This is a genomic window from Acinetobacter boissieri (genome assembly GCF_900096955.1).
Classification (GTDB): domain Bacteria; phylum Pseudomonadota; class Gammaproteobacteria; order Pseudomonadales; family Moraxellaceae; genus Acinetobacter; species Acinetobacter boissieri.
The window spans coordinates 115344-173014 of sequence record NZ_FMYL01000001.1; the positions used below are offsets into that span (position 1 = coordinate 115344).

At 38.8% G+C, this 57671-nt stretch carries 46 protein-coding genes, 1 pseudogene and 2 riboswitches (2 of these 49 cut by a window edge); of the genes and pseudogenes, 22 read left to right on the top strand and 25 right to left on the bottom strand.

Annotation, left to right across the window (positions count from 1 at the left end; translation table 11 throughout):
• The 4 genes from pnp to BLS38_RS00585 form a co-directional block, all read right to left on the bottom strand.
• Positions 1 to 1301, bottom strand: the 5' portion of a protein-coding gene (gene pnp, locus BLS38_RS00565; protein ID WP_171258511.1) for a polyribonucleotide nucleotidyltransferase. Its footprint begins 787 nt before the window's first position; only the first 1301 of its 2088 coding nucleotides appear in the window; it begins with the start codon at positions 1299 to 1301; its stop codon lies beyond the left edge, outside the window.
• Between the two features lie 246 nt (positions 1302 to 1547).
• Positions 1548 to 1817 (bottom strand): 30S ribosomal protein S15, encoded by a 270-nt coding sequence (gene rpsO / locus BLS38_RS00570; protein WP_092746390.1) that lies wholly within the window; start codon positions 1815 to 1817, stop codon positions 1548 to 1550.
• 211 nt (positions 1818 to 2028) lie between these two features.
• Positions 2029 to 2379 carry a DOPA 4,5-dioxygenase family protein gene (locus BLS38_RS00580; protein ID WP_092746392.1) on the bottom strand — a complete coding sequence of 117 codons (351 nt, stop codon included), beginning with the start codon at positions 2377 to 2379 and terminating at the stop codon, positions 2029 to 2031.
• Between the two features lie 101 nt (positions 2380 to 2480).
• On the bottom strand, positions 2481 to 3026 hold the full coding sequence (locus BLS38_RS00585) for a GNAT family N-acetyltransferase (RefSeq protein ID WP_092746683.1): 546 nt from the start codon (positions 3024 to 3026) through the stop codon (positions 2481 to 2483).
• Positions 3027 to 3581: 555 nt separating this feature from the next.
• Positions 3582 to 3705: riboswitch (TPP riboswitch) on the top strand.
• A 104-nt stretch (positions 3706 to 3809) separates the two neighbouring features.
• On the opposite strand from BLS38_RS00585, the pseudogene thiC reads away from it, so the two are divergent.
• The 3 genes and pseudogenes from thiC to BLS38_RS00600 form a co-directional block, all read left to right on the top strand.
• Positions 3810 to 5588 (top strand): annotated as a pseudogene (gene thiC / locus BLS38_RS00590) (phosphomethylpyrimidine synthase ThiC); the annotation flags it as partial.
• A 373-nt stretch (positions 5589 to 5961) separates the two neighbouring features.
• Entirely contained in the window at positions 5962 to 6216 is a 255-nt protein-coding gene (locus BLS38_RS00595; protein WP_092746394.1) for a hypothetical protein, read from the top strand.
• 85 nt (positions 6217 to 6301) lie between these two features.
• Positions 6302 to 6586, top strand: a complete 285-nt coding sequence (locus BLS38_RS00600) for a hypothetical protein (RefSeq protein WP_092746395.1) — start codon at positions 6302 to 6304, stop codon at positions 6584 to 6586.
• A gap of 372 nt (positions 6587 to 6958) precedes the next feature.
• On the opposite strand, the gene recD is transcribed toward BLS38_RS00600, so the two are convergent.
• From recD to nadA, 8 genes are all read right to left on the bottom strand, one after another.
• Positions 6959 to 8731 (bottom strand): exodeoxyribonuclease V subunit alpha, encoded by a 1773-nt coding sequence (gene recD, locus BLS38_RS00605; RefSeq protein ID WP_425283434.1) that lies wholly within the window; start codon positions 8729 to 8731, stop codon positions 6959 to 6961.
• Positions 8732 to 8827: 96 nt separating this feature from the next.
• Positions 8828 to 12505 (bottom strand): UvrD-helicase domain-containing protein, encoded by a 3678-nt coding sequence (locus BLS38_RS00610; RefSeq protein ID WP_092746396.1) that lies wholly within the window; start codon positions 12503 to 12505, stop codon positions 8828 to 8830.
• Positions 12498 to 16163, bottom strand: a complete 3666-nt coding sequence (locus BLS38_RS00615) for an exodeoxyribonuclease V subunit gamma (RefSeq protein WP_092746397.1) — start codon at positions 16161 to 16163, stop codon at positions 12498 to 12500. Before BLS38_RS00615 ends, BLS38_RS00610 begins: the two co-directional genes overlap by 8 nt.
• A gap of 116 nt (positions 16164 to 16279) precedes the next feature.
• A complete protein-coding gene (locus BLS38_RS00620; RefSeq protein WP_143230095.1) occupies positions 16280 to 17197 on the bottom strand; it encodes a hypothetical protein in 918 nt (305 codons plus the stop codon).
• A gap of 174 nt (positions 17198 to 17371) precedes the next feature.
• The gene (locus BLS38_RS00625; protein ID WP_342027981.1) at positions 17372 to 17788 is read right to left on the bottom strand and encodes a VOC family protein; all 417 of its coding nucleotides are present in this window, start codon (positions 17786 to 17788) and stop codon (positions 17372 to 17374) included.
• A 142-nt stretch (positions 17789 to 17930) separates the two neighbouring features.
• Entirely contained in the window at positions 17931 to 18341 is a 411-nt protein-coding gene (locus BLS38_RS00630; RefSeq protein ID WP_092746400.1) for an NUDIX hydrolase, read from the bottom strand.
• A 157-nt stretch (positions 18342 to 18498) separates the two neighbouring features.
• On the bottom strand, positions 18499 to 20022 hold the full coding sequence (gene nadB, locus BLS38_RS00635) for an L-aspartate oxidase (RefSeq protein ID WP_092746401.1): 1524 nt from the start codon (positions 20020 to 20022) through the stop codon (positions 18499 to 18501).
• A complete protein-coding gene (nadA, locus tag BLS38_RS00640) occupies positions 20006 to 21208 on the bottom strand; it encodes a quinolinate synthase NadA (protein ID WP_092746402.1) in 1203 nt (400 codons plus the stop codon). Before nadA ends, nadB begins: the two co-directional genes overlap by 17 nt.
• Positions 21209 to 21439: 231 nt before the next feature.
• Here nadA and BLS38_RS00645 point away from each other — a divergent pair, with 231 nt between their 5' ends.
• The 4 genes from BLS38_RS00645 (at position 21440) to BLS38_RS00660 (ending at position 26504) form a co-directional block, all read left to right on the top strand.
• Complete coding sequence (locus BLS38_RS00645; protein WP_092746403.1) at positions 21440 to 22360, top strand: NUDIX hydrolase; 921 nt, start codon at positions 21440 to 21442, stop codon at positions 22358 to 22360.
• A 63-nt stretch (positions 22361 to 22423) separates the two neighbouring features.
• A complete protein-coding gene (gene nadC, locus BLS38_RS00650) occupies positions 22424 to 23272 on the top strand; it encodes a carboxylating nicotinate-nucleotide diphosphorylase (RefSeq protein ID WP_092746404.1) in 849 nt (282 codons plus the stop codon).
• Between the two features lie 224 nt (positions 23273 to 23496).
• Positions 23497 to 25578, top strand: coding sequence for a TonB-dependent siderophore receptor (locus BLS38_RS00655; RefSeq protein WP_092746405.1), 2082 nt, complete (start codon positions 23497 to 23499; stop codon positions 25576 to 25578).
• Positions 25579 to 25721: 143 nt separating this feature from the next.
• Entirely contained in the window at positions 25722 to 26504 is a 783-nt protein-coding gene (locus tag BLS38_RS00660; protein WP_092746406.1) for a tetratricopeptide repeat protein, read from the top strand.
• A 61-nt stretch (positions 26505 to 26565) separates the two neighbouring features.
• Here BLS38_RS00660 and BLS38_RS00665 read toward each other — a convergent pair whose 3' ends face one another.
• From BLS38_RS00665 to BLS38_RS00690, 6 genes are all read right to left on the bottom strand, one after another.
• A complete protein-coding gene (locus tag BLS38_RS00665) occupies positions 26566 to 27540 on the bottom strand; it encodes a HesA/MoeB/ThiF family protein (RefSeq protein ID WP_092746407.1) in 975 nt (324 codons plus the stop codon).
• A gap of 12 nt (positions 27541 to 27552) precedes the next feature.
• A complete protein-coding gene (locus BLS38_RS00670; protein WP_092746408.1) occupies positions 27553 to 28314 on the bottom strand; it encodes a thiazole synthase in 762 nt (253 codons plus the stop codon).
• Positions 28315 to 28318: 4 nt separating this feature from the next.
• Complete coding sequence (gene thiS, locus BLS38_RS00675; protein WP_092746409.1) at positions 28319 to 28516, bottom strand: sulfur carrier protein ThiS; 198 nt, start codon at positions 28514 to 28516, stop codon at positions 28319 to 28321.
• Entirely contained in the window at positions 28516 to 29445 is a 930-nt protein-coding gene (locus BLS38_RS00680) for an FAD-dependent oxidoreductase (RefSeq protein ID WP_092746410.1), read from the bottom strand. The genes thiS and BLS38_RS00680 overlap by 1 nt, the downstream gene beginning before the upstream one ends.
• A 72-nt stretch (positions 29446 to 29517) precedes the next feature.
• Positions 29518 to 29621: riboswitch (TPP riboswitch) on the bottom strand.
• Between the two features lie 122 nt (positions 29622 to 29743).
• Complete coding sequence (locus BLS38_RS00685; RefSeq protein WP_092746411.1) at positions 29744 to 30487, bottom strand: copper resistance protein B; 744 nt, start codon at positions 30485 to 30487, stop codon at positions 29744 to 29746.
• Positions 30474 to 32225: a copper resistance system multicopper oxidase gene (locus BLS38_RS00690; RefSeq protein WP_092746412.1), complete on the bottom strand. Its 1752-nt coding sequence runs from the start codon at positions 32223 to 32225 to the stop codon at positions 30474 to 30476. The genes BLS38_RS00685 and BLS38_RS00690 overlap by 14 nt, the downstream gene beginning before the upstream one ends.
• A 371-nt stretch (positions 32226 to 32596) precedes the next feature.
• Here BLS38_RS00690 and BLS38_RS00695 point away from each other — a divergent pair, with 371 nt between their 5' ends.
• Together BLS38_RS00695 and BLS38_RS00700 are read left to right on the top strand one after the other, a co-directional pair.
• Positions 32597 to 33274: a heavy metal response regulator transcription factor gene (locus BLS38_RS00695; protein WP_092746413.1), complete on the top strand. Its 678-nt coding sequence runs from the start codon at positions 32597 to 32599 to the stop codon at positions 33272 to 33274.
• Positions 33267 to 34649, top strand: a complete 1383-nt coding sequence (locus BLS38_RS00700; protein WP_425283435.1) for a heavy metal sensor histidine kinase — start codon at positions 33267 to 33269, stop codon at positions 34647 to 34649. Before BLS38_RS00695 ends, BLS38_RS00700 begins: the two co-directional genes overlap by 8 nt.
• Before the next feature lie 10 nt (positions 34650 to 34659).
• Here BLS38_RS00700 and BLS38_RS00705 read toward each other — a convergent pair whose 3' ends face one another.
• Both BLS38_RS00705 and BLS38_RS00710 read right to left on the bottom strand, forming a co-directional pair.
• Positions 34660 to 35541: a copper resistance D family protein gene (locus BLS38_RS00705; protein ID WP_092746415.1), complete on the bottom strand. Its 882-nt coding sequence runs from the start codon at positions 35539 to 35541 to the stop codon at positions 34660 to 34662.
• A 212-nt stretch (positions 35542 to 35753) separates the two neighbouring features.
• Positions 35754 to 36131 (bottom strand): copper resistance CopC family protein, encoded by a 378-nt coding sequence (locus BLS38_RS00710; protein WP_092746416.1) that lies wholly within the window; start codon positions 36129 to 36131, stop codon positions 35754 to 35756.
• Positions 36132 to 36485: 354 nt separating this feature from the next.
• On the opposite strand from BLS38_RS00710, the gene BLS38_RS00715 reads away from it, so the two are divergent.
• Entirely contained in the window at positions 36486 to 37013 is a 528-nt protein-coding gene (locus BLS38_RS00715) for a hypothetical protein (RefSeq protein WP_092746417.1), read from the top strand.
• 10 nt (positions 37014 to 37023) lie between these two features.
• Here BLS38_RS00715 and BLS38_RS00720 read toward each other — a convergent pair whose 3' ends face one another.
• Positions 37024 to 38418 (bottom strand): hypothetical protein, encoded by a 1395-nt coding sequence (locus tag BLS38_RS00720; protein ID WP_092746418.1) that lies wholly within the window; start codon positions 38416 to 38418, stop codon positions 37024 to 37026.
• A 135-nt stretch (positions 38419 to 38553) separates the two neighbouring features.
• On the opposite strand from BLS38_RS00720, the gene BLS38_RS00725 reads away from it, so the two are divergent.
• The 3 genes from BLS38_RS00725 (at position 38554) to BLS38_RS00735 (ending at position 42039) form a co-directional block, all read left to right on the top strand.
• Positions 38554 to 39270 (top strand): DUF8198 family protein, encoded by a 717-nt coding sequence (locus tag BLS38_RS00725; RefSeq protein ID WP_092746419.1) that lies wholly within the window; start codon positions 38554 to 38556, stop codon positions 39268 to 39270.
• 141 nt (positions 39271 to 39411) lie between these two features.
• Positions 39412 to 40326, top strand: a complete 915-nt coding sequence (gene ubiE, locus BLS38_RS00730) for a bifunctional demethylmenaquinone methyltransferase/2-methoxy-6-polyprenyl-1,4-benzoquinol methylase UbiE (RefSeq protein ID WP_092746420.1) — start codon at positions 39412 to 39414, stop codon at positions 40324 to 40326.
• Positions 40327 to 40419: 93 nt separating this feature from the next.
• Complete coding sequence (locus BLS38_RS00735) at positions 40420 to 42039, top strand: ABC1 kinase family protein (RefSeq protein ID WP_092746421.1); 1620 nt, start codon at positions 40420 to 40422, stop codon at positions 42037 to 42039.
• A 60-nt stretch (positions 42040 to 42099) separates the two neighbouring features.
• Here BLS38_RS00735 and BLS38_RS00740 read toward each other — a convergent pair whose 3' ends face one another.
• Positions 42100 to 43008 carry a class I SAM-dependent methyltransferase gene (locus tag BLS38_RS00740; RefSeq protein ID WP_092746422.1) on the bottom strand — a complete coding sequence of 303 codons (909 nt, stop codon included), beginning with the start codon at positions 43006 to 43008 and terminating at the stop codon, positions 42100 to 42102.
• A gap of 267 nt (positions 43009 to 43275) precedes the next feature.
• Between BLS38_RS00740 and hisIE the strand changes: the two genes are divergently transcribed.
• From hisIE to BLS38_RS00755, 3 genes are all read left to right on the top strand, one after another.
• Positions 43276 to 44064, top strand: a complete 789-nt coding sequence (gene hisIE / locus BLS38_RS00745; protein ID WP_092746423.1) for a bifunctional phosphoribosyl-AMP cyclohydrolase/phosphoribosyl-ATP diphosphatase HisIE — start codon at positions 43276 to 43278, stop codon at positions 44062 to 44064.
• Positions 44064 to 45530 (top strand): UvrD-helicase domain-containing protein, encoded by a 1467-nt coding sequence (locus BLS38_RS00750; RefSeq protein WP_092746424.1) that lies wholly within the window; start codon positions 44064 to 44066, stop codon positions 45528 to 45530. Before hisIE ends, BLS38_RS00750 begins: the two co-directional genes overlap by 1 nt.
• 234 nt (positions 45531 to 45764) lie before the next feature.
• On the top strand, positions 45765 to 47966 hold the full coding sequence (locus BLS38_RS00755) for a TonB-dependent siderophore receptor (protein ID WP_092746425.1): 2202 nt from the start codon (positions 45765 to 45767) through the stop codon (positions 47964 to 47966).
• Positions 47967 to 48114: 148 nt separating this feature from the next.
• On the opposite strand, the gene fbaA is transcribed toward BLS38_RS00755, so the two are convergent.
• On the bottom strand, positions 48115 to 49194 hold the full coding sequence (gene fbaA / locus BLS38_RS00760; RefSeq protein ID WP_092746426.1) for a class II fructose-bisphosphate aldolase: 1080 nt from the start codon (positions 49192 to 49194) through the stop codon (positions 48115 to 48117).
• Between the two features lie 760 nt (positions 49195 to 49954).
• Here fbaA and BLS38_RS00765 point away from each other — a divergent pair.
• Genes BLS38_RS00765 through BLS38_RS00790 form a run of 6 tightly spaced genes read left to right on the top strand, consistent with a single transcriptional unit; the run spans position 49955 to position 56201 of the window.
• Positions 49955 to 52780 carry a monovalent cation/H+ antiporter subunit A gene (locus tag BLS38_RS00765; protein WP_092746427.1) on the top strand — a complete coding sequence of 942 codons (2826 nt, stop codon included), beginning with the start codon at positions 49955 to 49957 and terminating at the stop codon, positions 52778 to 52780.
• Positions 52781 to 52785: 5 nt separating this feature from the next.
• Positions 52786 to 53157 carry a Na+/H+ antiporter subunit C gene (locus BLS38_RS00770; RefSeq protein ID WP_092746428.1) on the top strand — a complete coding sequence of 124 codons (372 nt, stop codon included), beginning with the start codon at positions 52786 to 52788 and terminating at the stop codon, positions 53155 to 53157.
• Entirely contained in the window at positions 53154 to 54977 is a 1824-nt protein-coding gene (locus BLS38_RS00775) for a monovalent cation/H+ antiporter subunit D (RefSeq protein WP_092746429.1), read from the top strand. The genes BLS38_RS00770 and BLS38_RS00775 overlap by 4 nt, the downstream gene beginning before the upstream one ends.
• Complete coding sequence (locus BLS38_RS00780) at positions 54978 to 55499, top strand: Na+/H+ antiporter subunit E (RefSeq protein ID WP_092746430.1); 522 nt, start codon at positions 54978 to 54980, stop codon at positions 55497 to 55499.
• Positions 55496 to 55771: a monovalent cation/H+ antiporter complex subunit F gene (locus BLS38_RS00785; RefSeq protein ID WP_092746431.1), complete on the top strand. Its 276-nt coding sequence runs from the start codon at positions 55496 to 55498 to the stop codon at positions 55769 to 55771. The genes BLS38_RS00780 and BLS38_RS00785 overlap by 4 nt, the downstream gene beginning before the upstream one ends.
• Before the next feature lie 10 nt (positions 55772 to 55781).
• Entirely contained in the window at positions 55782 to 56201 is a 420-nt protein-coding gene (locus BLS38_RS00790) for a Na+/H+ antiporter subunit G (RefSeq protein ID WP_092746432.1), read from the top strand.
• A gap of 42 nt (positions 56202 to 56243) precedes the next feature.
• Here the strand turns inward: BLS38_RS00790 and BLS38_RS00795 are convergent, their stop codons facing one another.
• Complete coding sequence (locus tag BLS38_RS00795) at positions 56244 to 56642, bottom strand: ribosome-binding factor A (protein ID WP_092746433.1); 399 nt, start codon at positions 56640 to 56642, stop codon at positions 56244 to 56246.
• A 3-nt stretch (positions 56643 to 56645) separates the two neighbouring features.
• Positions 56646 to 57671, bottom strand: partial view of a translation initiation factor IF-2 gene (infB, locus tag BLS38_RS00800; RefSeq protein WP_092746434.1) — the 3' portion only. The gene runs 1680 nt beyond the window's last position; 1026 of the gene's 2706 nt are visible here — the last part of the coding sequence; its start codon lies beyond the right edge, outside the window; the stop codon is at positions 56646 to 56648.

Genomic DNA, 57671 nt, shown 5'->3' on the forward strand with positions numbered 1-57671 from the left:
GACTCTGTAATGTCAGATACAATACGAATCACATATGGGAAACGATCTACAGGTGGTAATACAGCATACACACCACGGCGAGCCAAACGGCCATGACCAATTTCACGGCGTTTTGGACCAGTTTCACGACCAGTTTCACCTACTGAGTATGCAGGGAAATTGTAATGCAGCATGAAGCTGTCAGTTTTTGTACCTGATAATGTATCTACCATTAAGGCATCACGGGTGTTACCCAAAGTTGTTGTTACAAGTGCTTGCGTTTCGCCACGTGTAAACAACGCTGAACCGTGTGCACGATCTAACACGCCCACTTGTACATCTAAACCACGAACAGTTTTGCTATCACGGCCATCAATACGTGGTTTACCAGATACAATATTGTCACGTACTGTGCGGTATTTAAGGTCTTCAAATAAGTCATTTAACTCATCTGCAATACCGCTTTCATCATTTTCAGGAACAAATTGTGCAAGTGCTTCGGTGCGTAAAGCATCTAATGCGCTATAACGATCTTGTTTTACAGCAATAGTGTAGGCTTCTGAAATTTTTGCTTCAAATGCGTCTTTGAGCTTCGCACGTAATTCTTCGTTTTGTGTCGGTGCTACCCATTCAGTTTTTTTCGTACCCACTGCAGCTGCAAACTCATTAATGGCTTGTACTACAATTTGCATTTCATCATGGCCGAATAATACAGCACCGAGCATTTGGTCTTCTGACAACTCTTTCGCTTCAGATTCAACCATCAGCACTGCAGATTCTGTACCAGCAACAACAAGGTCAAGATCAGACTGAGCAAGTTGCTCGTGTGATGGGTTTAAGATGTATTCGCCATTAACTAAGCCAACACGAGCACCACCAATTGGGCCACGGAATGGTGTATCTGCAATTGCAAGTGCCGCAGAAGTACCAATCATTGCAGCAATGTCTGCATCCATCGTTTTGTCTGAAGAAACAACTGTTGCAGTCACTTGAACTTCATTGTAGAAGCCTTCAGGAAACAATGGGCGAATTGGACGGTCAATTAAGCGTGAAATCAGTGTTTCTGATTCAGATGCACGGCCTTCACGTTTACCATAACCACCCGGAATACGACCTGCTGCATATTGTTTTTCTTGATAATTTACAGTCAGTGGAAAAAAGTCTGTGCCTGCTTTTGCAGTAGGTTGAGCAACCACTGCAACCAATACAGTGACACCACCCATTGTTACTAGAACAGTATTGGCTTGACGTGCAACACGGCCTGTTTCTAGTACAACTTGATATTGACCATATTGAAATTCTTTACGAATTACATTAAACATTGACATATATTGTTATTTCCTAAGTAATTTATTCTAGTGGAGACCCCTAAGGTTTGGCATTTATAATAAGGTATTTTCATGATTTATAAATGACAAAACTTAGAAGCCGACTTCACCAGATTTTAAACACAAAGAAGGAGCGAACATTCGCCCCTTCTCAGATTGCTTAGCAAACTAAGCTATGCTTTATTTTCAGTGCCGATGTTATAAATAACATACGTTGTACCGAAAAGTAGCTCAATCGAATTAACGACGTAAACCTAAAGCACCAATTAACGCAACATAACGACCGTGGTCTTTACCATTAAGATAGTCAAGAAGTTTACGGCGTTGGTTAACCATACGGATCAAACCACGACGACCATGGTGATCTTTTTTGTGTGCTTTAAAGTGACCTTGCAAGTCATTGATTTGAGCAGTAAGTAAAGCCACTTGTACTTCTGGTGAACCAGTGTCATTTTCTGCACGTGCAAATTTAGCAATGATTTCAGCGCGGTCTGTAGTTGTTAAAGACATTCGATTTCTCCGAGATGCTTAAAGTTAAAAAATGATATAAAACAATTTATAAAAAACTGCCTGCCATGCATCACTACAGCAAGTACATATTTTAAGTGAAAAGTGTCCAAATTGCAAAATGCTTTTACCAATTGCGTCGAATTAGGCCATTTATATTTAGTATGGCGTAATTTGACTTTTTCTTTCATCATTCCACCTTAAAGCACCCATTTTACGTGAGGTACTCTAATCTTAATGGGATTCTTTTACCCATCCATATAGAATGATCTGTATGAGCTAATACTTCATTCGCCAATTCAGGATGAATCAAAATACTATAATTTTCTTCATATTGTTTAAAAAATAATATAATTTCGCTCATCACATCTTTTGAAAACTCAAGCATAAACATTGGCTTTGGTAAAGGTCCAGCTGGACGCAACAACAAAGGGAATATTTTGGCTAAATGTGAGATTTGATTCGTAACTTTTTCATGAATTTTATGAACGTATTCAGTTTCTTCCAAATCAAAAAAGAAATGTAAATGGTAAATTAAAAATAACTTATCTGGTCTATGGTCCATACAATTTAGCCATTCGATATTTATAAAATTAATAGGAGATAGATCGTTTAAAGCCTTAATATCTCACCAGGCTTAATACGTTTACATCAATTAGATGGATATCATGCGTCATAATCCAATCTAATTAATGATAATTGGTATAAGTCGTGGTAATTATTATGCCAATATCCAGCTTGTCGTTGAAGTCCTTCACAAATAAATCCTAGAGTATTAAGTGTTGTTATTGACCTAATATTATCGGTATGAACTTGTGCTTCAATACGATTTAACTTCATCGTGTTAAAACCGTAACTTATCGCAGTGGATAAAGCTTCTCTCATATACCCATGACCTTGAGCAAAAGAAGCCAACTCATAGCCTATAGCACAACTATGCCATGCTTTATTCCATTTAAATAATCCGCATGTTCCCAAAAAAGCGTTATCTGAACGTCTTTCAATTGCCCAACGCACCCCTACACCAGTCGAGAACGTACTTTGAAAAATTTGAAATAAATTTTCGGCTTGACTCAAATTCACGACAGGATCTACGCCAAACCAGCGCATATGATGTACATCACTATGTATTGCTCGTAAATTTGGAATATCTTCAACTGTTAATTCTCGCAATACGAGCCGATCAGTTGATAGGGTTGGGAATATATGCAATTCAAAATCCTTTATTGTATTTAGAGTGACCAATATTTCAAATCAAATAATCATTGGCATTTAAGACAAAGATAGCACACAAAGTAAATGATCAGATTTTTCTAAAATAGACCTACTAACACCTAAAAAATTTCAGGCTAGCGCAATATAAAAGGACCCAAGTTTCCTTGGGTCCTTTTATATTGCGCTATGTTATTATTATAATTCTGAGTTTTTTTATACTTTGTCTTTATGTTTTATTACGTTCCTGTGTTTTTTTACTTTTTTCATCTTGTTCCCACATCTTCATATTGCCATAATTAAATATGCGTTATAGTGGTTTTTGACTGTATCTTTCGTACGAAATAGCTTACATAAACATACATCAATCAAAACATATCTCTCATACTCGGTTTACAATGAATTACAACGATATTATTTATTAAATTTAAGCTCAATTACGTGAGTTACTCTCAATCTAAGCCATAAAATGATGCACCCTCTCTGCTTAAAATACAAACAACAGTAAAATTATTTTAAATTCATCAAAACTGGCAATAATCTGCTACTATTCAACCCTGCTTGACGGAGTGCGAGTAACGACTCGCTGAGATCACCATAGAAATCGTCTTTCTTAATGATGAATACCGTTGAACCTGATCAGGTTAAAACCTGCGTAGGAATCAAGCCACCACAAATTGATACCCTTATATTGTCTATGGAATACCCATCCATATATAAGACAAACATTTGCATTCATTTTTGGCAGTGCTTGATTCGTTGATTTTCATAAGGATCATTATCTTGAAGCCATTAACGAATCTGTCGAATAAACACACCCAGCTTGAGCAAGATGCTCAAGACCTTACACGTATACTTCCTGCATCAAAGAAAGTCTATATTGAAGGTAATCAACCGTCTATTCGTGTACCCATGAGACAAATTTCACTCTCTGACACCCCAGAAGGACTAGGAGGTGAAAGCAATAGTGCTATCTTAGTTTACGATACCTCTGGCGCATATACAGACCCCAACATAACCATTGACCTCAATATAGGACTTCCCAAAGTACGTAAAGGTTGGATTGAACAACGCCAAGATACAATCGAGTTGGGTGGGTTAAGCTCCCTGTTTGGCAATGAACGAGCCAAAGACATCAAAACTGAAAATATTCGTTTTCAACATATTCAAAAGCCTAGACAAGCCAAACCTAAAAAAAACGTCACACAAATGCATTATGCAAAACAAGGGATTATCACGCCTGAAATGGAGTTTATTGCCATTCGTGAAAACCAACGGCAAGCGGCATCTGTCAATGCAACACAACATCAAGGCCAAAACTTTGGTGCACAACATATAAAATGCATTACTGCCGAATTTGTACGCCAAGAAGTGGCTGCTGGCCGTGCCATCATTCCCGCCAACATTAATCACCCTGAAAGTGAACCCATGATTATTGGACGTAACTTTCTGGTTAAAATTAACGCAAATATTGGTAACTCTGCGTTAGGCTCATCAATTGATGAAGAAGTGGCTAAAATGACATGGGCCACCCGTTGGGGTGCAGACACCATTATGGATTTATCTACAGGAAAAAACATTCATGAAACACGTGAATGGATTATTCGCAATGCCCCTGTACCTGTAGGGACAGTCCCTATTTACCAAGCACTAGAAAAAGTAGATGGTGTTGCTGAAAACTTAACATGGGATATTTTTAAAGATACGCTGATTGAACAGGCCGAACAAGGTGTTGATTACTTCACCATTCATGCAGGCGTGTTACAAGCGTATATTCCACTGACCAGTCAACGACTGACAGGTATTGTGTCACGTGGGGGTTCAATTATGGCACAGTGGTGTATGACGCATCAAAAAGAGAACTTTTTATATACGCATTTCGATGACATTTGTGAAATCATGAAAGCATATGATGTCTGTTTTAGTTTAGGTGATGGTTTACGCCCCGGCTGTATTCAAGATGCCAATGATGAGGCGCAATTTAGCGAACTAAAAACGCTTGGTGAACTCACACAACGTGCATGGACACATGATGTACAAGTCATGGTTGAAGGACCCGGTCATGTCCCAATGCATATGATTAAAGAAAATATGGATTTACAACTTGACGTGTGTAAAGAAGCCCCTTTTTATACTTTAGGGCCTCTTACCACCGATATTGCACCCGGTTATGACCATATTACCTCTGCCATTGGTGCCGCTATGATCGGATGGTATGGTACAGCAATGTTATGCTATGTCACACCCAAAGAACATCTGGGACTACCCAATAAAAAAGACGTTAAAGATGGCATCATCACCTATAAAATAGCAGCACATGCAGCAGATCTTGCTAAAGGCCATCCCGGGGCACAAGTCAGAGACAATGCACTATCTAAAGCACGCTTTGAATTTCGATGGGATGATCAATTTAATTTAAGTTTAGACCCAGATACCGCACGTGAAATGCATGATGAAACACTTCCTAAAGAAGCACATAAATCAGCACATTTTTGTTCGATGTGTGGACCTCAATTTTGCTCTATGAAAATTAGTCAGAAAGTGAAAAACATTGCAACATCTAGCAAGCAAACACACTCATTAAGTTAACACATTGTTTATTAACCCATACGTATGCAAATTAAACCAATATCGTATTTGCATGGTTGAGCTAAACTAAACAATGATTGTGTATCTAACGACTACACCTGTACGTATATTTTAATAAACGTACAGGTGTAAATTATTCCACTTTAAATGCAAAAGGAGGATTTCGGTCTTCCTTTTTAATATACGCATTGTCCGTGACAAGAGCTAAACCGTATTTACAAAAATTTATATTTTCTACACATCTGCCATGTTGTAACTGGCATAAATGTTTTCTAAAATTAAATAAGATTAGAACAAAAGTTAAAATGAGTGAACTATTTTAATTAGCATAGTAGAGGGTATTGTTATGGTAAATAAAGCAGAACATTTAGCCACATCCCAAATGCAGTCTCTTCATTTTGATCAAGCCAATCATATTCACAGAATAAGCCGTGTGCTGTTCTTTTTATATCATAAGACAAAAGCATTTGCTCAATATCAAAAGATACAGACAAAACAAAAAACCATGCAAATGATGTTTTTAGAAAAATATAGGTCCAAAAAAAACCTAATCAAAACGAAGTTACTATTTAAATTTAATCCCAATCCCATAGCACTATAAATTTATATTTTTATAGGTACATACTATGTGGCGTTTGAGCTGGTTAGAGACAATTCATACATCTGATATTTTGGAATAACACCAAATGAATAAGCTCTTGGCTTTATTCACTGTTTGTTTGACAATATCAAATACCTCTTTAGCAAACACAACAGGAATATTTTCAATACAGGCGCAAGTAATACCCAGTTGTTCGATTAGCACACAGCCTTTCGTGCAAAGTAATCGTTCTGAGAAGAACATTGTGAATGTACTGTGCAACAATGACTTAAATACAGATGCACAGATGCAAGACAGTTCAGAAAACACGCCAGACATCAGTAAAACACTTTTGCCTAACGACATATTGAACTTAACGGTGACCTATTAGCTTATTTTGGAAGCCTTGAATGATACGACTACTTACCAATACTTATGTCTGTAATAAATAACAGAGAAAGTCATAAAATCCTCATGAATGCCTTTGACTGAATCAACTAATTATTTAAAAAACAAACAAAAAGAAAAGCCTTTTAGTCTCTCCCAAAACTAAAAGGCCCAGTAGCTTTTACACTTATTTCATTAACCCACGCTTCATTGTAAGTTTGCAGTCTTTCGAATATTTATTCTTTTTATCTGCATCATTGTTTGATCTTTCCCGATCAAGCTTATTGTGTAAAGCAATCATCGCAAAAAACCAATACTTACACTATTAGCCAATAACTCTATTTGATGTACGCTATTTCGCACAAAGTGATTTTTATTAATCCAATATGTCGATCAAGCCACTCTGCCGTGTCGTTTGTTGACTTAGTGCCCGAGCAAATGCCGTTTTATCTACCAATAAAGTCACCACTTTTTTGGCACGTGTAATGGCCGTATAGAGTAACTCTTGGCTAAGTAGTCGTTCAGAAATATGCTCTAACACCACCGCAGTGTGGGTAAATTCTGAACCTTGCGACTTATGAATGGTCATTGCAAAAGCTGTTTGTATATATTTAGGCAATCGTGTTGCTAAAACCCACTTTGCCAAACTTGGGAAATATACTTCAAACTGTGTGGGATCTTGCCTATGTTTAAAACAGATACCCACATCACCATTTGACAGCCCAATTTGATAGTTGTTTTCAGTCATCATCACCGGCCGACCGACATACCAGTCACCGTAAGCGTGTGTATATGGAGCCAAATATTCTAAAAGTTGCGTTTGCATATAGTGATTGACTTGTGTCACACCAAACATACCATGACGCATTGCCGTTAAAATACGGTAGTCATCAAAAGCCTGTAAAACTTGCTGTTGCTCACGACTTAAGTCGGTACATTCAGCATCGTTTTCAGTTTGGCAATACTGCTGTAATGCACGCGCATAGCCTTCAAACCCATACCATAATGCCTGTAAATAATCTTGTATTTGCGGTGTAATATGACTCGCTGTATCTTCAATATATTGTAGCTGAATAATATCGTTACCTAATTGAGATAATTCAATATTTTTTAGCTTTCCTGACTGAACAATCTGTTGCTCAAATTGTTTAACTACATCATCTTTTAGATTTGGCTGTACTTTCTGTTGTTGAATAAATTGAGCCATTTGCCCAATCTGTGCATCGTGACTAAAACGGCGACTGTGCTTTAACTCAACACAATTAGACTGCAACATCTTGGAATGTTGTAAGTCACTGAGTACCGTGCCTACATCTACAGATGCCAATTGATTTGCATCACCTAATAAAATCAAACGTGTCCCTGTCGCAATGGCTTCAAAGAGTTGTGTCGCAAGGTTAAGGTCTAGCATAGAAGCTTCATCAACCACGACAACATCATAAGGAAGTGGTTGGTTTTGATTAAACTGTGCTCGGCCTTGGTGGCCTATTTTCAATAACCGATGCAGGGTCACAGGTTGTAGCAATGCTAACTCAGATGTAACGAATCCCTGTGCTATGAGCTCTTGATCTGAAAAAGCATATTTTAAAGCTTCTTGCATACGCTGTGCTGCTTTACCGGTTGGTGCTGCCATTGCAATGCGCAAATTTTGAATACTGTGATTAAGTGCAGCAATAATTCGTGCCAATGTATAGGTTTTTCCTGTACCGGGACCACCTGTAATCAAGCTCAAACCACTGCTTGCAACCAGTTCAAGTGCTTGCTTTTGGTATGTGTCTTTTAATAGGTCGTTATACGCTGTACTATCTACGCCTACCACCGACTGCTGACTTAAGCGTCGTACTTGCTGTGCCAAACGTTGCTCAAGTGCATAGTATCTGTACAAATAGAGTCGATTATTGCAAAAAATAAATGGGGTGATGTAGCTTTTATCCGTAAAAGACACTAGACTACGCAACCGCTTCGCATCTAGCACAGTGCTTTCTAAGCAACTATGCCCTTCTGATGCTGCAAGAAGTAGTGTTTGTATTAGGGACTGAGCAGAGATTTTATCATCTAGCGTAGTAAAATCGGCAGATTCCGTCAGATACTCTGACCATAATACGGCCCATGGTTCCACCTGCATTTCTTGTTTTTCTAGGTTACTCACAGACATATCCTCAAGGTTATACACATAGATATCAACAGAGTTATGCTCAGGTTTTTCCACAACATAATATATTGATTTAAAATCATAAATTTAGAGTTATTGGGCAACATTATCGTACCCTAAAATCGCATCAAGTCGTAAAATCAACTCTGTCTCAGGTTGCCAATGCAATACTCCATGCCCTGCTGTACCCTGCATGCCTCTTAAATATAAATAACTTGCCCCACCCAAATGTTGCTCAATCGCATAACCTTGTAATTTTTGTTTTAAGTAACGATGTAGTGCCACCAAATATAAACTGGCTTGTAACCAATAACTGCTTTGGGACATGTTTCTAGCAATTTGATCAGTCGTATAGGCTGTGAGCTGTTCACCTAAAAAATTACTTTTATAATCGGCAATATAATATTTTCCTTTAAATAAATACACCAAATCAATTGAACCATTCATAAATCGTGCAGACTCAGCCGCATTTAATACAGGAATGGTCAAATTATATTCTTGTAACAAGCGATAGATTCGCTGTGTAGCAAACACTCGGTCTGATAAAGCCAAGTGGAAAGGAAACTCAGACAAGTAGTCTTGCTGGCCTAATTGTTGTAAACAAAAATCGTCATGGATGGGTGTCTGCATCATTGCCTGCAACCACTCCAGTATAGCTTGTATCATGTGCTGTTCAGGTTGTTCTGACCCTGCTTGGTAGTACTCCAATAAAGGCTGACGTAATGCGACATAATCATTTTTAAAACGGCGTTGTATTTCTAAGGCCCAATCTTGACTGTTTTGAAAATCAATTTGCTCAAATATTTCATGCAGAAAATTACCTGCCTGTGTTCCCATCGGAAACTTCATTGCAATGGGGAGTATTGACATAGGCTCAGTGGCCACCTCTACCACAGACTGCACGACGACTTCATCATCGGCAGGAAGTTGCATGCTGTCTTGTTCAACCAATAAATCTTGTGCTTGTTGGCGGGTCAAATGTTGTGCTAGTGCTGAAAAACTCGTACGTGAACGAGGATACAACTGTAATTTTGGCAGTGGTTGTGCATGTATTTCAATCCATTCAATTTTTTTCTCACGGTAAGCTGCAGGTGCACTCAAAATTTCAAGCTCCTGCTTACTCTCCACATGTTCAAATGGCACACCTTGCGTCCAAAAGTTCACACCTGCGGCATTTTTGGGTTGATTCATGACCACATACATACGGTGGCTCGCACGAGTTAATGCCACATACCATAAGCGATTCTGTTCCGCCTCGGCACGTACTTGATGCTGTGACAAAGCCTGTTCTTGCAAATGCTGTCGATCATTAATTTCAACCACACGGAAGATTTGATGACTTGTCTCTGTTTCTTCTGTGGTTGAAAAATTTAAAGTTTTGTTTTGTTCTTTAAACGTAGAATCTGCATTGATTAAAAAAACAATTTTAAACTCTAAACCCTTAGATTGATGTATGGTCATGAGCTGTACGCCCGCTACACTCGACAAACCACGCTCAAGCTCCCACTCTCGCTCACTAGGACTTGCCACTTGTTTAATGTACCATTGGTATAAATTATGGGGTCCTTGATAATGCCGACTCTCTTGGCTAAGTAAATCGCTCAAGTGCCTTAAATCGACGACAGCACGCTCGTTGTCACGTGAGGCATATCTCACCACAGTTTTCCAAATCTGAAATTGATTCAAAGCAAATTGCCAAGCCGTTAAAAACTGCCGTGTAAACCACATTTCACGAATCTGATCAAACAAAGCAATATATTGACCAAGGCCATCGGCCTGTGTTTCAAGCTGAACCAAGTCAGACACGTTGAAACCCATTAACCGAGTGGCCAATGCCCGCTTGACCAAACGTTCATCAAAAGGATTTAAAGTTGCGGCTAAAAATGCAGCGACATCTTGCGCCATTTGACCTGCAAATACACTACGTTTGGCGGGTCGATTGACCCGTATACCTAAACGCTCTAACTCATATTGAACCAAGTCTAAATTGTGGTGATTCTTAGACAAGACTGCAATATCATCGGCCTGTATGGGCTGTTGCAGTTGGTCTTTTTGAGTATATAACTGGCCTTGCTGGGCCTGTTGTAACAGCGTAGAAATTTGCCATGCCACTTGTATATCTGAACTGACTTGTTTTTTATCGCTGATATTTAACCACCGCAGTGGTGCATGGTTTTCACCCATTTCATCGACCAAACTTGGGTGTAGCCGCGCACCTGCTTCTACAGCTTGATAAATCACTTGCTCGCCAAAATCTGGGCACTGAAGCAATAAAGCATCGACTGCCTGTACCAGTGGTTTAACTGTTCTGTGGTTGTATTTTAAACGATAATATTTACCTTGTTTGGCAGTTACATCTTGCTGTGCCTGTATAAAAGTCAGCATATCACCACCACGGAAACCGTAAATGGCTTGTTTTCGATCTCCGACCATGACCATACAGCCTTGCATATAACGCTGTTGATCACGCCAAATTTTAGCCAACATATTGTCTTGGTCTTGGTTGGTATCTTGAAATTCATCGACAAAAATGAGTGGATAACTGCGCTGTACAAATGCTGCAAATACTTGGCCTTGGCTGTCTTGTAATGCATCGGACAACGTTTTAATTTGCTGTGCAAACGTAGTTTCGCCCTTGTATTGCAATAACGCAGGTAACCGCTGTTTCACTTGCTGACACAAATAAAATTTAAAGTAGGTTTCAGTCTGTTGCAGTTGTTGTTGTATGTCAGCGAGTTGTGTGAGTACCTCAAAAAAAGTGTGCAATTTAGGGTCATTGTAAAATGCTTCTGCTGCCTCTACTGGACACTTTTTACTAAAGAGTTTTTGTGCATTAAATTGCTGTTGTAGCTTATATAAAGCCGCATAGTCTTGGCTAAAAAAGGCCTTACCATCATCTTTCAGTAATGCGCTGACTGCCATAGGTATCGCGACTTCAAAAAGAGCAGTAAACTTACTTTTATCTCTATACAGCACACCATTCACACCCTGCATATACTCACCCTCAGCGGTGTAATACGGTGCAAGATGTGCCACTGAAAAGCCACTGAGTTTTTGTTGTAAAGGCTCAATGTGCTCTAATGCCAATCTTGGTGGCATAGGTGAATTAAACTGGGCATTGCTAAAATTAAGCGTGTCTTCTACCAATTTCATGTAGTCTTCTGCAGGGTGTAAATGCCCTGCAAAGTACATAAAATCTATCTGCTGTTGGCTTTGCTGTTGTAACCACTCTCTGAGGATGTCATGAATGAGCTGTTTAATGTATTGTTTTGCTTGGTCAGTAATTTCTGCGCGTTCTATTTTGCCACTTTCAAAAGCAAATTCTCTAAGTAACTTTTGACTAAAGCTGTCTAATGTACCTACAAACAACTCATCAAGCTGTGAGATGACTAAGTTTAACCGTGCACATAAGTAATCTATTTTACTGGCGTATTGGCCAAGTAAAATCACATACAATGGATCTGCACTTTGGCTTTTGAGTTCTTCAAGCCATGCTAAATTTTGTTGCTCGGCATAGTCTTGACGTTGCTTAAAAAAATCAAGTGCTTCAATCAGTCGTTTACGGGTACGCAATTTTAATTCAGCCGATGCCGCACGGGTAAATGTTGTTGCAACCACTTGTTTAGGTAGGTATTTTTCAACCAGTGCCCGTACAATTAAACTCGATAAAGTAAAGGTTTTACCCGACCCTGCCGATGCCTCAATCCAATGTAAGCCTGTAAACTGAATGTCTTGAATCGGGTCAAATGATACTTCTATATTGTTATGCATGGTTACAAAGCTCCACATATTGCGTATAGATTGGGGCATATAACCGATATGACCACGTTAAGCAGGCATCTTGTAACAAGGCAGTACGGTCTTGTTGTTGTAAAATAAATTCCCAATCTTGATGGTACTGTGAAGCTTTATCTTCACTGACTGAAAATGCGCCATACTCATATTGGTTTTCCCATACTTTCAGCAGTAATTGCATACTTTTTTCATCAAGCACATCATGCTCATCGACCTGCTGCCAAGTTAAGGCTTTGCTGTCTTCTATGGGTTTAAGTAGCAAAGCTGCAGGGAGTACCAACGGCGTTTGCTGTGCCACATGCCATGCTTGCCACCAATCTGCTAAATAGGCCTTGGCTTGCTTAGAACTGACCCCTTGGCAAATCATAGTGTGATTGCTAAAGACTACCACACGTTTTAAGTCTGTACCTTCATCTGCAAGGTCTAAATAACTTAACCACAATAAATATTCAAGCCACACTTTGATACATCGTTCTGCTCGTGCGCTCGATGCCTGTAAACTCAGCCACTGCTGTGCACCTTTTTCTGCAATACGTATGCGTATATATAAACCTTCTTCTACACACAAGGTATCTTGGGTCGTTTTGGTTGGCTCAGGTGCATAGCGTTTTAGCTCAGTAAGCACATCTTCATGCGCTTGCTGTGCTTGTTGCCATGCACTGTGCTGTACTTTACCCACAGGTAAACAGTCCATGAGTAAATCTACATCTGGCAAATGTTGTTGCTGTTGTAAAAAATCTCGTATTTGATAACGGCCTAAACCATCTAGCAATAGCGGTTCATTGTCTTGTATTTCGTCTATAAAACGTAAGTTTGCTACACCTAAAGACTTCAAGTACAACTGCGCAGGAAAAGTGACATCAGACAACCACTGCTGTTGCTCAATCACTCGAAGTGTTTTAGCAGAAGTATTCACTGCTGTATCGACCCACGCAGGACGTTTTACAGTGTTTTTTTGCAACTGAGATGCCACATCAAACCACTGATTTTTGTACTGTAATGGCTGGGTCTGGCTAAAGTACTCTAGATCAAACGGCTGTAAATGATGTAATTGATACAGTGGTCGCAAATGTGGTGCGACCTCCAAGCCACGATCATCGAGTGGCATGGGTTGCTCTGGCACAGCCACAATTAATTGTAAATGATCTATTAGCTCTTGTAACACGGCAGATGGTGGACGTACATCACCCCCATTGGCATCGAAGCCATTATAAAATAACCATAGCGCATCTTTGGCCAGTAACAAGGCATCTAAAAAAGCGCCTTGATCGTCTTCAAGCCGTGAGCGGTCACCTAAAATTGGGCGTAATACTTGCATGAGATCAAATGGAATATGCCGTTGCTGACTTGGAAAAATACCGCTGTCTAAATTCAGTAGAACCACCAGACGATATGGCAATGGGCGAATCTGTCCAATTTCGCTAAAAGTGATTGCACCACTCGGTATGGCTTGCTCAACATGGCTTTCTATCGAACTGCTAATTTCTTGAATCACACTAGCAAGTGGCAAAGTTAAATCACTTAATGCCGCAAGGTCGTCGGTTTTGGCATGCCTTTGCTCATAGTTCGCAGTCAATGTGAGCATACGTATTTGTTTTTGTATGACTTCTTTGACACTGCGCAAAACGGTTTCACCCTGTTTTTCAAAGGCTGTGACTTCATCAAGGAGTTTAAATAACCACTGTTCCACTGTGGTCTGCGCAGATTGCTCGCTATACAACCAATCACGGCGTTGGTTAAAGTCTTGGTATATTTGAATGAGTACACCCACCAATGCAAAATCTTCAGGCATCAAATCTTCTATACTTAGTCCATCTAACACCATCACGTGCTCAGGTACAGCAACCCCTTTAACCAAACGATCTAATGCAAATTTAAATGTATAACGGTAGTCAGTGTCATTAGCCAACAGTGTGCGCTGTAAATGAGTGGCATCCAAACCACGCTTAAAACCTGCACGTTCTAAAAGCTGTAAAATACGCTCAACAGCTTGATGATCTAAGTCATAAAAACGCTGTGTAGCCAGTAAACTTAACCAATCGGAAAAATCATGATATTGAAAGCGCCCCTCAGGTAACGTAATACGTCCTAAAACGGCTTGCCATGCGTTGTTTAAATCAAACTGCATCACCCCTGCCATTTTTATAGGCAAGTAATCGTCTTGTAATTTTCCTTGATGATTTGGCATGGGGGCAAACACACTACGAACTAAAGGTTCAATCTCTGCCAGTGCGGGGGTTAAAATTAAAATATCATCTAAACGACGAGGCTGTGTTGGATCTTTTTCTACTAGCCATGTCAATAATTGTGTTTTTAATACTTCAAGCTGACGCAACGTGGTATGACACACATGAATTTGTATAGACTGATCATGTTCATCTAACACATAACTATTGGCTTCAGGCTCCATTAAATACAAAATATCTGCCTGTAGCTGGTGCAATAGATTATCGGTATCGATATCAATAAACACATCTGCCCACTCACCTTCTTCGCCTGAAGACAACCCTGCAAGCAATGAAAAATGATCTCTTGCCTGCTTACCAAAACGGGTGAGTAAAGGGTGTCTAGATTCTCTTGATTCGGCATCAAAATGCTGATTAAAACTATTTAAAAAATGGGCAAGATCTTCATCAGATACCGCTTTGCCCTGTTGTTGATTTTTTTCAATAAAACGCTGCTGCACTTTAGCATCGTAACTTTTTTTCCATTTCGGATCGACACTATCCGCCCAATACTCTTGCGATGGATTGTAATGATAAATCGTAATATCAATATAGTGTGCTAAACGGCGTAAAAAGTGTAGTTGTATCGGTGGTAAATCTAACAGTGTAAAAACAATCACCTGCTGTGGTAATGCTTCACTGCGCTCAAGCGCCGTCATGTCATCTAAGCGTTGCCAAAAAGCATCATCAATCGCTTGTATATTTAAAAAGTCATCATGAAAAATATGTTGCCACAGCCAGCTTTGCCATGCCTCTAAAGCACTCGCTTGCTCTAAATTATATAAAGAGACTTGCTGTTCAGATGAAATTAACGTTTCAATATTTAAATGTTGCCCCTTACCCCACTTTGCTAACCAATTATGTGTACAGCTACACGGCATACCACCATGATCTTGGTTACAGTGACCTCTATACGCCATATAGTGACTAAAAAGTTTCGATACATTTTCCGCCACCCAATACCACATGCTTTGTTTTTTTTGCTGTTTCTGCTTGGTATCCGTTAAATGTGAAGCGCTGTCTTCAATACGCTGAAGAAAGGCATACATGGGGTGGTCTTTTGAGAGCTTTATACCTTGCTCGCTTAATTGCGACAACACGGTATAAATACGCCACTTCATCACTAAGCGAGGTAAATTGGCTTGGCGAACTTGGTCTTTATTGGTTAACACATGCTGATAGATAAACCATTGAAAGGCTTGAATCCGATGATGAAACACGTGATTGGCACTAATGCCGTGCTGCTGTGCAATGTACTGGGTGAGCCAATGTTCAATGGCAGGGTTGGGTACAATAAAATGCTGACTTTGTAATGCACTTAATAGATTTTCCGAGGGCTGATTCACTTGTGCCAATAGAATCTGTGCCAATACTTCTAGCTTTTGACTTTGGCAAACATGAATCGCCATGAATGATCTCCTTTATTTTATGCGTATTATTATGACAGCAATACAGATTATAAACTCATCTGCACATTTAAGTGGTGGTATAAATAAAAGTGTTGTAATCGGTGGAAGACTAATCCTTAAACAGAATTTATATCTAAGAACTTAATTTGATAATCTGTAATTTTGGTGAGTTCAAAAGTGTATTCAGGAAACTCTGCCTGTAGAAAGACCAATGCATCGGCCAGTGTAATTTGGTGTAAGTTTTGACTATAATTCCAAATCAACATATTTATTTTTTTATTAAATTCATTCTTATTTCCACCCTGTGTTTGTTGGTAAATCTCCGAATCTAATTCATCCTCTGGATCATCAAGTGGTAATGTGACTTGTAAGTATAATTGAAATAATAAAATTTCAAAAAATGAAGCATTGATTTTATTTTTATAGCGAATAATCCATACCAAAGTAATTAAATTATGACAAAAAAAACCAGGTTGTTTAAGAGCAGCCTTAAGCAAAAAATTAATAGAAAGTGTAATTTTAGGATCAAATTGAGGTAATAAGGAACTGACCTGTTGCTCAGAAAAAGTGCATGTAATAAATTCAGCGACTCGATCAAGAAATGGTTCTACCTGTGCTGTATCGAGAACATCGTAGACGGTATTAAGTGCAAATAATAAAGTAATGTGATGCGATAGGTATTGGGATCTTTCAGTAGATTTTTCTACATAATAATGAAAAATGGATTCAAACCCATCTCGATCATACCATTGCCTTAATGCTACATAGGAGGCAGGATATAATCCTAGCGATAATATGCGTTTAATTCGAGGTACTGTAAATACGGGTGCATGAATTTGCGTAGCGAAGTTAATCTGAGTATAAATTTCAGAACGATCAATGAGCGAGGCTGTATGTTGCCAAATATTTTTTATATTAAATTCTTCATGTTGAACTAGATATTTAGTTGCTATGTATGCCTTTAAAGCATGAGGTTGATGAATCGTTGCACTGCTATACAGTGCTTTAGTTAATAGTTCATCTTCAGTCATCATGTACTCTATCATTCATCACAATTAACAATAATATTACAATACACTGATCAAGTAATTTGAATAACACATACTTTTATTTCACTCCATTATATTATCATCACAAAAAATGAAATGAATTTAAATACAGACTATAGAAATGCCGTATATCTATAAAAAACATTCAAAAATTTTATTTTAAAATAAAATAGCATTAGCGAGTTCAATTTTATTTTTTGCTGTAAGATATTCATAAGATGTAACTTCAATTTTATTTTTATTTAGATCACAGAAATACACTGACATAGAAACTCCATGATCACCAATCATAAAAGTAATATTATTCTTATTAAGATTAGTAATTAGTGTAGTCATTTCTTCCGCACTTACCCCAAAAGCTACGGTATGACCGGAATGATGAGAATCTCTTTTAAATAGAGCAATTGATGCCCCGTTATTCTTAAGAATTAAAGGGCCTCCCTGTTCAAACCAAAAGTATAAAGACTCATCACGAGAAAAACCGAGGATATTGCTATACCATAATTCTGCTAAATCCAACGCATCAACATATATATGGACATGATCAATTTTATTTATTTTAATAAAAATTTTAATCTACATTAAATATATGAATTAAAATAACAAAATATAGTATTACTTGTATACTTTTAATAAAATCAAAAGCATTAAAATAGCTATATTTAACTCGCAATGGGAGCCAATAGCTCCCATTTTTGATTTCGTATAAGGTGTATTCTTAATATCTAGATTTTATGAATTCTAATAACTCTTTAAAAATTTGATGCCATTCATCCGTTGGCTCTTCAGCAAGAGGATGCCAAAAAAAGTTAAACTCTAACCCACCATCATCATTACAAGAATGCACCCAACTATCTTTTAAATCTTCTGTTGTATGGCATACAAACACATGCCAATTAGCTTTTAATTCAGACGGATGATGTAAACCGAGATATGAGTCAATACTTGCAGATGAAATCCCAGACTCTTCATAAAGTTCTCGTATAGCTGCATCCTCTAGCTTTTCATTCGCTTCAACAGTGCCTTTTACAATTTGAATGCCTGCAATAGGATGTCTAAAAACTAATATTTCAATATTTTGATTAAAATTTCTAAATATGATGGGTACTACTTTTTCCACTACAGTCATGTTCAAAGTGTTTATACAAGATTAGCTAATTATACCCCGATTTAACATAATAGAAAATTATATAAAACAGAAGCTGACAGCTCTCGCTTTTTTGTTTTAGAACCTACTGAAACTCTTAGCAAGATACCTTCTTTAGGGATAGGCATTCAACCTGTCCCTAATCTATATTCAATGAATACAATCCCTCTTTTGAAACCTTTGGATAATCTTCATTAAAATGTGCACCTCGACTTTCTAAGCGGCTAAGTGCACCAGTGGCCATCAGCAATGCAACAAGAATTGAGTGCGATGTAGGATGCTCACTTTGCCATGCTTTTAACTGTAAATATAGTTGCTCTAAACCTTGCTGAGTCCGCACGATTCCCAAATAATGACTCATCCACTGCTGAAGTGTCTGGTGGGAAAAAGTCTCTGCCGATCTATTCACGACAGGCATAGATAATGGCTTAAAAGTATGTGTATAACCCACTGTCGGATATGCCCATACATTCTGCGCAACAACATCTTGTGCAATATTACGCCCGACCACTATACATTCTAATAATGAATTACTCGCCAAACGATTCGCACCATGCAAGCCTGTACATGCAACCTCACCCACAGCATATAAATTTTGAATATCGGTATGCCCTACAGCATCTGTGAGTACACCGCCACAGCTATAATGAGCCGTTGGTGCAACAGGAATCATCTGCTGACACATATCTAAGCCCAAACTACAACACTTGGCATAAATTTCAGGAAAATGTTGTTGAATAAAAACATCATCTAAATGCGTCATGTCCAAATAAACAGGCTGGTTCTGTTGCTTCTTCATTTCTTGAAAAATGGCTCGTGCCACAATATCTCTTGGCGCAAGTTCCGCACGGGCATCATAATTTGGCATAAAGCGATGCCCTGTGGCATTACGCAATATTCCACCCTCGCCACGCAGTGCTTCAGAAATTAAAAATCCATCTGCATGAGGCAAAGCGAGCCCCGTTGGATGAAACTGTATGCATTCTAAATTGACAATACGACACCCTGCTTTGAACGCCAATGCAAGGCCATCTCCTTTAGCAGTTATTGGGTTCGTGGTACGTTCAAACAACTGTCCAACACCGCCTGTTGCAAGCACGATCTGCTGTGCAATAAAAGTATATTGCTGGCGACCTTGTTTACAACGCAAACCATAACAATGTCTATTTTTGGTCAAAATTTCTTCTATATCATAACCGACTAAACACTCAATATTGGTTGCATCTTCAAGCTGTTCTACCAAAGCCTGAATCACAGATTTCCCCGTATGATCTGCCACATGTACAATACGGCGATGATCATGTCCACCCTCTTTGGTCAGGTGTAAAGTGGGTGTATTGGCACTTTGATCTAAATCAAAGATCACACCTTGTTGCTGTAACCATGCAATTGCTTCGGGAGCTTGCGCTAAAATCTTCTGTGTATTATCTACATCACATAAACCCGCACCTGCATTTAGGGTATTTTCAACGTGGTTTTCCAAGCGATCTGTTTCCGTTAAAACAGCTGCAATACCACCTTGTGCCCAATAACTAGAACTGGCATAAAGGTCATTTTTGAGTAGTAATGCAATACGAAAATACGTCGGTAAAGACAATGCAACGGTTAAACCGGCTAAACCTGCACCAACAATAACAACATCATACTCACCATGCTGTACCATGTTTTTTCTCCATGAGCCACGTATTAAATGCCTGTACACCTTCATTTAAAGCGTGTTGATTATCTTGACTAAATTTTTGATACTGTTCGGAAAAAGCCAACATTTTTAAGATTGGCTTTTCAGCGTTGACAATTAGTTCAGCATCTAGCTCAACTCGCTGATGCTGATACTTCAAAACATTCAAACACGCTTCTAAACCATTCATAGCCATCCACGGGCAAAAAGCACATGATTTACATGTTGCCCCATTGCCTGCAGTTGGTGCTGCAATAAATTTTTTTTCAGGGGCCTGTTTTTGCATTTCGTGCAAAATTCCCAAATCAGTTGCCACAATAAAAGTCTGATTTTCATAGTGTGTAACAGCTTTCAGTAGCTTACTGGTCGAACCAATCACATCTGCATAGGCCACAACTTCAGCAGGTGATTCAGGATGAACTAAAACCAATGCATCTGGATGCTTTTTCTTTAAATGTTCAAGTTCAATACTTTTAAATTCATTGTGCACAATACAAGAGCCCTGCCATAACAGCATGTCGGCCCCTGTTTGTGCTTGAATATAACCGCCTAAATGACGGTCAGGCCCCCAAATGATTTTTTGACCCTGTGCATGTAAATACTGCACAATTTCAATTGCAATTGAAGACGTGACCACCCAATCTGCACGAGCCTTCACTTCGGCACTGGTGTTGGCATATACAACCACTGTACGGTCAGGATGCTCATCACAAAATTTTGAAAATGCATCAATTGGACACCCCAAATCAAGTGAACATGTGGCCTCTAAATCTGGCATGAGTACTGTTTTTTGTGGGCTTAAAATTTTAGCTGTTTCACCCATAAAGCGAACCCCTACCACAAGTAAGGTTTCTGCAGAATGAGACTGACAAAATTTTGCCATTTCAAGCGAATCACCCACCATACCGCCTGTTTCTAAGGCCAAATCTTGTAATTCAGGTTCAACATAATAATGTGCCACCATCACCGCACGGCGTTCTTTGAGTAATTTCTTAATGTCTTCAATATACGACTGTTGTTGTTCTTGGCTCATCGGCTGTGGCACTTTTGCCCACGCATGTTGCAACGTACAGCTATTTTCTACCTGCTGTGTTTTAGCATCTGCTAAATACGTGTGCATAAAATCCAACGATGGCTTTTCATAGGGATAATGTGCAATGGCATTTTTCATTATATTCATCCAAATTACGGCTTTCTTAATTATGCTCATAATGAGTATATAAATTCAAACGATTTTTACTCAAATTGAGTATAAATAAATTAAGATATTGTTTTATATATATTTTATTTTAAACCCTACAGTTACTTTAATTTATACGGAAACATTCAAGAATATTCACTGTTTCGCATACAATAGAGATGAGATATCTACCCACTTAATATAAGAGAACACAAAATAAATATGGTTCAAGAAACAACCACCGAACTTGTTGCTGTACTGATTGCCGTCACACACTTCTCAGCACGTGTTTTAACCATCAATGAAGGCCGTTTGCTCCCTTCAGGTCCCTTGCAAGTGATTCACCACTCACTACAAGCAGGTGCTCGTACATGGGTGCAACAAAAAACCAGACAACCGTTAGGATATATGGAACAACTCTACACATTTGTAGATGTCAAACGTTCTCAACATATTGGCTATCCTATGGTGTATGTCAGCTATTTAGGACTGGTAAAAGAAGCCGATGAAAAAAAATTGGCTTTAGATGCAAAATGGAACGACTGGTATCACTATTTCCCATGGGAAGATAAACGACAAACTGAAAATCAAGAAAAAATTATATTAATTATCAAAAAAATACAAGATTGGGTTGATTCATCAGCAAGTACTGAAATACGCACTCAACGCACCCAACGCATGCATTTATGTTGGGGCCTACATGGCCATGAGTGGCAAGAAGAAAATGTATTATTACGTTATGAGCTCATGTATGAAGCAGGGCTGATTGCTGAATCGTCTTATTTTAATCAACAATTGCCTGACACCATTACAGGGCAACCGATGCATAATCATCATCGTAGAGTATTGGCCACAGCCATGACACGTTTACGTGCAAAATTAAAATACCGTCCTGTCATTTTTGACCTCATGCCTCCTGAATTTACCTTACTTCAATTACAAAAAAGTTTAGAAGCACTCACAGGTATTGAACTACATAAACAAAATTTTCGACGCTTTATACAGCATCAAAACCTCATTGAAGCGACAGGCAAAGAGGCACTGGTCGAACGGGGTCGTCCTGCCCAACTGTATCGTTTTAAAACCAATGTATTACAAGAAAGCTTACTTTCCGGCTATAAACTCCCGATCGCCAACACCTAAAAAGATTGCATCTGCATAAATTTCCGACATATACTCTATATGAGCATATATTGGAGATTTATGATGCATTACCCATTGCCTAATGTAATTTTACAACCACTTGTAGACATTGCTTTACGAGAAGATTTGGGACGACGTGGTGATGTAACCTCTGCAGCGGTAATTCCCGCTCAGACCGAAGCAAAACTCCATATTGTGGCACGTGAATCAGGTATTTTATGTGGTATAGATTTGGCTGGTCTTACCTTTAAAACCATGCATCCTGATTTAGTATTTCATGCTCACCTAGAAGATGGGGCGACACTCACACCCAATACTGTTATTGCTTCGATTCAAGGCAATGCACATGCCATTTTAAGTGCTGAACGTACTGCACTGAATTTTCTAACCCATTTAAGTGGTATTGCCACCACAACACATGACATTCAGCATCTCATTTCGCACACCCCAACACGTTTAACCTGCACACGTAAAACTATTCCCGGCTTAAGAGATATTCAAAAATATGCAGTACGTACAGGTGGCGGAAGAAACCATCGTATGGGCTTAGATGATGCCATCTTAATTAAAGATAACCATATTGCACTTGCTGGTGGAGATATTATTTTAACCATTCAAAAAGCCAAGGCATATGCAGGACATCTCATTCCTGTAGAGGTTGAAGTCGATACACTAGAGCAACTCGAACGTGTACTCGAAGAAGGCGTATCATTGGTGTTATTAGATAATATGCCAACTGACATACTCAAAAAAGCTGTTGCCATGTGTCACGGTAAAACGGCTACAGAAGCCTCAGGCGGAATTACCCCCAACACAGCCAAAGCTGTTGCAGAAACAGGCGTTGATTTTATGGCTTTGGGCTATTTAACCCACAGTGCACGGTATTTAGACATTGGCTTAGACTATATATAATTCATCAAATTCAATCTGGGAATAATACTTTCTTATTCCCACAAGATAATGCAAAGCTCGCCTAAATAAAGCCCTCTACTTGATTACACATTATACAATTATGCAATCTGTTGTCTTTACATACAATCAGGCTCGAACCATGCATGTATTCGAACCAATCAATACAAAACACTTTCAAAACTAAATAGTAATAATTATAATTATCGTTTATTTAGGGGTTCACTATGCAGGTCAAACGCTCTTTTTTGGCATTATCTATTCTTGCCATCACTTTCCCAAACGTATACGCAGCATCTGAAAGCAATACAGTCCTTCCATCGATTCAAGCACAAGCTGAAAAAAATGACCAAGACCAAAAAAACTATGCAGCTAAAACAGCATCTGTAGTCAAAACAGGTGCACCACTATTTGAAACAGCACAATCGATTAGTGTCGTGACACAACAACAAATTGAAGAAAAACAAATGCAAAGCGTTACAGATGCACTTCAAGGCGTTGCAGGCGTTAACTCTGCACCGTATGGTCGCCGTGGCTGGGATGACTTTATTATTCGTGGGCAAATTTCAAGCGCACAAACTTATATTGATGGTTTACGCACACAAACATCTACTAGCGTTTTAAGGTCTGAAGATATTGCAGGTGTACAATCTGTAGAAGTGGTTAAAGGCCCAACCTCTGTCGGTTATGGCTTAGCTCTGCCCGGTGGTTTAGTCAATTTAACCACCAAACGCCCTGAAGATAAAACATTTGTGAACAGCAGTTTAACATACGGTAGTTATGCGCTTAGAGAAGCTGTGATTGACGCGAACTATGCGCCAAATGAAGACAGTAACAAAGGTGCAGTACGTTTAGTCGCTAAAGCCTCATACCAAAATGACCCAACGGACTACGTTTACTTTAAAAACCAATATGTGGCTACATCATACAACTTTGATCTCGGCGACAAAGATGAATTGTCTGTGATTGCCAGTTATCAGCATCGCAACTACATACGTAACCAAGGCATACCAAGCAACTATCAAGGGTATAGCCGTAAAATATTTATTGGTGAACCTGACCGTGGCTATGACGTAGATGTATACCGTTTTGGTAGCAACTATACGCACTATTTCAACAACAACTGGAAGTTTAACCAAAACTTTGCGGCAACGCGTAATACGAGTTGGAGTAACTCCGTATTTTCAGCATCTGGAGCGAAATTTCCAACCATTACCCGCCAAATCAACTACCAAGACAAACAAGACAGTAACTTTGCACTTGATCAAAACCTACAGGCAAACTTTAACCTAGGTGCTGTCAATTACGATGTGATGCTTGGGGTAGATATGATGCGTGAACGCAGCGATTATTACCAACGTGTAGACACAATTAATTCCCTCAATGCCAATAAGCTTGTTTATGGTGTGACCAGTATAAAAACAGGTACACCTTCGTGGAACTTAACCTACAACCAATACACAGGTTTATACTTAAAAAATAATTTTAAATTTAATGACAATTGGTTATTAAATTTATCTGCACGTCATGACTGGACACAAGTCGAAGTCTATAACTTCGTCAAAAATAACACCATTAAAAACTCAGACAATGCGTTTACAGGCAGTGCGTCTTTAATGTATGAAGTGAATGATCACTTTGCACCGTATACCACGTATTCAACTTCGTTTATGCCTGTAACAGACACAGGGGCACAAGGCGAACTTTTAAAACCAGAAAAAGGCAAACAAATTGAAGCAGGTGTAAAGCTACAAGGCTTTGACGGTCGCTTACAAGGCTATATGGCATACTACGACTTAGTGCGTAAAAATGTGACTGAAACCAGCACTACGGGAACTTACTCTATTCAAACGGGTGAGCAAACCACCAAAGGCTTTGAGGCTGAATTATCAGCATCTGTAACACCACAACTCAATATTTCTACAGCTTATAGCTATATTCCAACAGCTAGAATTACCGACAGTATCACTCAAAGTGATATCGGTAAACGCATTAACCATGTACCTAAAAATGCAGCATCGTTATCCACACAATACTACTTCGACAGCGAAAAAATGGGATGGAATATTGGCGCAGGAGTGCGTTATCAAGGTAATGCTTCCGCACAACGTAGCACCTACTATGTTTACATTCCAAGCTACACATTATTTGATGTAAATGCGGGCTACGAAGCAAAGCATTGGGGCGCGAACTTGAGCGTGAAGAATCTATTTGATAAAGACTATATTCAAGGCACAACACCAAATGCACAGCTGATTAACTTTGGTAATCCACGTACATTTATGTTTAATTTGAAGTTTAAGTATTAATTTATTGTATTAATCACATAACACTCATCACTCTTTATCAAACGTTTATATAAAATAAAGAGTGATTTTTTTGTGCAAAACAAATCACAATAATAAAAGATAGTGTTATTCTAATAACACAAAATTCATATCTTGACTATTTTATGAAACAAAAACATCTAGTATCAATTTTACTTCTACTACTGACTACTTCAGTATTTGCAACAAATACATCTATTAACTTCAACGAAATTCAACGTTTAGCATCGCAAGGAAATAGTGCCAATCAATATGTACTTGGACTCATGTATGCCGATGGGCGTGGTGTTCAACACAATGATATTCAAGCTGCATATTGGATAGGTAAAGCAGCCGAGCAAGGCAATGTAAACTCGCAATATTATTTCGCTCGCATGTATGCACATGGGCAAGGTGTCGCAAAAAGTGATAAGAACGCCTTATATTGGTTAGGTAAAGCATCGGCTCAAGGTCATGCAACGGCACAAACAGATTTGGGGTTAATGTATGCCTATGGTCGTGGTGTTGAGAAAAATGATACGCAAGCCGTATATTGGTTACGTAAAGCAGCCCAGCTAGGCAATGCAAGTGCCCAATACAACCTAGGTTTCATGTATAACAATGGTCGCGGTGTTGAAAAGAATATCACTCAAGCCGTATATTGGTTACGTAAAGCAGCTGAACAGGGAGATGCATCTTCTCAAGCATTGCTTGGAGTTGTGTATGCAATTGGGCACGGCATTAAGAAAAATGATACCCAAGCTGTATATTGGTTACATAAAGCAGCTGAGCAAGGTCATGCAACGGCACAATATGACCTCGGACTCATGTATAGAAATGGTCGCGGTGTTGAAAAAAATCAAACGCAGGCTGATTATTGGCTGCGTCAAGCTGCAGCTAAAAGCGACATAGCAGGAAACAAGAACTAAGAATCATGCTTTCCCAAGGTTAAATGGTGAAAATACCAATACACCACGATCAGATAAAAGCCTACCCATCACCCATTGCCAAAATTGCAATATTTTCAATCCCCTGAGCATCATTTAAATATTGCCCCACACTTAATGCACGTACACCCTGCCGACATACTAAAACCAATCGTTTAGTTGAATTAGGCCAAATAAATGTTTTACATTCATCCACACTCAGCCGAATGTTTGATTGTATTGCAGGTGCAGTTTTTAACTCCTGCTCACTACGCAAATCCACCACATAATCATCTGCTTGCATAGCCTGTACATCTATAAATGTCACTGGGATATCTACTGGCTCTTCTGCCAAATGAAACTTCATGGTCCTGTGTTGCCACGTGGTAAAGTCAAATTGAAAAAACTGCCCCAAGACCGATGGTTTAAAGTCAAGCAATAGACTTAAAGCCACTTGTGCTTGCATTGCCCCAACAACAGCCACAGCCGGACCCATGACCCCTTGAGTATTACACGACCCTAGCTGTTGTGAAATGCGCGGAAAGATTGCACGGTAGCTCGGTGCGCCTGCACAAAATGCGCCAACATAGCCCTCTCGCATGATCACCGATGCACTCACAAAAGGAATATGATATGCAAAACATATATCCGATAAAAGATACGTGGTTACAAAATTATCTGCAGCATCAATCACCACATCAATATCTTGTAATGCCTGTTCAATATTTTGTACATATAAACGTGTGGCATGGCCTTCCATCACGACTTCAGGGTTCAATCCCTGTAATGTCTGAATCGCAGCATGCACTTTTTTTATACCAATATCGCTCATGCGGTATAAAGTTTGACGATGCAAATTCGTTTCATCGACCACATCTGCATCATATATACGAATAAAGCCAACCCCAGCACCCACCAAAAGTGGCAACACCTGACAACCCAGTCCTCCTGCACCCACCACCAACACGCGGGCATTTTGCAGTTTGTGTTGTCCTTGCTCACCAATTTCAGCCATTTGGATTTGGCGATCATAACGCATACACAATACCCCTTAAAACAATGAAGCCAAACCATAAGCAGGGGTTGATGCATGTGCCATATTTCGCTTAGGCATCAAACCTGCTTCATATGCCATATGCCCTGCCTCAATTGCAGACTTAAATGCACCCGCCATTTGCACAGGTTTTACCGCCTTCGCTACAGCAGTATTAAGCAAAACGGCATCAAAGCCCATTTCCATCACTTGTGCTGCTTGGCTCGGTGCACCAATACCAGCATCTATAATTAACGGCGTATCTGGGAAATACGCGCGCATAGCACGTAACCCTTCTATATTACGTACCCCTTGACCCGAACCAATCGGCGATGCCCATGGCATGAGTACCTGACAACCCACCTGCAATAGTTTTTCAGCCAAAACGAGGTCTTCTGTCATATACGGAAATACTTGAAAGCCATCTTCACATAAAATTCGTGCGGCTTCGACCAAGGCAAAAGGGTTTGGTTGCAAGGTGTCTGCGTGACCAATCACTTCCAATTTAATCCAATTGGTTTCAAAAACTTCACGTGCCATATGTGCAGTGGTTACGGCTTCTTTGACTCCAAAACAACTGGCCGTGTTGGGCAAAATTTTCTTGTGCGTTCTTTTGAGTAACTCTCGAAAATGTTCACCGCCTGATACACCTTCTCGGCGCAAACTCACCGTAATAATGTCTGTACCTGAAGCATCAATCGCTTGCTCTAACACATCAGGAGATGGGTAGCCAGCAGTGCCAAGCAACAAGCGAGATTGTAAAGGAAAATCATAAAGCATTGTTTTATCCGCCTTGCATGGGTGAAACCACTTCAATACTCACCCCTTCGGTTAACTCAGTGGTTGCATATAAAGATCGTGGTACAAAATTACTATTCACTGCAGTTGCAACAGACTGAATATCGATATTCTTTGATTGTAAAAAATCTTTTAAAGATATACATGTGGTCTTAACTGATTGACCATTAAACATAATATTCATCAATTCACCTCTGATGTTGTGCTAATGAGCTGAATAAATTGTTCTGCTAAAACAGGCGCTAGTAAGAAACCATGACGATACATTCCATTAATTAAATATCGCCCCTGTTGATACTCAATTTTAGGTAAATTATCTGGAAATGAAGGACGTAATCCCGTACCTGTTTCCAATACTTTTGCTTCTGCAAATGCAGGATTCAAGACATATAACGAGGTCAGTAACTCTAATAATGCTCTTACACTAATTTTTCCTGCATCTTGGCTCTCGATCATGGTCGCACCGAGCATAAACTGCCCCTCAGCACGAGGGACTAAATAGCATGGGAATCTAGGGTGTAAAAAACGAATAGGACGAGAAAAAGTCACATCATGGCTTTGTAAAATCAGCATTTCACCACGAACGGCACGTAAATTTTGCAAATGATCTGTTGCAGCAATCCCTCGACAATCAATAATTCGACCACTCGGTGCTTTACTATGAAACACCACGCCGTGTTCAATGAGTTTTTGTTTGAGTTCGGCTAAAGCAGAGCGAGGGTCTAAATGGGCTTCATCTGAAAAAAATAAGCCTTTATCAAAATGATCGGCCAAATCAGGCTCAAGCACTCGAGGGTCGACCCATTGATGATTATGAGTCTTATGGGAAAAATGCTGTAATTCTTGCCGATCTCGTACAGGAGCAACGACCAACGTCCCCTTTTTATGCACCGTTTGAATGTTTTTTTGCCACCACGTAATGCCTTTAAGCCCTTGTTCGGTGACAGCAGCACTGGCACTTTCCGCTTCACAGTACGGCGCAAGCATACCACCTGCCCAATGTGATGCAGCAATATGGTCTGATGTAATCACTTCACAGTGTTCACCGACTTGCATCAGTGCAGTTGCAACGCATAACCCGGTCACGCCGTCACCTAAAATAGACCACGTCATGACACATTACTCATCTTTAAAAAAATATACATCGTAGTCTCTTGAGTTGAGACCCGTGATTATGTAGAAGATCATCATCTATATGTGTCTTCCTACACCCGCATCGACTGGGTCAGGTTCAAAGGGTCGCTCTCATAGCCTCTCAGTCTTTATACAAGACTCCCCCGACAAATGACATAATATCCTATATTTCAATTCGCATGCATATCAACCAAGAAAAAACCCATCAAAATGTAGGTCGTTTGATGGGTTCATTTTAGCTCTAACGCCGATATGTATCATCACGCCAGCAAAATACTTAAAATGTCAGCTCTACACCTAAACCATATCGCCAACCTTTTTCAACAGTACTGCCTTTGTCACCTTTTTCGTACGCATAGGCCACATCAACAAAAGGACGAATACGTTTATTGATTTCATAACGAGTTTTTATGCCTGTTTGAAATGCAGATAACCCTGCTTTTACAGCCTTTTTTGATTGATCATGAAAAACAAATTCGGCCTCAATGTAAGGTTGCGTAATGAGTTTTTGCGTCAACAAGAAATCTCGCTCAAACTCTAGGCTTGCACCCACAAAACCATACTGCCCTGCATAAAAATAAGCTTTGGTTTCAAAAAAGTAAGGGGCTAAACCTAACACACCAACCACAGCATCAACACGTTGGCTATCTGCGTTATTTCTTTCTGCCTGATACTTTAAACCCGTTTGAATATCCCAAAATGCTGAAACATTACGGCTATATAATGCAGATATATTGTAATTTGGCACATGACTTTCTTCTTTAGCAACATTAGCTTCGACGAATAAACGACTTTCATCTGTACCAATCAATGTTTCTAAGCTTGAGCCAAAAGCACCTTGACCAGCTTTATTTACAGACCATTCATTAGTGAATTTAGTCACCTGATAGACCTGACCGCCATGTTCACTGACATGGTGGTTATTATGTGCTGTATTACTGCTGGCAAAAATCAATTGAGACAAGCCAAACAATGCCATAGATACCAATGTTTTCAACATCATCTGGTTAGTGGTTTGCATGTGAATTCACCCCCTGTTTTTGTGCAGGTGTAATTACATGTGTACCACCATCTACATGAGCAACAACAAGCGTGTTCATCATACCTGCTGCCATGTGGTACATCAGATGACAGTGTATCGCCCACTCTCCCAATTCATCAGCCGTCAATAATGCTGTTACCGTCTGACCTGGTGGTACAATTAAAGTATGTTTATTAGGCATACTACTTGGGTCTTGACCATTTTCAAGTTGCATGAACATGCCGTGTAAATGCATTGGGTGTGCCATCATACTTTCATTGACAAACTTTAAACGTACACGTTCACCATACTTCACCGTCAAAGGCTGTGGCGAATCACTGTATTTTTGGCCATTCATGGTCCAGATATAACGTTCCATATTACCCCCCAAACGAACTTCTATCTCACGCTGTGCAGATCGAATATCCTTTTGTGGGGTTAATGACTTTAAGTCACTATATTGCAATGCTTTATCACCCATAGGCGTTGATGCGTTTGCCCAACCATACACGGGGTCTGCTGTATTTTTCACCACATCATTTTTCATGGCGGGCATATCATGGCCTGCATGTGATGACATGTCTTGATTCATATTGCCCATATCCATGTCCATATCACTCATGTCTATATCCATAGAAGACATATCATGACCTGCATGCCCCATGCCCATATCTTGCATAGTTAACAAAGCACGAGGGCGAGATTTTGGCATTTCAATCTGTTTTACAGGGGGAGTATTAACTTGATGCAATGTTCCGATCGAGAAACCACTGCGGTCAATCGACTCTGCTTCAATTTGATAATTGGCTTGTTTAGGTTCAACCACCACATCGTAAGTTTCTGCTGTACCAATACGGAACTCATCTACAGGTACAGGTTTAACAGGTTGCCCATCAGCTGAAACAACAGTCATTTTTAAATGAGGAATACGCACATCAAAAAAAGACATCGCAGATGCATTAATGAAGCGTAAACGAATTTTTTCACCTGATTGGAACATACCTGTCCAGTTTTGCTCAGGTGTTCTCCCGTTCATTAGATAGGTATAACCCGTGACATCAGACATGTCGGTTTTGAGCATACGCATCTGATTCCACATTGAGCGGTCTTTCCACGTGGCTTTTACCCCATCTCGCTTCGCCTGCTTCAGAACATCAAATACTGTTTCTCGCTCATTTTGATAATAATCTGCTTCTTTTTTCAGATTACTCATGATCTGACTACTGGTCGAGTCATGAAAATCTGATAACAATACCACATAGTCACGATCGGTTTTTTCATAATTTGCCAGCGGTACTTTGCCTTTTGGATAAATCACCAATGGGCCATACAAACCATCTTGCTCTTGCCCTTTACTATGAGAGTGATACCAATACGTACCGTTTTGAACCACTTTAAATTTATATTCATAGGTCTGATGAGGCGCAATACCATTGAACTGATTGAGTCCAGGCACACCGTCCATAATGCCTGGTAAAATAAGGCCATGCCAATGCAATGAAGTATCTTGGTTTTTTAAATGATTATGCACACGTATCACTGCCTCATCACCCTCTTCAAATTCAAGTAAAGGTGCAACAAACTTGCCATTTACCGTAAGTCTTTTGAGTGGTTTACCAGTGACATTAACTATTTGTTCATCAATATTTAAGTCATAGGTTTTTACAGCAGCCGTCACCCATGTTGATAAAAATACACCTACACTGAGCAATAAAATATGAATAAAACGCTTTGACATGATATATACCCTTAAAATACAAGCGTATGGTCAATCTGAATTTGACCTTCTTTATTTAATTAGTACCTATTCAAAAAAAATAAGACTTACTTTAGTTTCTCTCACGTATGTCGTTGAAAAGTATCTATCTACGCTTTGCCTAACGATAATGATATAACTACGATTGAGGTTGTTACTGTATTCGACATTGAATGGTCTTTCACCATGGTATCCATCCTCTTGAATATCAGATTTTGGCGTCTAGCATTACAGTAAAAGAACTGCCCCAACATCTAAGTGACAAGAAAATGACATCTTTGTCATACAACACTTTTTTTACGTGTATTTCGCTATCATAAGACCCTTCATTAGCTCAACTTGAGAGATATCGCATGAAAATATTATTGGCTGAAGATGAAGCTAAAACCGGAGATTACCTCACTCAAGGGTTGTCTGAAGCAGGCTATATTACAGACTGGGTCAAAGATGGTCTCAGCGCACAACACCAAGCACTTTGCGAAGAATACGATCTGATTATTTTAGATGTCATGCTTCCTCAACTCGATGGCTGGCAAGTCATTCAAGCCATTCGAAAACATGGCAAAACCATGCCAATTTTATTTTTAACAGCAAAAGATCAAATAGAAAATCGAGTCAAAGGGCTAGACTTAGGTGCAGACGATTATTTGGTTAAACCATTTGCTTTTGCAGAATTACTGGCGAGAATTAAAAGCCTACTGCGCAGAGGACAACAACGTGAGGAAAACAATATTTGTATTGCTGACCTTGAACTCGACCTCATTAAGCGCCGTGTAACACGCTCAGGACAACGTATTGACCTGACTGCAAAAGAGTTTGCACTCATGGAGCTCTTCATGCGTAGACAAGGTGAAATTTTACCTAGAACCCTCATTGCATCACAAATATGGGATATGAATTTTGACAGTGATACCAATGTAGTTGAGGTTGCCATTAAACGCCTCAGAAATAAGGTCGATAATGGCTTTAGTCCTAAACTCATTCAAAATATACGAGGTATGGGCTATGTGTTAGAGATCAATAATGATTAAAATTTTCAATACGATTAGCTTAAAAATTGCACTCATTTTTTCGCTATGTACGGCAATTATTTTACTGATTATGGGCTTTGTTATTCATCAATTAGTTACTCACCACTTTGCCATGCAAGATCGTGCCCAAATTGAAGGAAAGATTCAACTCATACAACATATTTTAAAACAAGACAACCTAAGCCCAAACCAATTACATTCCTCTTTAACTGATGCCCTTGTTGGACATCATGATTTAGTTGTACAAATTGAACAGCCGATGGGTCATATTATTTTTCAATCTACTTCACAATACATCAATAAAAATCAAATCATAAAAACAGCGACCGCTGACCATTGGCTTAACTGGAAAAATCAACATACGACCTATCATGGTTTAGTGTCTGAACAGCAATATAACGCTCAGCCCATACAAATTATTGTTGGCATTGATACATCAGAACATTTACATTTTTTAAATAATTTTAGAAATCAACTTTTATATATTGGTCTAGGAGGTACGGCATTTATTATATTTTTTGGTTGGTTTGCTGCATGGCGAGGATTACGGCCAATCCAAAAAATGGCACAAGTTGCTGAAGGCATCTCGGCACAACATTTATCGGAACGTTTAGCTACTCATCGTATTCCCTTAGAGCTTCAACCACTCGCTATTGCGTTTAATGACATGCTCGATCGCTTAGAAAAGGCTTTAGCCAAACTGTCAGATTTCTCTTCCGACTTAGCACATGAAATTCGTACGCCATTGAATAACTTAATGACACAAACTCAAGTCTGCTTATCACGCCCTCGTCAAGTCCATGACTATAAAGAAGTATTATTTTCAAACTTAGAGGAATTAGAACATTTATCACGTATGATTTCAGATATGTTATTTCTTGCAAAAACAGAACATGGGTTACACTTAACTCAACTACAGCAAATTCATCTTGAACATGAAATACAGACGTTAATTGACTTTTATGATGCGGTTGCAACTGAAAAAAATATGGCTTTTCATCATATTGGATCAGCAACGATTTGTGCTAACCCAACGCTACTGCGCCGTGCATTGAGTAATCTATTTTCAAATGCGATTAAATATGGTCAAGCACAATCAATGATTGAAACACAATGTCAAACAATTGAGCACAAAACCATTTTTTCCATAAAAAATAAAGGGCCAATACTCTCTCAAGAGCAACTCTCTCGGCTTTTTGATCGCTTTTATCGAACCGATACATCACGACAACGCATGGAAGATGGTACAGGATTAGGGTTAGCCATTACTCAATCTATTTTAAACTTACATGGTGCAAAGATTGACGTAAAGTCATGTAATGATGAAATCATTTTTACCATTACTTTCGAGCTAATAAACGATCAAACTGTATAATCTCAAACATCTACTCCAACCCCACTACCGTGGTAATGTAGCCTGTGGTTGAGATAACACTTAATCCAATGAACATTTCAACAACAAGTACATAGGTTAATTTTTTAGCAAATGTAGGTGCTTGCAATTTTGGTGTTAAATACCACTTATTCAATGCGGCAAGTAATAACATCGCCATCACAAAGCCTATTTTCACAATAAATCCAACACCGTATTCGGTATGTAATAATACATCAAGGTCTTTAATTAAGAGTAATGCAACAGTTACACCGCACAAAAGTAACATGACCATCATAAAAGATGCTATTTGGCCAAATAGATGCACCCTTTGTTTTAATTCAAACCCAGAAATTTTACGTGTTGCTATATATAACGGGTATAGTGAACCCAACCACAAAGACATCATAAGAACATGTATTGACAATAATATTTGAGGAAATATAGATAAGTTTGTAACATGGCCAAGTTGTGAAAAACTATATACAATTGAGATAACCAAAACAGAAAAACCTGTTTTGTTCCACATACTCAGTTGGATTGTATCTTGGATTAAAATTATGGCTATCAATCCTATTAATAATGCAAAAGATACAATACGTAAAATATGTGCTATACCTGTTGCTGTATTCAAGATCATTTTTAAATAGTCAGTATTAAACATTCCTAAAATACCACTATCTGCCAAGCTACCAATCAAAAGACCAAAACCAAGTACACTCGCAAAAAGACCAAATCCCACACCAAGGCAAATGTAATTTAATAATTTTTTTTGAAGATCTACATGGCTGTAAAAAAGAAAATAAAAAAATGAACCACCAACAATACATGCAATACTAAAATACAAAGCGACCTTTGTTATCCAGTTCGCATACGCCCAATACTCTAACTCCATTTGGTCGCTCAACTTCTATGTATTTAATACCAATCAAATATCAAGTGGTTAAATGTCTTGTATTAATCAAAAATAAATGACATCCATACAATATCAATCACAGGCTTTGCGACAAGAAACATCATATAATGATCCATTTACAAGACATTTAACCTTTGAACCTCTCCATCATTCATCAGACAAACGCATATCCAATTAGTCCCTAAATCATCTTATTTGCTCTCAATAGTAAAAATATAAGTCCCTTTCATTGAGTGCCCATCTTTACCCATAGCAGACCAGCCCACCATATATTTTCCTTGCGTGAGCCCACTTACAGGAATATCAAAAGATTTTTTTGTAGCATGATCCATAGTGTAGCCCACGGGTATACTGTTTTTCTGGCTATCTACCACTTTTACACCCATCAACATCACTTCATCAGCAAAATTCAAAGTAATATTGCTAGGTGCTGTTGTCACCGATGCATTAATTGCGGGGGTTGCACTTTCTAATTGAATATGAGCAAACACACTATTTGCAGATGCAAAAATGACTGCACCCAACACTACACTTTTTAGTCGAGAAAATACTTTGTTAGACTTTGTCATATGTGAACCCTTATTCAATGATATATCGTTTTATTACATCAAATCATAAAAGATGATTTGCGTGTAAATATGATTATCTAAAATAAGAGATACATTTAGGTGACTTAAAAATTACATTTTCGTTATTTTAATCTATTTTTTTCAGCTCATCGATATTAACTACATCTACTCATTAGAATAACTACCTCAGAATAAATTGTCATTGTTGAGATACTGCAGCCTAACTTACCGACATAGCCTTACATCTTTGTATGTTTATGTATTTTTCTATTGTCTATCTGCTAGAGTCATTTAAAATCAGTAGCATAAGCACTCTATTTTTATCGCTAACAAAAATATCTAAGGGATCGTCAAATGAAAATTGAAAATGTACCCGAGTTTATTGACCCTCAATTAAACCTAGAACAAGCTAAAGCAGATGCACTTGAGCTGATTAAGAAGCGAGCTTATATTTCAGCAGGGGCAGCCATTATCCCCATTCCTTTTTTTGATGTCATGATTGATGTTGGTATTCTCACTGCACTCATTCCACAAATTAATCAAAGCTTTGGACTATCTAAAAACTACACCACCGTTTTTAACCCAAAAACCAAAGAAATTCATTGGGATGAACTCAAAAAACGCGGTATTGAATTTTCAGGTTTAATGGTCGCACGTACTGGGGTAAAAAAATCAATTAATGGTTTTGTAAGCCGTATGCTGACCAAACAAGTGACCAAATTTATTCCATTGGGTGGGCAAATTATTGCAGCGAGTCTAGGCTACATTGTGTTTAAAAAGATTGCTGAATCACATATTGAAGACAGCTATAAACTGGCAAAAAGCATTCAAACTAAACAACAAGAAAATACAGTACACGAAGACACCACTGTACACGGTTAAAAATGTACCACTACAGCTCCTCTGCTGTAGTGGTCATCTGTTCTATTAAAGCACGTAACACTTCAAGGCGAGCACGGCGTTTATCATTCGTTGCAATGACATACCATGGCGCATGAGTATGATCTGTATATGCCAACATATCTGAAGCCGCTTGCAAATAATCTGTCCATTTTTCCCGATTTCTCCAATCTTCAGCAGTAATTTTAAACTGCTTACTTGGAGTAGATGCACGTGACTTAAAGCGTTTCCCTTGTTCTTTTATATCTATAGCCAACCAAAATTTTACTACCAATGTATTATGTTGTACTAAATCTTGCTCAAACTGATTAATTTCTTCATACCCTTTTTGCCATAAAGCAACAGGCGTAATTTGCTCTACTCGCTCAACCAATACTCGACCGTACCAAGAACGATCAAAAATCGTTAGCTTTTTTTGATTTAAATTGCGCCAAAAGCGCCACAAATAAGGACGTTGTAACTCATGTTTTTTTGGTGCTGCCACAGAGTGAATACCATATTCTAAAGGGTCTAAACCCTCAATCACTCGCTCAATCGCACCACCTTTTCCTGCAGCGTCCATGCCTTCAAAGACTAAAACTACACGGCGTTGTTGTTGTTTAAGTAAAGTAGAAAACTGCTCAGTCAGTTTTAAGCGTGTTTGCTCATACTGCTCACGATCTAATGGTGCTTGCTGAGTCACATTCAAGCGTGGTGACACAGCCACAGATTCAAAATGAGACGTATGATGCTGTGGCAAACCACTGTGTTGACATGTATATAAAATATGTTGCGCAAAACTTAAAGCAGGTGCTGGATCATCAGCCGTTACGTGTATCCAATTTTGAGTGAATAACTGACGTAATTGCTGAGCTTTTTGATATTGTTTTTTACTCAGCCAATCTACACCATAGTGTTGTTGAATTTCTAAAGCCAGTGGATCTATTGCTAAAGATCTTTTTTTCAGCTGAGACCAAGACACATCAAACCAAAAATGCATCACGTCAACACGTTGGTTTTTTAAATATGTTTCAAAATCTAGCATGTGTTGCAATGCCTGTTGAAACTCACTAGGCTTCATCTGGTCATGTACAGATGAAGCCAATAATTGATCATACCAATGCCCTAATAAAACAACAATTTCACCTTCTTGAGGTATTTTTTCCACATACTGTTGCCAAAATGGCACGTCCGCATTTAAGTGTTTCACCTGATTCGCCACAATTGATAAACCATGCGGGTCTAACAACGTTCTTAGTTGCTTTACAGCCGTCACTTTTTCGGAAAAAGCCACGCCTGAGACTAAAATTAAAAGACTTCGACCCTGTGATGTACCCTCATAACTTTGTAAAGCACGCTGTGCTTTAATGAGCTCAAAAGAGATTTGTTTTTTGTGTATTTTTCCCAAAGTGACGCTCCCTAGCCCTAGATATCAACAACATACGATTCAAAGCAGTACAAACGTTTACCATCCGGTCATATTGTTTGCATGACTTATCTTTTATGATACATATATCTTATCTATATCTAGAATAATTTTTCGATGTCAAAACTAAGCATATTAGATGAATTGGTTCAACGTTATCACCAGCTAAAATACCACCAAAAAAGTGCATTAAAGCAAAGATTAACCGATGTACAACAATGGCAAAAATTAAGGCTACAGCAGACACATCAAAACTTATTTAGCCAACCTAAAAATCAACGAATGGCGAGCTATTTTGTTACTCGCCTCTATGGCAGTCCTGATTTCGATGCACTCGCGGCACAAATTGAACGTCTTATTCAACATGCACACAAAGTAGAAGCCATTATTCCCGGTACAGCCATACAAACAGGTACACATGCCATTAGTTTAGCTATTTTAGCAGTAGAACTCGATGAACAAATCGCACAAGCACTACTACACCACTACCCTGCTAAACTTATCATTTCAGATGAGATGATTGAGTCATGCTACAAAGAACTTAACCAACATGCCAAACGGCAACAACAACTAGATATGACCGATCAATTGGGTCAATACTTAGACCAATATTTACGCTCTCGCATGCTACATGTTGCATTTAAAATTGCTAAGCCATTGGCATATAAGCATCAATTTCATACAGCATATGACTTTATTGCTGAAGGATTCAGTGCACTTAAACCCATGAGTTCAGCAACCGATTTTGTAAAAAAATTTACAACCCAAGAGCGCCAAGTCTTAACACATATACAGCAAGGAAAAGCGCGTCCATTTCAAATTCAAGCTGACTAAATCATTGAAAAAAACAGTAATTACTTACTTTTACAGATATTATGCGCTGACTTGTGCAGAATACACTGCAAAAAATGTAAAATACTGTCATCATGTCAGCCTTTTAAAATGATTCTTTCTTTGGTGGTTAGGAGAAATTCCATGTCAAATGAAAACCAAATGCCTAAAACAGCTCAAAATACGGCATCTCAAGACACAACAAGCCCTTTTTTAACCGAACCATTACCCAAAGGTACACCACAGGGACAAAGTCAGCGCATTGGCGAAGAAACACCACACTATACGCTTCCTACCGGGGCGACACGTACCGAACATGTTGGTGAAACCACACACTTCGGTTTTACAACAGTAAATACTGCTGAAAAAGAACAAAAAGTCGCACATGTGTTTCATTCTGTTGCACAAAAATATGACCTCATGAATGATCTGATGTCGTTTGGTATACACCGTTTATGGAAACGCTTCGCCATACAAATGTCAGGTGTACGCCAAGGTCAACACGTGCTTGATATTGCAGGTGGTACAGGCGATCTTGCTAAAGTATTTAGTAAAGAAGTCGGTGCCAATGGCCGTGTTGTGTTATCTGACATTAATGCATCTATGCTCAAAGTTGGACAAAACCGCCTGCAAGCAAAATGTAAAAATATGGAGTTTATTCTTGCGAATGCAGAATCACTCGAACCTTTTGCAGACAATAGCTTTGACTTGGTCACCATTAGTTTTGGTTTACGTAACGTCACAGACAAAGATGCAGCCCTCGAAGCCATGTACCGTGTACTTAAACCAGGGGGTAGATTACTTATTTTAGAGTTTTCAAAACCCGTATTTGAACCGTTTTCAAAACTCTATGACTTATACTCATTTACTGCATTGCCACTCATCGGTAAAATTGTAGCGAATGACTCAGAGAGTTATAAGTACCTCGCTGAATCTATACGTATGCACCCAGATCAACGTACACTCAAACAAATGATGGAACATGCACAATTCAAAGACTGTGACTACCACAACCTCACAGGTGGTATTGTTGCTGTGCATCGTGGCTTTAAACTGTAAAATTTTCTTATATTTCATCTAAAAAGACATGCTAAAGCAACTTTTAGCATGTCTACTACAGACAAGACTTTGTAAAGACAGGCACTTGGCACTATGATCCCGCATATTTCACGGCTACTCGAACTTTGGCGCATTGCTGCTCACTATCGTCTAGACACACTCATTGCCAAGGATGACCTACCCGTTAAAGTCAAACCACTGGTCAAAATAATCGCATTACACCCTGCAGCATGGTCAAGCAAGCAATATAAAAACCCTGAAAGACTCAAACAAGCCCTTGAAGATATGGGGCCTTTAGCCATTAAACTTGGCCAACTGTTATCTACACGGCGAGATCTAATTCCACCAGAAATTCTTAACCAACTGATTATTTTGCAAGACCGTGTTAAACCTTTTGATGTACATACCGTTAAAGCACGTATCCAAAACTCTCTGAAAGCCGACATCAATACACTATTTCAACGTTTTGATGAACAACCACTGGCTGCAGCATCCATTGCTCAAGTGCATACGGCTGCTTTACATGACGGTAAAGAAGTCATTATTAAAGTCACTCGCCCAGACATCAAACAACAAATTTTACAAGACTTTGAAATTTTAACTTGGCTTGGAAAACACTTCGAAAACCGTCTAGAAGCTGCCCGCGCACTACACGTCAACCAGATTATTCAAGATTATAGACAAACGATTTTAAACGAACTTGACCTCACCTTAGAGGCAGACAATACTCGGCGTATGCGTGCGTACTTCAAAGGCTCAGACATGATGTATGTGCCTGAAGTATATATGGAAAGCACTGATGTAATGGTTGCAGAACGTATTACGGGCGTACCTATTTCAGACACAGACACTTTTGATCGTCTTAATATAGACCGTAAACGCTTGGCTGAAAATGGACTGAAAATTTTCTTTACCCAAGTGTTACGTGATAATTTTTTTCATGCAGATATGCACCCTGGCAATATCTTTGTGGAGACCATGGCATCTCAAAAGCCACGCTATATTGCTCTTGACTGTGCCATTATGGGGGAACTGTCTAAACAAGACCAAATGAACGTGGCCCGCATGTTATTGGCTGTTATGAATAGTGACTTTGACCAATTGGTGCATATTATTTATCAAGCAGCATGGGTACCGCCAAGTATCGATCAAGACGCTTTAGCAAGAGAAATGCGCCGTACAGTTGGCCCAATGGTTGCCAAACCCATGAATGAACTTGATTTTGCGGGAATTCTATTACAAATCATGGACATTGCTCGGCGTTTTAATTTGGAAATACCGCCACAGCTCATGCTACTGATTAAAACCCTTATTCATGTAGAAGGTTTAGGTACAGCATTGTATCCACAGCTTGATATTTGGAAACTGGCGCAGCCTATTTTAAGTGATTGGGTTAAAGCCAATACGAGCCCAACAAAAAGCTTAAAACACTTACGACAGCACCTGCCTGAATTTATGCTCAGTGCACAAGAAATTCCAAACCTAATTTTAGAAAGCCTGAGCAGTTTAAAAACACAATCTCAATGGCAAGACAAACAAGTCCGTGAACTGCAAAACATACGGATTCAATTAGAATCTCAACAAAAACGTAGTTGGATTTTTGGTAGCATGATGGCGATTTTAATTAGCCTCGCCCTAGTCACGCCATGGTTTATTGCTATTCCACTTATTGCATGTAGTGCAATTATTGCAGCATGGCGTTTAGCCAAATAATATTCATATATCAGTGCTGATTTTATCTACCAATCAGCACTGATTTTTTATTAGATCATCTTATTTATGTGCAATCACGGTTGGAAACATTCCCGCATCATCATAAACAATCTCTATATTTTTAAACCCAGCAGAAGTAAGCTGCTGTTTCGTGGTATCTACTGTGCGATATGCACTCCATTTAACTTTTAATATATCTACAAAAATAAGCTTTTGTAGCTGTAGTGATTCCAAATCAATATTTTTCATATTCCATGGTGACATTGGCGAAATAGTTGGCGGTGGAGTTAAAAAACTTGTAATGAGTGTCCCATTTGCTTTTAAAGCCTGATAAAAAATTTTATATAATTGCACTACACGATCATCATCATGTTCATAAATATTGAGTCCATTACTGGTAATCACATCAAATGCCTCTTGGTGAGATAACTCCCAAGCATCTGCTTGTATAAGCGTTAAATTTGATTTTAAGTCGCATTGCATAGCGAGTTCAGTCGCACCATCTAGTGCATTAGAATCTAAGTCTATGCCAATCATTTGAATATTTTTTAATGCTTTATTTTCAAGTAGTAATAATTCAGACATATAACCTGAAGGGATAGATGCAACAACTTTATTTGGCGTAATGAGCGGTAACAAATGCTTTTGAAAAATAGTAAAGCGTTGTCGAGTCGCAAGCGTTGCAGGAATTTGCTCGAATAACGCATGCTCTAGGTTATTTTTTAATACGCGTTTGGGATTATTTTTATTCCAAGTCACCAGTTCATGTGTCCAATGCCCATTTAACCCTTCATGTTGAATTAAGAACTGCCCTAACTCAAACTCAGTCAGTGATTCAAGTAATTCAATTTGATTATTTGCTTCACACGGCGTGGTGCTTTCTATGATTCGTTTTTTAATTTCATCTAATCGATGATTAATTTTATAATCTATATGTTGAGCAACATGTGAAATAAGAGCTTTTGTCATGGGTTTAAACCTGATGAATACGATGAGAAAGATTTAGAAAAAATATCTACTAAATAATGCCAATATATTACACCAACCAAAATAAAATAATAAATAAGTCACAAATTAAAAATATAATACATCCTAATTATCACTAAAATACATAAAAAGAACCTATTAAAAATAGAGACTCGAGCAAAACCGACAAAAGCATTTAGAAAAAGGCAAATATGCCGTACACTACCTATCCACAAAACCATATTCTTTTAATGTAACGGGTAACATCTGATGAACAATACACAATGGCTAGATGAAGTGAAATTTAATGCGCAAGGCTTAATTCCTGCCATTGCACAACATCATCAAACTGGCCGTGTGTTAATGGTCGCTTGGATGAACCGTGAGTCATTACAGCTGACAGCAGAAAAAAAACAAGCCGTCTATTTCTCTCGCTCACGCCAAAAACTATGGCACAAAGGAGAGGAGTCTGGGCATTTTCAAACAGTGTTTGAAATACGCTTAGACTGCGATGCAGATGTGATTGTGCTACAGATTGAACAACATGGTGGTATTTCTTGCCATACAGGTCGTGAGTCATGTTTTTACCGCATACTTACCCCGCAAGGTTGGCAAATTGTTGATGCACAAATTAAAGACCCGAATGATATTTATCAACAAACAGCGCATAGCCATAATCCACACACCGAAGCCATGACAGCATCTACAGCCACTGCAGAGTCTGTAGAAATACTTGACTACTTAGGTAAAATGATGATTGAACGTAAAAAATCCGACCCAGATCAGTCATATGTTGCCAAACTATACCAAAAAGGGCTCAATAAAATTTTAGAAAAAGTAGGTGAAGAATCCATTGAAAGCATTATTGCAGCCAAAGACTTTGCCCGTGAAAACAATGCAGATAACAAAAATGATCTCATTTATGAAACAGCAGATTTATGGTTTCATAGTCTTGTTGTCTTAGGCTACTTCGACATTAATCCACAAGATGTACTCAATGAACTTGCACGTCGCCAAGGGCTATCTGGTCTTGTAGAAAAAGCCAATCGTAGCGTTTAATGACACAAAATATACGCCCCACAGCAGAACAAACACATGCCATTGATATGGCAACCCAAGGCCAATCTTTTAAAGTGGTGGCATATGCTGGCACGGGTAAAACCACCACTTTACAAATGATAAGCCATGCACTACCACAAAAACGTGGTATGTATTTGGCATTTAATAAAACGATTGCAAGCGAAGCACAGCAGAGATTTCAAGGCCGAGTAGACAGCAGAACGTTTCACTCTTTGGCTTTTCGTAATGTACCTCGTGCTATTACAGATAAACTACGCCTCCCCCGTTTAAGCCCAAGTTTTTTAGCAAAGTCTTATCGTTTAGAACCCCTTACACTGCGTAGACTCATGGGTGGCAGATACGAACGATATACGCTCATGCCAAGCCGTTTGGCAAGTTTGATCAGTAATGCTGTTGGTTACTTTTGTGCAACAAGCTCGCAGTATCCTGCACCAAGGCATATTCAAGCACCCCATTGGTTACATCAAGACGATATTGATGCATTACAAAGCTATTTATATCCATTTTTTGAACGTCGATGGCTTGAATCTATTCACCCACAGCATGAAGCAGGTATAGGCCACGACATTTACTTAAAGTTGTGGGCACTGTCTGAACCCATAATTCCAGCAGACTATGTCTTGTTTGATGAAGCACAAGATGCAGACCCACTCATGTTGGGTATCTTACTCAAGCAACAACACAGTCAAGTAATTTATGTCGGTGATGCGCACCAACAAATCTATGCATGGCGTGGTGCAGTCAATGCCATGCAAAAAATGCCGTTGCCTGAATCTCGGCTCACTACTTCATTTCGTTTTGGACAAGAGATCGCAGACATTGCCAATTTATTACTGCGTGATTTAAAAGAAACGGTACCATTACAAGGCAACCCTCACGCAACCTCTAAGGTGATTAATTCACCACATCACAAAAAACGCGATGCCATTCTGTGCCGTACCAATGCAAGAGCAATGGAATTACTTTTGTCTGGGTTATTAAATGGTGACCGTGTCAGTCTGCAGGCAGATCATGCTCGTCTCAACCGTTTTATTGATGCTGCAACCATGCTCAAACAAGGCAAACGTGTGACTGATGTACCCGAGTTAGCATGGTTTAACTCATGGAATGATGTACATGAATACTGTGAAACCAATGAAGGAAGTGATATTAAACCTCTTGTACGCTTAGTCGATGACCATGGTACATCTCCGCTTAAAAAAGCGTTACATCAAATCACGCCTGTTGAACAAGCAGACTATGTCATTTCTACAGCACATAAGGCCAAAGGCTTAGAGTGGGAAAGAGTCCATCTTGAAGATGACTATCAGTTTAAGGTCAACCCACATGACTATAAAATTAGTGATGAAGAATTGCGTTTACTGTATGTTGCATGCACACGTGCCAAAAAAAGCCTAAATATTAATCATATTTATCATTTAATTGAGCAATTAAAGAAAAAATAATAAAATAATTTTCTTAATGAGAATCAATTAGATAATGATACTTAAAAAATAACAATGACCAGCCAATTAATTTCAATAAAATCATTTAAAACAAAGATTTAGTTTTAAAATAGAGAGAAAGATTATTTGTTTTTTTACTTGTTACTTCACTTGGTAAAGCATTGTTATAGTATTTTATATAAAATGTAACTATGTTAATGTAAATCGTTATTATTAAAAAAACCTTAAAACACCATGCGTACATTTAAAAAAAAATCACTACACTTGTCAGTGTGCTCAATTTTGCTTTTGTCAGCAACTCACTTACACGCAACATCAAATACTGACAAAACCACAGAAACACTACCAACATTAGCCATTCAGTCCAACGTAGATTCTAAAGAAACCTATGCTGCAAAAAAAGCTGTATCTGGCTTAAAATCAGATACAGCTTTATTTAAAACAGCGCAATCTGTGACTGTGATTACTGCGGAGCAACTCAATCAAAAACAAGCTTCATCATTACCAGATGCAGTGAGTGGTATTGCCGGCGTATCTGCGGGTTATCGTGGGCGACGTGGTCTAGATGACATTATTATTCGTGGGCAAAATGCGTCTAACCAAATATATATTGATGGTTTAAGACAAACAAACCTAACCTCATCTGGGGGCTCTGATGTCGCAGTCGACCTATCAGGTATAGAGCAAATACAAGTCATTAAAGGTCCTGCATCTGTTAACTTTGGCCAAGCACTGCCTGGTGGTCTAGTTAACCTAGTGACCAAAAGGCCAACGGCCAACACTTTTGCCAATATTGACTTGACTTATGGTAGTTACAACTTAAAACAAGCTCAGTTTGATTTAAACTATAGTCCTTATCAAAAAGAAGAAGGTGCCTTTCGTTTAGCTGGGCGAGTGTCTGATCGAAAAGATGAAATTGATAAACATTATTTTAAAGACTTTTTTATCTCTCCGTCATATACATTTGACTTAGGAGAAAAAGTCAAACTGTCTACCATTGCGAGCTATCAACACCGTGAATACTCTCGCATACAAGGACTACCTGTTTTAGGTACACTCAAAGCAAACCCCAATGGGCCAATTCCACGTAATACATTCATTGGTGAACCTGCAGCAGGGCCTTACAAAGCAGATGTTTATCGTTTAGGTTATACCTTCAACTACAGCTTTGACAATGCTTGGCAGTTTGAACAAAACTTTGCAATACGAAATGCCAGTAATACTGGTAATTTTATGACCTTAGATCGTTGGGCAGGCGGAGCAAAACCGAACTATAAATCAATGTTACGCACTGCAAATGCACAAGATGCTAACAATCGTATCTACACCATAGATAACCAGTTAAAGCGTACGTTTGATTTTCAAAATATGAGCCACCATATACTTATCGGTGTTGATGCTTTACATGATGAAAGAAAAATGAATAGTTATGATTGTGCAATTGAAGATTTCAATTTTTACAATCCGACTTATGGCACTGCGGTCAACTGTAGCAATAGAAACTATAAACCAAGCTATAAAGCAGCGAATAGTGCAAGCAATAACACCAATAAGATTGATACTACCCAATTTGTAGGCATCTATTTACGAGACCAAATTTTTATTAAAGATGATCTCATTATAAGTCTAGCAGGTCGTCACGATTGGTCAAAAACAAGCACTGAGAATTTGTTAACAGGATCAAAAGTAACACCTAAAAATAGCCATGCATTCACAGGAAGTGCATCGGTCTTATATAACATCAATAATTGGGTATCGCCATATGCAAGTTACTCAACGTCATTCTTACCCGTTACAGGAACAGACATTAACAATAAACCGTTTGATCCACTCAAAGGTAAGCAACTTGAAGCTGGATTTAAATTCCAAAATGAAAGTCAAGATTTACAAGGGAGTCTTGCATGGTATCAGCTTGCTCTTGAAAATATGACTGTTCCAAATCCAACGAATACGAGATTCAACATTCAAGATGGCGAGCAAACAACCAAAGGCATAGAGGCTGAACTTGCTGCTAACCTATCAGATCAATTACGTATTAATGCTTCGTTTAGCCATATGTATGAAGCAAAAATTAGTAAAGATACTCGACCTGCCAGAGTGGGGCAACGCTTAGAAAATACACCAACCAATACTTATAGTTTATCTGCACGCTACTATCCGATCAATGATCAAGAAGGGTGGTATATTGGTGCTGGCGTACGTGGTGAAAGTGCTAAACCTGTGATTGGTGATACCAGTATTGAAGTACCAAGCTATGCATTATTTGATACAGAAGCAGGTTATAATGCATTACATTGGGGTGCTCAACTTTCAATCCGTAATATGTTCGATAAACAGTATTATGCTGGAACCTTTGCAAATACCAACAATGAAGATCGGATTGTCACCTTAGGTAACCCTCGTCAAATTAACTTTACACTCAAATTTAAGTATTAAAACTATGGCCAAGGTAGACTAAACCAATCTACTTTGGCTCTTTTAATTGAGCACATCTTTTCCTACACAACTACAAAATAAACCATTTACATCAGAAATAAAAAACCGAGCCACATGGGCTCGTTTTTTTTTATTCTTCGGCGATCAATTAATTACGATCAACGCTATTTAGCTCTTCAAATGCTTGCTCTAAACGAGTCACCATTGACGTTTGTGCTGCACGTAACCAAACACGTGGGTCATAGTATTTTTTATTTGGCTTGTCTGCACCTTCTGGGTTACCCAATTGGCTTTGTAAGTAGCCTTCATTCTTTTTGTAGAATTCAAGCACACCCTGCCAATTTGCCCATTGCGTGTCTGTATCAATGTTCATTTTAATCACGCCATAGCCAATTGACTCTTCAATTTCTTGTGCAGAAGAACCAGAACCGCCATGAAATACAAAATCTAGGCTGTTATGTGGCAAGTTATGTTTTTTGCTCACGTATTCTTGTGAGTCACGTAAAATTGTTGGGGTTAATTTTACATTACCTGGTTTGTAAACACCGTGTACGTTACCAAATGACGCTGCAATCGTAAAACGTGGGCTAATTGCATTGAGTTTTTGGTAAGCATAGTCTACATCTTCAGGCTGTGTATATAGTGCTGAAGCATCCATATGGCTGTTATCTACGCCATCTTCTTCACCACCCGTACAACCCAATTCAATTTCTAGTGTCATGTCTAATTTAGACATACGCTCTAAATATTTCGCACAAATTTCAATATTTTCTTCTAATGATTCTTCTGATAAATCAATCATATGTGAAGAAAATAATGGTTTTCCTGTTGCTGCAAAGTGTTTCTCACCTGCATCTAACAAACCATCAATCCATGGTAATAATTTTTTCGCACAGTGGTCAGTATGCAAAATAACAGGTACACCATAATGTTCAGCCATAAGGTGTACGTGTTGTGCACCAGAAATTGCACCTAGAATTGCAGCACCGTGTGGTTGATCTGTTTTTAAGCCTTTACCTGCAATGAATGTTGCACCGCCATTTGAAAATTGAATGATAATTGGTGCTTTGACTTTGGCAGCCGCTTCAAGTGTTGCATTAATTGAGTCTGTACCTACACAGTTTACTGCAGGTAAAGCAAAAGCATTTTCTTTCGCAACAGCAAATACTTTTTGAACGTCATCACCTGTGATTACACCAGGTTTTACAAAATCAAAAATCTTAGACATATTCGTTTTCCTATTTCATCCATTTTAGACGGGCTAATTCACTTACTACAAAGTATAGTGCTTTATAAAGCATCACCATCTTCACCGTAGCTTGCTTTATTCATCATTTGCTAGCATGTTAACCATATTTAATGGTACGGGAATTTTACATATACCAATAAATTATTTGGTTAAGCATTACACTCAACAGTCTATTGGGCAGTAGATGTAAATTCTTTCCTTGATTCTTGCCATATGCATAACCAAATCACGACAGCACACGAGCTCTGTACTGCTATAAATGCCTTTACATGACATCATTATATTGTAAATCTAATGATGTAAACTATCACCAATTGCATTTTTGCTCTACAAAAAATATGTGCTATTGCTTAATACTTTGGCATAACACCGCAGATTTTACACCGATCTTGCCACTTTCTATAAGATAGCAGATTTGCACTTTTTTGGGTTAAAGTTTTTTAAAATGCGCTCTATTGATTCAATCAATCATGCACTAAAATGAATCATGTTAAAATTGATATCGTTTTAGCAATCTTGCTGTTTTTTAATGTTAAAAAAGTCGAACTTGACAGTATTTATTGATTACAATATCAGCGGATACCGTCCGATCATTATAGGTTCTGTGTTTTACATCAAGCAGTAAAAAAATCTCTATTGGCTTTTAAAATTTGAATATTGGATTTCTCTTTGCAAACCTCTAAATTTTAAAAGAAAAGATTCATCAGGCACATGCCTACATCAAAATAAGGATACGAATGTGCTGGCCATTATTATCATTTTACCTTTACTGTTGGGTACTGGACTGAGTGCGTTACTCAATAAAGCGCCTCGCCTCACCAAAATGTTGGTGGCTGTTGGTATTAGTATAAGTTGTTTTCTCTTACTACTCAGTCAAGCTGGCCCTGTACTACAAGGTCAAACCATTTTACAGCAGTGGGATTGGTTACCTCAGTTAGGCATTAATTTAAGCTTTCGTCTAGATGCTATTGCATGGCTATTTGCTCTGCTCATTAGTGGCATTGGTACACTTATCTTTATTTATGCTTATTATTATCTCAGTAAAAACAGCTCTCTAAGTAAACTCTATGTTTTACTTAACTTGTTTATGGCTGCCATGCTCGGTATATCACTGTCAGATAATCTGATTATTTTATTGGTATTTTGGGAACTCACCAGTATTTCTTCATTTTTATTGGTGTCTTACTGGAATCAATATGATGCAGCCCAACGTGGTGCCCGTATGGCACTTACCATTACAGGTATGGGTGGATTAGCCTTACTTGGTGGTTTTATATTATTAGGGCAAATCGCTGGCACCTATCAAATTCATGACATTCTAGCCATGGGCTCAACACTACAACAGCATGCACTTTTCACCCCTGCTGTGTTACTGATCTTAATGGGTGCAATGACAAAAAGTGCGCAATTTCCATTTCACTTTTGGCTGCCCAATGCCATGGCTGCACCAACACCTGTATCGGCATATCTTCATTCAGCCACAATGGTAAAAGCAGGGATCTTCCTTATTGCTCGTTTATTGCCTATTTTTGTTGGGTTTAGCTTATTTCATACTTTAGTGACGAGTATTGGCCTCATTACATTTTTTATTGGGGCATTTTTTGCCATTTTTAAAGAAGACCTCAAAGGCTTGTTGGCTTATTCAACCATCAGTCATTTAGGCTTAATTGTCTGTTTATTAGGTATCAGCTCACCGCTTGCTGTGGCTGCTGCTGTTTTTCATATTATAAACCATGCCACATTTAAAGCTGCGCTGTTTATGATTGCAGGTGTAATTGACCATGAAATGGGTACGCGAAGCATGCGTAAACTCAAAGGTATTTGGCAACTACTTCCATTTACAAGCACACTTACTTTTATTACAGCGTCTGCAATGGCAGGTGTGCCACTTACCAATGGCTTTTTATCTAAAGAAATGTTCTTTACCGAAATCGCTTCACAGTTTTCTGGAACAAGTTTAACCATTGCCATTATAGTCACAACCTTGGCAGGTATTTTTGCAGTCGCATACTCAACACGTATGATTCATGGCATATTTTTCGATGGTGCCCTAGGTCAAGACATTCCAAATAAAGATGCTCATGAACCACCTTTTGGCATGCGTGCTCCGATTTTACTCCTCGCCATTTTATGTATTTTAGTTGGCGTATTACCTGCATTTTTTGCTGAAAGTATTGTTAATCGAGTCACGCAATCTATTCTTTTAAGTAGTAACCTTCATATTGCCCATTTGGCCATTTGGCATGGAGTAAATACGCCATTAATCATGAGTGTTATTGCTTTAGTTGGTGGTGTGAGCCTATATTTTTTCCTTGCTCGACAAGGAAAGATTCGGCGTATTGAGCTCGAAAAATATCTTGGTCCTTTGCAAGGCAAACTCATTTTTGAAAGTCTATTGCACCATTTAGAAATTATCGCTCGCCGTATTAAGTTAGCAACAGAAACCAGTAAATTACAAAGTAATTTATTTTGGGTGATTAGCTTTAGTATTGTCATGATTTGCATTCCACTCCTCCCGCATCAAATTAGTACAGGTACACGCGTACTTACCCATGCGCCAATACTTGCAATTGTACTATGGCTACTGCTATTTAGTGCGTGCTGGATGATGCTGTGGTTTCATCATGAGCGAATCAAAGCCGTACTGATTAGTGGTACTGTCGGTTTAGTCGTTTCTATTACTTTTACAACACTCTCTGCACCAGACCTTGCACTCACACAAATCACCGTTGATGTCGTGACAACCGTTTTACTTTTAATGAGTTTATCGTTACTGCCACAACTTACCCCCTATGAATCATCACAGGCTAGACGTTGGCGAGATGCAATGATTGCTATTTCTGCAGGTGGTGGGATTGGTTGGGTTGCTTGGCTCATTTTAACCCGTGACTACAGCTCAATTTCATGGTTTTTCATTCAACAGTCGTTACCCCTTGGTGGGGGGGCCAATGTTGTCAATGTAATTTTGGTTGACTTCCGTGGCTTCGATACCTTTGGAGAAATTACAGTTCTTGGCATTGCAGGTATAGGTACACTCTGTTTAATGGATGGTATGCGAGCACATGGCACACAAACAACAAAAGGCTTAACTTACAGATTCAACCCATCCCCACTACTATTACGTACCACGGCATCTTGGGTTCTACCAATTGCTCTCGTTGTGAGCTTTTATATTTTCATGCGTGGACACAACTATCCTGGTGGTGGTTTTATTGCAGGTTTGATTACGGCAATTGCACTCATTTTACAATATATTGCTTTAGGTCAAGACCGTGCCGAACGGCTTATTCGTGCTAAATCAGGACGTTTATACGAAATTTGGATTGGTTCTGGCTTAACTATAGCAGGACTTTCAGGCATTGCCTCATGGTTTTGGATGCGCCCATTTTTAACCAGTGCGCATATTTATGTTTCACCGCCATTATTGGGAGAGACTCATTTAGCCTCTGCTGTTTTCTTCGATCTTGGTGTGTACTTTGCTGTGGTTGGCTCGACCATGCTTATGATTTCTGTATTAGGGGATTCTCGACATTCTTCAATGTCTGGTCCTCTGCCAAAGGGGTAAGCCAAATGATTAGTATTGAGTTCTTAATGGCATCAGGCATTGGATTGCTCTTTGCCACTGGTATCTATTTAATTTTACGAGCCAGAACATTCCCTGTAGTACTCGGGTTAGCGATGCTCGGTTACGGCGTAAATTTATTTTTATTTGCTATAGGCCGGGTACATATCAACTCACCTGCCATACTTACCGAAACTACATCTGTCACTGACCCTTTACCACAGGCTTTAGTACTGACTGCAATTGTAATTGGTTTTGCAACAACAGCTTTTATTATACAACTTGCATTACGCAGTCGTTATGAATCTGGTACAGACCATGTAGATTCAAAAGAGATTACTGAATTGGCCAATGACCCAAATGAGGACAAAGCCTCATGAATAGCTTTTTTCACTTCTGGCATGCACAAACTCCGATTATAAGCATACTTATACCTGCATTTGCTGGCTTTATTTTACTGCTGTTAGGTAACCCTCGTGCAGAAGATTTACTGAACGACAAATACCAACCATGGCGACGCTTTATCAGCTACACCGCAACCATCGCAGGATTTGTTACCGCACTAAGTTATGTAATTCAAAGTACACATGGCCAACTTTTTGTATACTCACTCAGTCAATGGTCTGCCCCTTTTGGGATTGTTTTAGTACTAGACCGTTTATCTGGCTTTATGCTGTTACTGACCTATCTTTTAGCATTACCAATTTTATGGTTTGCTAGCTCAGATTGGGACTTACGTGGTCGTTATTTCCATGCATTACTGCAATTTTTACTCATGGGATTATGTGGTGCATTTCTTACAGGTGACTTATTCAACCTATTTGTATTCTTTGAAGTCTTGCTCATGTCATCGTATGTATTACTCATTTACGGACAAGGTAAAGCACGCTTTCAACTCGGTATACACTATGTTGTGATTAATTTGGTCGCCAGTGCCATTTTCTTGGTCTCGCTCGGCCTTATTTACGCCAGTGTAGGCAGTTTAAATATGGCTGATGTAGCACGTATTATGCCAACCCTACATCCAGACCAAAAACAGCTCGCTACTGCAGGGGCATATTTACTCTTTACTGTATTTGCAATTAAAGCAGCTGTTTTACCACTCGGATTTTGGTTACCTAAAACTTATGCAGTTGCGAGTACACCCGTTGCTGCATTATTTACGCTTATGACCAAAGTGGGTATTTATGCCATTTTAAGGGTCAACTCAGTATTATTTATTGAACAAGAATACACTGCACTGTTTAACATTTTATTAGCACTTGGCTTAATTGGCTCATTGTATGGCGTGATTGGTGCATTAGGTGCAATACGCTTAAGACGCTTTGTTGGCTTTATGATTTTATCATCACTGGGCACAATCTGTGTTGCACTTGGGATCGACCGACCCGCTTCATGGACTGCTGGATTATATTACCTTTTTCACAGCACCATTGTTGGAGCAGCATTTTACTTACTCTGCGGTTGGATTACAGCACAACGTGGCGAATTTAAAGATCACTTTAAAGTCGCACCCCGTATGAAACAAAATACCCTACTGTCTATTTGTTTTTTTCTGATTGCCCTCATGATGGCAGGCCTTCCCCCTTTCAGTGGTTTTTTAGGGAAAGTATTTATTTTGCAATCAACTGCGGGATATCCGTATCAAGTACCTATTATGATAACAATACTGGTTGTGAGTTTACTCAGTATCTTAGCATTCGTTAAAGCGGGTTTTGTTTTGTTTTGGCAAGCCAGCGAACCTGACAAAAATCCGGCCAATGAGGCGTATGTGCAGTATCAAGCACTGCCTGAACGGGCACCAAAACGTTACGATATCACTGTATATTTTTTCTTAATAATGCTGATTTTATACGTTGTTTTTGCCAGTCCTATTCAGCAATATCTCGCAGCAGCAAGCACAGATTTATCACAACAATCGTTCTATCAAAATGCTATTTTAAAACAAGATGCACGTGGTAATGTGATTAGTACACAACCCTTTGATTCAAAATATATTGCTGAAACAAAATATGCAGGGGAAAATTTAGATCCGAATGCTCATCTCATTCCCTATATTATTGCACCGCAAACTCTAAATGGTGAACATATTTCTCAATATAAAAGAGAACAAATCACTAAACAGCAGCAAGAGTTACTGCGACCAACAACCTTACCCGTAAATAATGATGGTGCGAAACTACAGCGAATGGAGCCTTAAATGAGAAAAAAGTCATTGCTTAGACGTTGGTTACCACACCCTGTTGTTTCTGTACTGTGCGGTTTAGTTTGGCTGATGCTCAATCACAGTATTGCTTCGAGCGACATTATCATGGCAATACTAATTGCATTGATTATACCAAAACTTTCAGCACCATTTATTGCACGTACGCCTAATATCTATTGGGGCCCAACGATTCACTTATTTTTTACCGTACTATGGGATATTGTTGTGTTTAACTTTATCGTTGCCAAACTCGTACTCGGACCAAAAAGAAATCTAGAGCCTATTTGGTTTCGTATCCCTTTGGAAACCAAGCATGAGCAAGTCAACTCATTACTTGCAATGATTATTACCACGACCCCAGGTACAGTTAGCGCAGGTATAGATCAAGAAAGAGGAGATATCTTAGTTCATGCACTCAATACTGAAGACCCAGATGCTGAAATTAAACTGATTAAGCAACGTTACGAACAACCATTGATTCAAATTTTTAGTGCACAAACAGGAGTAAATCAATGATTATATTACCTTATGTACTCGGAATTTGTCTCTTTATGATTACCATTTCCATGCTGTTATGCCTTATTCGAATGGTAATTGGACCGTCTATTGTAGATCGGCTATTGGCGCTAGATGCATTATTTTTAAATACATCTGGTCTTATTATTATATTGGGTATTTATTGGGCAACGCATTTATTATTTGAAAGTGCATTATTTATTTCTATGCTCAGTTTTATTTCAACAGTTGCATTGGCTCGATATTTTACCAGTGGCCACGTCATAGATTAAGGAATAAATTATGCAATTAATTATGGAAATCTGCGTATCATTTTTCTTACTGCTAGGAAGCTTTTTTATGCTCACCGGTGGTATTGCAATCATACGCATGCCAGATCTATTTACTCGTCTACATGCACCCGCTAAATCAAGTACTTTAGGTCTAGGGAGCTTTTTAATTGCTTCTATTATATATGCAGCTTTCCACCATCACTTTGGATTTGCTGAATTAATTATTACACTATTGGCATTTATTAGTGCACCTGTATCAGCCAACTTAATGGCGCAAGCAGCACTTCACTTAAAATTACGCTCTTTGAGTGGCGATGTTCCAGAAACAATTCAACGCCCTTTGCCTTGGTCTAAAACCAAATTTTCAGCACGTGATGTAAATAACAAAAAATTTTCAAATCATCAAAACAATTCACCCCCCCATGAATAAGATCATAAAAAAGCCACTCGAAAGTGGCTTTTTTATTTTTTATTAATCTTGCTCTTTTTTACGTTCAGGTAAGTCTTTTACCGCTTCTTCGATCAAATCAAACATATAGTTACCATATGCATTGGTCTTATCATAATGAAAACGTAAACGTGGCGTTACTCGTGTTTTAATACGTCGACTTAGCTCTTGACGCAAAAATCCAGACGCATTATTCAACACTTTAAGCGTCTCTTTATTTGCTTCTTCAGTTTGCTCATCGCCAAGCTCACGCCCCATAACTGTGACATAAATTTCAGCATAACCCAAATCTGGGCTCACTTTCACAGCAGAAATGGTTACGTAACCACCTAAACGAGGGTCTTTTAACTCCTGACGAATCAGATCAGCGACTTCTCGCTGAACTGAATCTGCCATACGCTTTAAACGCTGACTACCTGCCATAAATTAAAGGCTCCGTTTAATAATTTGCACATCATATACTTCAATTTTATCTAAGGCTTTAATGTCTTTATAGCCTTTGACTGCTAAACCACATTCCATGCCTGCACGTACATCTTCAACCACTTCTTTATAACGGCGTAGTGACTCAAGCTCACCTTGGAAGATCACAACGTCATCACGCAAGATACGGATTGGTTTGTTACGATGAATAACACCTTCCATCACCATACAACCAGCAGCTGCACCAAACTTACTTGAGTGGAAGACTTCACGTACTTGAGCTACACCTAAAATCGTTTCACGATGTTCTGGCGCAAGCTTACCGCTCATGGCATCTTTTACGTCATCAATCAGTTGATAAATCACGCTGTAATAACGAATATCAATATCGTCTTGATCCGCTTTTTGACGTGCTGTTGTATCTGCACGTACGTTAAAGCCAAGCAGTACTGCATCTGATGATTCAGCTAATGTTACATCAGACTCTGTAATTGCACCTACACCAGAACCAATTACACGTACTTTAACTTCATCAGTTGCAAGATCATACAATGCTGTTTGTAGTGCTTCTAAAGAACCACGAACATCTGTTTTAAGTACAATATTAACTGTTGGAACTTCTTTTTTACCCATAGATGACATGAGGTTTTCTAAACGCATTGCGCTTGCGCGCTCTAAACGTTTTTGACGCTCACGGGTCATACGCGCATCTGCAACTTCACGGGCTTTTTTCTCGTCATTAACAACAAGTACTTCGTCCCCCGCCATTGGTGCTTCTGGCAAGCCCAAAATTTCTACAGGAATAGAAGGACCAGCAGACTTAATACGAACACCGTTTTCATCAGACATGGCACGTACACGACCATAAGATGAACCAGCCAAGACTAAATCGCCTACATTCAATGTACCGTTTTGTACAAGAATAGAAGTTACGGCACCACGACCTTTGTCTACACGTGCTTCAATCACCACACCTTGTGCAGCACCTTTCGCTGATGCTTGTAATTCCATAAGCTCGGCTTGGATTGA

Bases quoted from the DNA above. Each gene is read 5' to 3' on its own strand.
- BLS38_RS00755 (WP_092746425.1), top strand. From the start codon at position 45,765: ATGCGTACATTTAAAAAAAAATCACTACACTTGTCAGTGTGCTCAATT.
- ubiE (WP_092746420.1), top strand. From the start codon at position 39,412: ATGTCAAATGAAAACCAAATGCCTAAAACAGCTCAAAATACGGCATCT.
- BLS38_RS00710 (WP_092746416.1), bottom strand. From the start codon at position 36,131: ATGACAAAGTCTAACAAAGTATTTTCTCGACTAAAAAGTGTAGTGTTG.
- BLS38_RS00715 (WP_092746417.1), top strand. From the start codon at position 36,486: ATGAAAATTGAAAATGTACCCGAGTTTATTGACCCTCAATTAAACCTA.
- BLS38_RS00655 (WP_092746405.1), top strand. From the start codon at position 23,497: ATGCAGGTCAAACGCTCTTTTTTGGCATTATCTATTCTTGCCATCACT.
- BLS38_RS00790 (WP_092746432.1), top strand. From the start codon at position 55,782: ATGCAATTAATTATGGAAATCTGCGTATCATTTTTCTTACTGCTAGGA.
- BLS38_RS00595 (WP_092746394.1), top strand. From the start codon at position 5,962: ATGGTAAATAAAGCAGAACATTTAGCCACATCCCAAATGCAGTCTCTT.
- BLS38_RS00610 (WP_092746396.1), bottom strand. From the start codon at position 12,505: ATGCATAACAATATAGAAGTATCATTTGACCCGATTCAAGACATTCAG.
- BLS38_RS00695 (WP_092746413.1), top strand. From the start codon at position 32,597: ATGAAAATATTATTGGCTGAAGATGAAGCTAAAACCGGAGATTACCTC.
- BLS38_RS00615 (WP_092746397.1), bottom strand. From the start codon at position 16,163: ATGGCGATTCATGTTTGCCAAAGTCAAAAGCTAGAAGTATTGGCACAG.
- BLS38_RS00670 (WP_092746408.1), bottom strand. From the start codon at position 28,314: ATGCTTTATGATTTTCCTTTACAATCTCGCTTGTTGCTTGGCACTGCT.
- rpsO (WP_092746390.1), bottom strand. From the start codon at position 1,817: ATGTCTTTAACAACTACAGACCGCGCTGAAATCATTGCTAAATTTGCA.
- BLS38_RS00770 (WP_092746428.1), top strand. From the start codon at position 52,786: ATGATTAGTATTGAGTTCTTAATGGCATCAGGCATTGGATTGCTCTTT.
- BLS38_RS00740 (WP_092746422.1), bottom strand. From the start codon at position 43,008: ATGACAAAAGCTCTTATTTCACATGTTGCTCAACATATAGATTATAAA.
- BLS38_RS00645 (WP_092746403.1), top strand. From the start codon at position 21,440: ATGGTTCAAGAAACAACCACCGAACTTGTTGCTGTACTGATTGCCGTC.
- BLS38_RS00630 (WP_092746400.1), bottom strand. From the start codon at position 18,341: ATGACTGTAGTGGAAAAAGTAGTACCCATCATATTTAGAAATTTTAAT.
- BLS38_RS00785 (WP_092746431.1), top strand. From the start codon at position 55,496: ATGATTATATTACCTTATGTACTCGGAATTTGTCTCTTTATGATTACC.
- hisIE (WP_092746423.1), top strand. From the start codon at position 43,276: ATGAACAATACACAATGGCTAGATGAAGTGAAATTTAATGCGCAAGGC.
- BLS38_RS00620 (WP_143230095.1), bottom strand. From the start codon at position 17,197: ATGATGACTGAAGATGAACTATTAACTAAAGCACTGTATAGCAGTGCA.
- BLS38_RS00665 (WP_092746407.1), bottom strand. From the start codon at position 27,540: ATGCGTTATGATCGCCAAATCCAAATGGCTGAAATTGGTGAGCAAGGA.
- BLS38_RS00795 (WP_092746433.1), bottom strand. From the start codon at position 56,642: ATGGCAGGTAGTCAGCGTTTAAAGCGTATGGCAGATTCAGTTCAGCGA.
- BLS38_RS00680 (WP_092746410.1), bottom strand. From the start codon at position 29,445: ATGACGTGGTCTATTTTAGGTGACGGCGTGACCGGGTTATGCGTTGCA.
- BLS38_RS00700 (WP_425283435.1), top strand. From the start codon at position 33,267: ATGATTAAAATTTTCAATACGATTAGCTTAAAAATTGCACTCATTTTT.
- BLS38_RS00775 (WP_092746429.1), top strand. From the start codon at position 53,154: ATGAATAGCTTTTTTCACTTCTGGCATGCACAAACTCCGATTATAAGC.
- BLS38_RS00685 (WP_092746411.1), bottom strand. From the start codon at position 30,487: ATGCAAACCACTAACCAGATGATGTTGAAAACATTGGTATCTATGGCA.
- nadA (WP_092746402.1), bottom strand. From the start codon at position 21,208: ATGAAAAATGCCATTGCACATTATCCCTATGAAAAGCCATCGTTGGAT.
- BLS38_RS00780 (WP_092746430.1), top strand. From the start codon at position 54,978: ATGAGAAAAAAGTCATTGCTTAGACGTTGGTTACCACACCCTGTTGTT.
- BLS38_RS00690 (WP_092746412.1), bottom strand. From the start codon at position 32,225: ATGTCAAAGCGTTTTATTCATATTTTATTGCTCAGTGTAGGTGTATTT.
- BLS38_RS00750 (WP_092746424.1), top strand. From the start codon at position 44,064: ATGACACAAAATATACGCCCCACAGCAGAACAAACACATGCCATTGAT.
- BLS38_RS00660 (WP_092746406.1), top strand. From the start codon at position 25,722: ATGAAACAAAAACATCTAGTATCAATTTTACTTCTACTACTGACTACT.
- nadB (WP_092746401.1), bottom strand. From the start codon at position 20,022: ATGGTACAGCATGGTGAGTATGATGTTGTTATTGTTGGTGCAGGTTTA.
- fbaA (WP_092746426.1), bottom strand. From the start codon at position 49,194: ATGTCTAAGATTTTTGATTTTGTAAAACCTGGTGTAATCACAGGTGAT.
- BLS38_RS00725 (WP_092746419.1), top strand. From the start codon at position 38,554: ATGTCAAAACTAAGCATATTAGATGAATTGGTTCAACGTTATCACCAG.
- BLS38_RS00580 (WP_092746392.1), bottom strand. From the start codon at position 2,379: ATGGACCATAGACCAGATAAGTTATTTTTAATTTACCATTTACATTTC.
- thiS (WP_092746409.1), bottom strand. From the start codon at position 28,516: ATGAATATTATGTTTAATGGTCAATCAGTTAAGACCACATGTATATCT.
- BLS38_RS00735 (WP_092746421.1), top strand. From the start codon at position 40,420: ATGATCCCGCATATTTCACGGCTACTCGAACTTTGGCGCATTGCTGCT.
- BLS38_RS00705 (WP_092746415.1), bottom strand. From the start codon at position 35,541: ATGGAGTTAGAGTATTGGGCGTATGCGAACTGGATAACAAAGGTCGCT.
- nadC (WP_092746404.1), top strand. From the start codon at position 22,424: ATGCATTACCCATTGCCTAATGTAATTTTACAACCACTTGTAGACATT.
- BLS38_RS00600 (WP_092746395.1), top strand. From the start codon at position 6,302: ATGAATAAGCTCTTGGCTTTATTCACTGTTTGTTTGACAATATCAAAT.